At 29.4% G+C, this 57,671-nt stretch carries 45 protein-coding genes (2 of these 45 cut by a window edge); 6 read left to right on the forward strand and 39 right to left on the reverse strand.

Translation table 11 applies throughout. From position 1 onward, the window contains the following. The 9 genes from abc-f to C1715_RS18040 form a co-directional block, all read right to left on the reverse strand. Positions 1-855, reverse strand: partial view of a ribosomal protection-like ABC-F family protein gene (gene abc-f / locus C1715_RS18005; protein WP_102401721.1) — the 5' portion only. 696 nt of this gene lie to the left of the window's left edge; 855 of the gene's 1,551 nt are visible here — the first part of the coding sequence; it begins with the start codon at positions 853-855; its stop codon lies off the left edge, out of view. Positions 856-1,187: 332 nt separating this feature from the next. After that, positions 1,188-1,313 (reverse strand): hypothetical protein, encoded by a 126-nt coding sequence (locus tag C1715_RS20140; RefSeq protein WP_278320128.1) that lies wholly within the window; start codon positions 1,311-1,313, stop codon positions 1,188-1,190. A 48-nt stretch (positions 1,314-1,361) separates the two neighbouring features. Beyond that, positions 1,362-3,050 carry an ABC transporter ATP-binding protein gene (locus C1715_RS18010; RefSeq protein WP_102401722.1) on the reverse strand — a complete coding sequence of 563 codons (1,689 nt, stop codon included), beginning with the start codon at positions 3,048-3,050 and terminating at the stop codon, positions 1,362-1,364. A 13-nt stretch (positions 3,051-3,063) separates the two neighbouring features. Continuing rightward, positions 3,064-3,966 (reverse strand): ABC transporter permease, encoded by a 903-nt coding sequence (locus tag C1715_RS18015; protein ID WP_102401723.1) that lies wholly within the window; start codon positions 3,964-3,966, stop codon positions 3,064-3,066. A gap of 135 nt (positions 3,967-4,101) precedes the next feature. Further along, positions 4,102-5,082 (reverse strand): ABC transporter permease, encoded by a 981-nt coding sequence (locus C1715_RS18020; protein ID WP_102401724.1) that lies wholly within the window; start codon positions 5,080-5,082, stop codon positions 4,102-4,104. A 92-nt stretch (positions 5,083-5,174) separates the two neighbouring features. Continuing rightward, positions 5,175-6,794 carry an ABC transporter substrate-binding protein gene (locus tag C1715_RS18025; RefSeq protein WP_180964136.1) on the reverse strand — a complete coding sequence of 540 codons (1,620 nt, stop codon included), beginning with the start codon at positions 6,792-6,794 and terminating at the stop codon, positions 5,175-5,177. A gap of 107 nt (positions 6,795-6,901) precedes the next feature. Beyond that, the gene (locus C1715_RS18030) at positions 6,902-7,426 is read right to left on the reverse strand and encodes an FmdE family protein (RefSeq protein ID WP_102401725.1); all 525 of its coding nucleotides are present in this window, start codon (positions 7,424-7,426) and stop codon (positions 6,902-6,904) included. Between the two features lie 329 nt (positions 7,427-7,755). After that, the gene (locus tag C1715_RS18035; RefSeq protein WP_102401726.1) at positions 7,756-7,989 is read right to left on the reverse strand and encodes a hypothetical protein; all 234 of its coding nucleotides are present in this window, start codon (positions 7,987-7,989) and stop codon (positions 7,756-7,758) included. A 176-nt stretch (positions 7,990-8,165) separates the two neighbouring features. After that, entirely contained in the window at positions 8,166-8,396 is a 231-nt protein-coding gene (locus tag C1715_RS18040; protein ID WP_102401727.1) for a hypothetical protein, read from the reverse strand. A 230-nt stretch (positions 8,397-8,626) separates the two neighbouring features. Between C1715_RS18040 and C1715_RS18045 the strand changes: the two genes are divergently transcribed. Further along, positions 8,627-10,015 carry an IS4 family transposase gene (locus C1715_RS18045; protein ID WP_102398663.1) on the forward strand — a complete coding sequence of 463 codons (1,389 nt, stop codon included), beginning with the start codon at positions 8,627-8,629 and terminating at the stop codon, positions 10,013-10,015. Between the two features lie 216 nt (positions 10,016-10,231). Here C1715_RS18045 and C1715_RS19195 read toward each other — a convergent pair whose 3' ends face one another. The 8 genes from C1715_RS19195 to C1715_RS18070 all read right to left on the reverse strand — a co-directional run bounded on the left by C1715_RS19195 (position 10,232) and on the right by C1715_RS18070 (position 17,870). Beyond that, complete coding sequence (locus tag C1715_RS19195) at positions 10,232-10,405, reverse strand: hypothetical protein (protein WP_180964137.1); 174 nt, start codon at positions 10,403-10,405, stop codon at positions 10,232-10,234. A gap of 111 nt (positions 10,406-10,516) precedes the next feature. Then, complete coding sequence (locus tag C1715_RS19575) at positions 10,517-10,690, reverse strand: hypothetical protein (protein WP_180964138.1); 174 nt, start codon at positions 10,688-10,690, stop codon at positions 10,517-10,519. Positions 10,691-10,775: 85 nt separating this feature from the next. Beyond that, complete coding sequence (locus C1715_RS19580) at positions 10,776-10,949, reverse strand: hypothetical protein (protein ID WP_180964138.1); 174 nt, start codon at positions 10,947-10,949, stop codon at positions 10,776-10,778. 246 nt (positions 10,950-11,195) lie between these two features. Next, positions 11,196-11,747, reverse strand: coding sequence for a hypothetical protein (locus C1715_RS18050; RefSeq protein WP_102401728.1), 552 nt, complete (start codon positions 11,745-11,747; stop codon positions 11,196-11,198). Between the two features lie 16 nt (positions 11,748-11,763). After that, a complete protein-coding gene (locus C1715_RS18055; RefSeq protein ID WP_102401729.1) occupies positions 11,764-13,032 on the reverse strand; it encodes a M16 family metallopeptidase in 1,269 nt (422 codons plus the stop codon). 25 nt (positions 13,033-13,057) lie between these two features. Continuing rightward, a complete protein-coding gene (locus C1715_RS18060) occupies positions 13,058-14,815 on the reverse strand; it encodes a B12-binding domain-containing radical SAM protein (RefSeq protein WP_102401730.1) in 1,758 nt (585 codons plus the stop codon). Between the two features lie 18 nt (positions 14,816-14,833). Next, a complete protein-coding gene (locus tag C1715_RS18065) occupies positions 14,834-16,084 on the reverse strand; it encodes an MFS transporter (protein WP_102401731.1) in 1,251 nt (416 codons plus the stop codon). A 19-nt stretch (positions 16,085-16,103) separates the two neighbouring features. Further along, positions 16,104-17,870 carry a B12-binding domain-containing radical SAM protein gene (locus C1715_RS18070; RefSeq protein ID WP_102401732.1) on the reverse strand — a complete coding sequence of 589 codons (1,767 nt, stop codon included), beginning with the start codon at positions 17,868-17,870 and terminating at the stop codon, positions 16,104-16,106. Between the two features lie 808 nt (positions 17,871-18,678). Between C1715_RS18070 and C1715_RS18075 the strand changes: the two genes are divergently transcribed. Both C1715_RS18075 and C1715_RS18080 read left to right on the forward strand, forming a co-directional pair. Beyond that, complete coding sequence (locus tag C1715_RS18075; RefSeq protein WP_102401733.1) at positions 18,679-19,419, forward strand: glycerophosphodiester phosphodiesterase; 741 nt, start codon at positions 18,679-18,681, stop codon at positions 19,417-19,419. Between the two features lie 3 nt (positions 19,420-19,422). Continuing rightward, the gene (locus tag C1715_RS18080) at positions 19,423-20,637 is read left to right on the forward strand and encodes an MFS transporter (protein WP_102401734.1); all 1,215 of its coding nucleotides are present in this window, start codon (positions 19,423-19,425) and stop codon (positions 20,635-20,637) included. 376 nt (positions 20,638-21,013) lie between these two features. Here the strand turns inward: C1715_RS18080 and hydF are convergent, their stop codons facing one another. From hydF to hgcA, 6 genes are all read right to left on the reverse strand, one after another. Then, on the reverse strand, positions 21,014-22,204 hold the full coding sequence (gene hydF / locus C1715_RS18085) for a [FeFe] hydrogenase H-cluster maturation GTPase HydF (RefSeq protein ID WP_102401735.1): 1,191 nt from the start codon (positions 22,202-22,204) through the stop codon (positions 21,014-21,016). A gap of 205 nt (positions 22,205-22,409) precedes the next feature. Beyond that, positions 22,410-23,786: a [FeFe] hydrogenase H-cluster radical SAM maturase HydG gene (gene hydG, locus C1715_RS18090; RefSeq protein ID WP_102401736.1), complete on the reverse strand. Its 1,377-nt coding sequence runs from the start codon at positions 23,784-23,786 to the stop codon at positions 22,410-22,412. Between the two features lie 239 nt (positions 23,787-24,025). Beyond that, the gene (gene hydE, locus C1715_RS18095; RefSeq protein ID WP_102401737.1) at positions 24,026-25,078 is read right to left on the reverse strand and encodes a [FeFe] hydrogenase H-cluster radical SAM maturase HydE; all 1,053 of its coding nucleotides are present in this window, start codon (positions 25,076-25,078) and stop codon (positions 24,026-24,028) included. Positions 25,079-25,283: 205 nt separating this feature from the next. Continuing rightward, a complete protein-coding gene (locus tag C1715_RS18100) occupies positions 25,284-25,535 on the reverse strand; it encodes a TM1266 family iron-only hydrogenase system putative regulator (protein ID WP_102401738.1) in 252 nt (83 codons plus the stop codon). A 624-nt stretch (positions 25,536-26,159) separates the two neighbouring features. After that, the gene (gene hgcB / locus C1715_RS18105) at positions 26,160-26,369 is read right to left on the reverse strand and encodes a mercury methylation ferredoxin HgcB (RefSeq protein ID WP_102401739.1); all 210 of its coding nucleotides are present in this window, start codon (positions 26,367-26,369) and stop codon (positions 26,160-26,162) included. A 239-nt stretch (positions 26,370-26,608) separates the two neighbouring features. After that, on the reverse strand, positions 26,609-27,766 hold the full coding sequence (gene hgcA, locus C1715_RS18110) for a mercury methylation corrinoid protein HgcA (RefSeq protein WP_252989021.1): 1,158 nt from the start codon (positions 27,764-27,766) through the stop codon (positions 26,609-26,611). 174 nt (positions 27,767-27,940) lie between these two features. Between hgcA and C1715_RS18115 the strand changes: the two genes are divergently transcribed. Further along, on the forward strand, positions 27,941-28,750 hold the full coding sequence (locus tag C1715_RS18115) for a DUF166 domain-containing protein (protein WP_102401740.1): 810 nt from the start codon (positions 27,941-27,943) through the stop codon (positions 28,748-28,750). A gap of 167 nt (positions 28,751-28,917) precedes the next feature. Here C1715_RS18115 and C1715_RS18120 read toward each other — a convergent pair whose 3' ends face one another. Beyond that, complete coding sequence (locus C1715_RS18120; RefSeq protein ID WP_102401741.1) at positions 28,918-31,065, reverse strand: sensor histidine kinase; 2,148 nt, start codon at positions 31,063-31,065, stop codon at positions 28,918-28,920. Next, a complete protein-coding gene (locus tag C1715_RS18125; RefSeq protein WP_102401742.1) occupies positions 31,043-31,735 on the reverse strand; it encodes a response regulator transcription factor in 693 nt (230 codons plus the stop codon). Before C1715_RS18125 ends, C1715_RS18120 begins: the two co-directional genes overlap by 23 nt. A gap of 301 nt (positions 31,736-32,036) precedes the next feature. On the opposite strand from C1715_RS18125, the gene C1715_RS18130 reads away from it, so the two are divergent. After that, complete coding sequence (locus tag C1715_RS18130; RefSeq protein WP_102401743.1) at positions 32,037-32,918, forward strand: YitT family protein; 882 nt, start codon at positions 32,037-32,039, stop codon at positions 32,916-32,918. A 251-nt stretch (positions 32,919-33,169) separates the two neighbouring features. Here C1715_RS18130 and C1715_RS18135 read toward each other — a convergent pair whose 3' ends face one another. The 11 genes from C1715_RS18135 to C1715_RS18180 all read right to left on the reverse strand — a co-directional run bounded on the left by C1715_RS18135 (position 33,170) and on the right by C1715_RS18180 (position 50,700). Further along, positions 33,170-34,273 (reverse strand): glycoside hydrolase family 113, encoded by a 1,104-nt coding sequence (locus tag C1715_RS18135; protein WP_102401744.1) that lies wholly within the window; start codon positions 34,271-34,273, stop codon positions 33,170-33,172. Positions 34,274-34,580: 307 nt separating this feature from the next. Continuing rightward, on the reverse strand, positions 34,581-36,683 hold the full coding sequence (locus tag C1715_RS18140) for a cellulose biosynthesis cyclic di-GMP-binding regulatory protein BcsB (protein WP_102401745.1): 2,103 nt from the start codon (positions 36,681-36,683) through the stop codon (positions 34,581-34,583). 150 nt (positions 36,684-36,833) lie between these two features. Next, positions 36,834-38,090: a glycosyltransferase family 2 protein gene (locus C1715_RS18145; protein ID WP_102401746.1), complete on the reverse strand. Its 1,257-nt coding sequence runs from the start codon at positions 38,088-38,090 to the stop codon at positions 36,834-36,836. A gap of 6 nt (positions 38,091-38,096) precedes the next feature. After that, entirely contained in the window at positions 38,097-39,788 is a 1,692-nt protein-coding gene (locus C1715_RS18150) for a DUF2334 domain-containing protein (protein ID WP_242971997.1), read from the reverse strand. After that, positions 39,775-40,623 carry a GGDEF domain-containing protein gene (locus C1715_RS18155; protein WP_102401747.1) on the reverse strand — a complete coding sequence of 283 codons (849 nt, stop codon included), beginning with the start codon at positions 40,621-40,623 and terminating at the stop codon, positions 39,775-39,777. The genes C1715_RS18150 and C1715_RS18155 overlap by 14 nt, the downstream gene beginning before the upstream one ends. Before the next feature lie 674 nt (positions 40,624-41,297). Beyond that, the gene (locus tag C1715_RS18160) at positions 41,298-41,876 is read right to left on the reverse strand and encodes a flavodoxin family protein (RefSeq protein WP_102401748.1); all 579 of its coding nucleotides are present in this window, start codon (positions 41,874-41,876) and stop codon (positions 41,298-41,300) included. A gap of 335 nt (positions 41,877-42,211) precedes the next feature. Then, positions 42,212-45,415 (reverse strand): carbamoyl-phosphate synthase large subunit, encoded by a 3,204-nt coding sequence (carB, locus tag C1715_RS18165; protein WP_102401749.1) that lies wholly within the window; start codon positions 45,413-45,415, stop codon positions 42,212-42,214. A gap of 376 nt (positions 45,416-45,791) precedes the next feature. Next, positions 45,792-46,835 (reverse strand): glutamine-hydrolyzing carbamoyl-phosphate synthase small subunit, encoded by a 1,044-nt coding sequence (gene carA / locus C1715_RS18170; protein WP_102401750.1) that lies wholly within the window; start codon positions 46,833-46,835, stop codon positions 45,792-45,794. Between the two features lie 219 nt (positions 46,836-47,054). Next, entirely contained in the window at positions 47,055-47,180 is a 126-nt protein-coding gene (locus tag C1715_RS20145; RefSeq protein WP_278320129.1) for a hypothetical protein, read from the reverse strand. Between the two features lie 530 nt (positions 47,181-47,710). Further along, positions 47,711-48,772: an RNA-guided endonuclease TnpB family protein gene (locus tag C1715_RS18175; protein ID WP_180964139.1), complete on the reverse strand. Its 1,062-nt coding sequence runs from the start codon at positions 48,770-48,772 to the stop codon at positions 47,711-47,713. Positions 48,773-49,011: 239 nt separating this feature from the next. After that, positions 49,012-50,700 carry a peptide ABC transporter substrate-binding protein gene (locus tag C1715_RS18180; RefSeq protein ID WP_102401752.1) on the reverse strand — a complete coding sequence of 563 codons (1,689 nt, stop codon included), beginning with the start codon at positions 50,698-50,700 and terminating at the stop codon, positions 49,012-49,014. Positions 50,701-51,085: 385 nt separating this feature from the next. On the opposite strand from C1715_RS18180, the gene C1715_RS18185 reads away from it, so the two are divergent. Beyond that, entirely contained in the window at positions 51,086-52,327 is a 1,242-nt protein-coding gene (locus tag C1715_RS18185) for an IS701 family transposase (RefSeq protein WP_102399572.1), read from the forward strand. 634 nt (positions 52,328-52,961) lie between these two features. On the opposite strand, the gene C1715_RS18190 is transcribed toward C1715_RS18185, so the two are convergent. The 3 genes from C1715_RS18190 to C1715_RS18200 form a co-directional block, all read right to left on the reverse strand. After that, complete coding sequence (locus C1715_RS18190) at positions 52,962-54,737, reverse strand: aminopeptidase P family protein (protein ID WP_102401753.1); 1,776 nt, start codon at positions 54,735-54,737, stop codon at positions 52,962-52,964. A gap of 335 nt (positions 54,738-55,072) precedes the next feature. Continuing rightward, complete coding sequence (locus C1715_RS18195) at positions 55,073-57,127, reverse strand: methyl-accepting chemotaxis protein (protein ID WP_180964140.1); 2,055 nt, start codon at positions 57,125-57,127, stop codon at positions 55,073-55,075. A gap of 120 nt (positions 57,128-57,247) precedes the next feature. Continuing rightward, a protein-coding gene (locus tag C1715_RS18200; RefSeq protein WP_102401755.1) for a vWA domain-containing protein crosses the window boundary here: on the reverse strand, positions 57,248-57,671 show its 3' end. Its footprint extends 1,382 nt past the window's final position; 424 of the gene's 1,806 nt are visible here — the last part of the coding sequence; its start codon lies off the right edge, out of view — the gene reads right to left on this strand; its stop codon occupies positions 57,248-57,250.

Below are 57,671 nucleotides of genomic sequence, written 5' to 3' on the forward strand. Positions count from 1 at the left end.
AGTGGAAGCCCTAACTTTATTTTTATCAATATAATCTTGAAGTTTTTTAATTTCCTTTTGCTGCTTCTGATACTCTTGCATATACCTTTGAGTTTCATCTTCACTGAGCTTTAAAAACTTTTCATAATTTCCTGGGTAACGCTTTAAAGCTGCAAATTGCAAATGATATATTACATTAGTTATATTGTTTATAAATGCAGTATCATGGGATATAACCACAAAACTTTTAGCATAGTTCTGTAAATATCCAGCCAGCCAATCCACATGTTCCTTGTCTAGATAATTAGTAGGCTCATCCAAAAGCAAAAGATCATAACTTGTTAAAAGCAGCTTTGCAAGTTTAACTTTTGTACGCTGACCTCCACTTAACTTTTCTACAGGCGTTTCCATGCCTAAATGGGATAATCCAAGTCCATTAGCTACATTTTCTATATAACTATCAATATTATAAAAATCACTAGCACTTAAAGCATCTTGAAGCCTAGAAAATTCTTTAAGAAGCTTTTCCACTTCTCCTTCACTGGCACTAGAAAGCTTATCTCCAACCTTAAGCATTTTTGTTTCCATAGCATATAATTCAATAAAGGCTTCCTTAAGTACTTCTCTTATGGTTTTACCATCCTCTAGCTCAGAATGTTGATCTAAATAACCTATTTTAGTAGAAGCTGATTTATACACTCTTCCTTCGTCGGGAATAAGTTCACCAACTATTATATTAAATAGCGTACTTTTACCAACTCCATTAATTCCTACTAACCCTGCATGCTCTCCATTTAAAATGTTTAAAGATATATCTTTAAATAAAATTTTATCTGCAAAGCCAAAACTTAAATTTTCAATACTTAATATACTCATCTCTATCTCTCCTAAAAAAATATTGTAAATTATTTGAATGTACCTTATTACTTTTAAATGCAAAAAGGGAAAGAGGCTATTAAAATTCCTCTTTCCCTTTAAATAATAAAATAGAAAACCAATTTTTGTATAAAAAAATAAGGGTACCAAAAAAGAGTCTTTAATATGTCTCGTGAAATTTTATTAACCTAATTTAGCTAAAAAAGGGCGCACTTCTCCCGTATTTAAGCTAAACGGTTTACAAAAATTTCACAATTACACATTCTAGACTCTCAACTCCCTTAATAATTAAAATAATAATAATTTACTAATTTTATATTACAGCACATATTTTAATAAGTCAACCGTATTAAGTATATAACTTGAAATTTTGTATTAAGATTCTTTATCATAGATATTATGTTCTCTTTACATTTTTTAGTATCATATTTTACAACATCACTTTCACTCTTTATCATAAACATTATATGATTTCCAACACCTGATTTTTATGTCCAATATTACTTTTAAAATGCATTTACTATTAAATTTTTAGTATATTCTTCCCTTGGGCTTTGAAATACTTTCACTACATTACCCTGCTCCACTACTTTTCCCTCTGTCATAACTAGTACTCTGTCAGATATTTTTCTAGCTAAATATAAATCATGGGTTATATAAAGTATGGAAAATCCTTTTCTATTTTGAAGCTCTTTTAATAATCTTGTTATATTAGCTTTGGTGGAAGGATCTAGCATGGAACTTATTTCATCTGCTATTAATACTTTAGGCTCTAGTATTAAGCTTCTAGCTATGGCTATTCTTTGCCTTTGACCACCGCTTAATTCATTACATTTCTTACTTAAAAAATATTCCTCTTTAGGAAGCTGAACCTCTTCTAATAACTCCATAACTTTTCTCTTTCTATATTCCTTATCTCCATCTTTTAATATGTCTAAAGGCTCCCTTATCACTTCTTCTACTGTTAATTTTCCATTAGTTGAAGACAGCGGGTCTTGAAATACCATTTGTATTCCTTTTTTCTTGCAAGTTACATTATTTTCCTTAACTTCTTCTCCTTCAAATTCTACACTTCCTGAATCACCTTTCAAAAGTCCGCACAGTATCTTACCAAAAGTAGTTTTACCTGAACCCGACTGACCTATTAAGCTAACTATTTCTCCACTTCTTATCTTAACGCTACAACCTTTGCAAGCTTCTACAGGATTATCTTTATGAATGTACGTTTTCTTCACATTTTTAGCTTCCAATAAAGTTATTATTCCCCCTCTATTACAAGCTACTTTTCTATTTTCACCTATACTTTTTAGAATAGGTCTGCAGCTAGAACACTGCTCTTTCCTCTGATTACATCTACTGTAAAATACACATGCTGAACCTTTTCCTTCTTCACAAACTCCTCTTATGCCCCATAAATCTTGATATACATTTAGCTCTAAAGAAGAATATATAAGTCCTCTAGTATAGGTATGAGCAGGTTCCTCTAATATTTCTTTAGCTATTCCCTCTTCTAACACATTACCTCTATACAAAACCTCTATTTTACTACACAAGGTATTGATTACAGATAAATCATGAGATATTACTATCATAGAAAATCCATTTTCCTTTTGAAGCTCCCCTATTAAATTAACTATTTCATTTTTACTTACAGGATCTAACGCTGTGGTTGGCTCGTCTACTAATAAAAGTTCCGGATCACAAGCAAGAGCCATAGCTATAAGCACTCTTTGGCGCATTCCCCCTGATAGCATATGAGGATACTTCTTCCCACAATGAGGTTGAAGACCTACCATTTTTAATAATTCCTCTGACTTTCTATAGGCTTCTAATTTACTTATATTTTGGTGTTCTATAATACTCTCTGCAATTTGGGTATTTATATCTAAAACAGGATTTAATATATCTAAACTATTTTGAAATACCATAGATACTTTATTCCATCTATAAAAATTAAGTTCCCTATCCTTTAATGAATTTAGGTCCGTGCCTTCATATAAGATTTCACCTTTAGTATCTGCCTTATCCGTTAAAAGCCCCATTACAGCTAAAGCAATAGAACTTTTGCCACTACCAGATTCACCTATTATCCCCAAAGTCTCACCTTTTTTTACCTGGAAACTAACCTTAGAAACCGCTTCTACGCCTCCATGATATGTGACAAATAAATCTTTTACCTCTAAAATATTTTCCATAAAAAACCCCACCTTAAATTTTTTCTATTTCTCTGCCTAAAAAAGCTATGCTCATAACTGTAATTGTTATAGCCACTAAAGGACTTACTATCCACCATTTCCAATATTCAGTGAAATATATACCTTGAAATCCCATGGCATGATTAAGTATTATTCCCCAGCTTTTTGAGCTAGGATCTCCCAGTCCTAGAAATGAAAGAGAAGCCTCTGCTATAATGGCCTTATTTACTAATTTTATTATGCTAACCATAAGCACTGGAAATATATCTTTCAATATGTGCTTTTTAGTTATGTGAAAAAATCCTCCCCCATAACTTTTAGCCGCAATTATATAGTCTTCTTTAGTTACAGACATAACTTTAGCTCGTACTATCCTTGCGGGAGTTGTCCATGAAAATAAACTAAGCACTATAATAATGTTGAATATGCTTGGACCAAAAAATGCCCCTATTATTATCATTAAAGGAAGATCAGGAAGAATTATCATAATATCTGTTATTCTCATAAGCACTCTGTCAACTATGCCACCATAATATCCGCATATAATTCCTATTATTCCACCACCGACTCCTGCCAATAGTGCCGTTCCAAAACCAACTATAATACTTATTCTTGTTCCAATACATATTTGAGCCCATAAGTCTATTCCCAAATCATCTGTTCCCAAAATATGTACCTTTGATGGTGCTTCAAGTGCTGACCCTGATGGGATATTATAGGGATATTTACTTAAAACAGGTGCAAATATACCAATGATTAATAATAAAATAAGTATTCCTAAAGATATTTTTCCCGAAAGAGACAGATTAAGCCTTCTATTTTCTTTTCTTCCTACAGTTTTTCTACTTGTGCCTATGTATTTTCTTTTTATATCTATACACCTTCTTTTTACTATAGATAATTTATTAATCTCCATGCTATTCACCTAATCCCTAATCTCTGCTTTATACAAATATTAAAGTTTAAATATAAAAATTTAAATATTATTTATTTTCATCTAAAGCTAAAAATATTTTATAGCTTTAAAGTTTAAGCTTTAAGCTTTAAATTTCTAATTCATTCTAGGGTCTAACTTTTTGCAAACTATATCTGAAAGAAAATTGCTTATAAGTACCAATAAGGTAACCAGTATAAATATTCCCTGAATTAATGGATAATCCCTTACAAAAACCGCCTCTTTCATAAGCTTTCCTACACCTGGATATTGAAATACATTTTCCACAAGAATAGCTCCTCCTATCATTGCCCCAAGACTTAGAAATATTCTGGTTATTATAGGGAAAATCGCATTTCTAAGAGCATGTCTGAACACTATAGTTCTTTTCCTAAGCCCTTTACCTTTTGCCGTTTGTATATAATCCTTCGAAAGCACTGATATGGTAGAATTTCTAGATAGTAAATAAAATCCACCTAAGTTTGAAAGAGTTAAGGTTAATACTGGCAAAAATCCGTGATGAACTATATCCTTCATTTGGGCATATTTATTTGGATACTTTGCAAAACTTTCTGTTGCTCCTGCTAAAGGAAATAGACCGTATTTAGCTGCTAATATAAAAAGGAAAAAAGTTCCCACCAAAAAAGGCGGTATTTCTGAAAATCCCAGCATAATAAAATAGAGAATTCCATCTCCTCTTTTGGTTTTATACCAAGCAGATATACATCCTAGCACACATCCAATAACTGCACTCAAAAACGTAGAAATTAAAACTAATCCTACAGTCCAACCTATTCTGCTTTTTATTATATTTAAAACCTGGTCATTATAATAAATGCTGTATCCTAAGTTTCCTTTAAAAGTGTCCTTAATATATTTAATATATTGCTCTGGCAAAGGTTTATCCAATCCATAGTACGCCTTATATTTCTCTATTTGCTCCTCAGTGTAAGTTATCGTTACATCCCCTTCATCTGAAGACAAAAAAGTGAATGGGTCCCCAGGCATAAGCCTAGGGATCATAAAATTAAAAGTCAACACACAAAAGAATGTTAATATATACCCCATTATTTTTTTATTGCAGTACTTTTTACACATATAAATCCCACTCTTTCCTACAAATATCGGTAGGTGCCTGACACCATTTAGTTATTATTTCGACAAAAGTCGGTAGGTGCCTGGCACCAATTCTATCTCTTTAAGTAGGATAATTTACAGTGACTTAGACAATGGTGATCAAATATACACATCCAACCATCATATTTTTCCGGTCTGTATACAGTATAGCCTGTAGTATTGTATATTGGTATAACTGGTACTTCTTCGCTTATTAATTCTTGTAATTTGAATACAGTTTCTTTTCTTTCCTTTTCATCAAATTGCACTGCTTGCTTTTCACATAGCTCATTTACTTCTTTGTTTGAATATCCTGGTATACCTGAAAAAGTTGTGGTTCTTCCTGAAGCGAACATTACTCTAAGTTGGTCTGCATCGCTTCCCCAGCCACCGTAACCTATAAGACATAATTGATAGTCACCTTTTTTAACTGCTGCATCTCTTGTTTTACCATCTACACTTTTAACTTTTAGTTCTATTCCGGCTTTTTCCATACTTATTTTCATAAGTTCAGCTATTCTCACCTCAGGTTTTGAATTTCCTATTAATAGTTCAAAAGATAGTTTTTTATCTTTTAAAAGTTTTTTTGCTTTATTTGTATTAAATTCATAGTTTTTAACATTTTTGTTATACCATATATGGTCCTGTGGCAAATATCCTGCACTGGCAGGTACCGCTGCTCCCCTAGCAACTTTCTGAATCAATTCTTTCCTATCTATAGAATAGTTCATAGATTGTCTAACTTCTTTTTCTTTTAGTTCAGGGCATTTTTCCATATTTAAAGATAGCTTGTATCCCCAGAAAGCGGGTGCCTTAAATATTTTATATTCTTTCTTATTCTCGTATCTCTTTACTACATCTGCTGATGGTGAAAACATGTCTATGTCACCTTTTTCAAAGGCTAGCACTGGGTCGCTTACAGGAACAAATTGAATCTCTTTTACAACCGCTTCCCCCCTCCAGTAATCTTTAAATGCTTTAAATTTATATGAACCTGCTTCCTTGTTGTATTCTTCACATATGTAAGGTCCACATCCTATAAATGCTTCCTTGTCATTAAAATTCTTTGGATCTTTAACATTTTCCCATATATGTTTTGGTATTATTCTTACGTCACCTAATTTTTCTAATAGAGTTACATTAGGCTTGTTCACAAGTATTTTTACACTATCCTCATCTATTATATCTATACTCTTTATTATGTTTATTCCTTTCCCTTTTTCCTTTCCTTTTCCACCACCTAAAGAATAACTTACTGGCGGATTTTTCTCAAAATATTCAAAGGAAAACTTAACATCTTCTGGAGTTAATTCCTTTCCATCCTGCCACTTTACTCCTTTCCTTATTTTAAATATATATTCTTTCCCTTCCTTGTTTACCTTCCAACTCTCAGCAAGCCATGGTATTATACCTTCTTCGTCCTTTTCAATAAGACCATCAAACACTAACCTCATTTTAAAAGAACCTGGTCCCCTTTGATAATGCTTGTATGGATTAGGTGCTCCCCAATCTCCTCCTTCAAGCTTTATTACTTCTGCTTCTTTCTTTCCTTGAACTTTATCTCCATTGGCTATTGTACTCTTTGCAGAACCACTATCCTTTTGGGCTGGATTGGAACCACATCCTGCAGCCGTAAAGATAACTGTTCCAGCTAACACTAAAGTCACTAACTTGCTTTTTAACTTTTTATTCATCTCCTACATCCTTCCTGAAATAATTTATATGTTTATTTTCACCATAAATTATTTTTAACAAATCTAAATCAGAAATTAACTATAATATTTTCTTTGAGCACTTATTGTTAAAATCCTCTATTATAATCCTCAAAACAATCTAGGCACACCCTTTGTCCATTCATAATCCTTATTTTATGTTCTGGTGCTGATTCTCCACATTTTTCACATACTATATTGCTAAATAATCTAGCCTTACTTGGCAACTGAAAGTTTGGCTTTTTAAAGTCAAATATATCATCTACATTAGCCTCTAATATGTAGTTCATTCTCTGCTCTCTGTCCATTTCTCCTTTAAATGGTTTTAGGACCATTCTTATACTTTCTCCAGTTTTTCTATTAAAAAAGCTAAATGCCATTTTACCAGTACCTCTGTATATTAAATTTCCTTTTCCCATACTACAACCTGTAATAACTTGTACCGCATCTACCCCACAAGCATCATTTTCCGTAACACATACAATTTCTTCATCCTTTGAAAAATTTACTCCTAATTTTTTCATGGCTGCCTCACTGGCTTTATATCCTATAGCTAATCCAGGGCATTGATGTCCATGAAATTCCACTGATTTTTCCCATAATTTCTTATCCATAATTTTAATTCCTCCTAAACACATTTTTTATTATATTTTTAAGTTACTTAATAATTAACATTCATGTAAAACTTTATTTATAAAAACCTTACATACTATAATTAAAACCTCTAACTATATAATCTATAATTAACATATAAAAATCTTTTTTTTGCACAAAAAAAGGTAGAACTATCCCCAAACTAAGTTCTACCTTCGTGGTATCTTTTCATTTATAATAACATTCTACTTCGTGTAGATATGCTTGTTCATTTATTAACAATACTATTATAGCATATGCCAGAATTTTTTCAATATTTATTTAATAATATACTATTTTTTTCTATTGCTTATTCTTGAGTATTTTCAACTTTCATCTTACTTTCTAAATATTTTCTGCACTCCTTAACCTCGTTTAAAATTAATTGTAGATATTTAAAAATACTACATATTAAGAATACTAAAAGAACCACACAACCTATCCCCAACAAAAGTGGCCCTCCAACCGCACCACCACATACTGTAAAAAATAATATAACAAAACTCGCCATCATAATTTTATCCTTTAAATTCCATCCAAACATCCCTTCAATACCTCCCTGTAAACACTTTACATAAAATCATTAACTGCATATTATATTAATATCTTTGCAATTTGTCTTATAAGCATACCCCTTTTATCAGGGCAAACGCATCTTTATATTGCATTTACTCCAATATAAAAATATATTCACGTAATATTATTAACTAAAGAATATTTTTATGTTTTAATTCTCCCATGATTTTTATTATGAGTAGTAAGCTTTTCTACTTCTACCTCTATAATACCACCTCTTAATATACAATCAAAAAATAATTCAACATTGTCATGAAGAGTTGTAACAATGGTATCTTTTAATTCTAATAATTCAATTACTGTAATTTCATTTGAACTATTACAAGATTCTCCTCTTAATGTTTTACCATCTATAGATACTATTTCTCCATTCAATCATGTCTTTTAACTATGTACTTCCTTCTAATCTCAAATATAAAATTAGGGTATTCCAAAAACAAATGAATAAAAAAGATTTGTTGACCTCAACTAATTTTTAGTAACTCAACTTTCGCACATAAAATTTAAGGCGGAAGCCTTTAAAATAAACATATAAAGCAAAGAAACATTCCTTTTGGTATAATAGAATCATGACAAACATCACACCAAGGAAAGGAATGTTTCTTATGAATACTATTATATCAAATGATACTACTGATAAACAACTTAATTTTACTATAAATAGATTTTTTAAGGATAACAAAATTGGATACATACTTAAACAATGTAATTTTTCTAAAGAAAAAGGATTTTCCTGTATAAAAATATTTAAATATATCTTTATGCTTGTTTTTACTGGAAAAAACTTATTTAGAAACTTGGAATTTGGAAAAAATAATCAATTTTCAAAGGATACTATATATAGATTCCTTAACTCACCAAACTTCAATTGGAGAAAATTTCTGTTTTTACTTTCTTCATCAATCATAAAAAACATTATTGTGCCTCTTACTTCTGAAGATAGAGTTAATGTACTTGTAGTTGATGATTCTTTATACAGTAGATCTAGAAGTAAATCTGTTGAACTTCTTGCAAGAGTTCGTGATCATGTTGATCATAAATATATCAAGGGCTTTCGCCTTCTTACTCTTGGCTGGTCAGATGGCAACACTTTTTTACCACTTGCGTTCACTCTACTTTCTTCCGAAAAGGAGAAAAACAGACTTTGCTCAGAAAATCACAATATTGATAAAAGAACTAATGGATCTAAACTCCGTAAGGAGGCTATTTTAAAGTCACCCGAAGTTATGATTAGTTTACTTAAACAAGTTTCAAAATATGCTATTCCTGCTTCATATGTTCTTTTTGACAGCTGGTTTACGTACCCAAAAACTCTTATACAGATTTTAGAACTCAAACTTAATACTATTGCCATGGTTAAAGCAATGCCAAGGGTTTACTACAATTACAATGGTAAATTATTGAACCTTAAAGATCTTTACGCTGCTTTAAGAAAAAGGCGTGGTAAGGCCAAAATTCTCTCTTCTGCTATTGTAGGTATTGGCTCTGACAAAAATGGTAATGAAGTAAAAGCAAAAATTGTATTTGTAAGGGACAGAAACAGAAGTAGAAAATGGCTTGCTTTAATTTCAACCAATATATCCTTAGATGATAACGAGATAGTAAGAATTTATGGAAAACGTTGGGATATAGAGGTTTTCTTTAAAATGAACAAGTCCTTTCTAAAACTCGCTAAAGAGTTTCAAGGGCGTTCTTATGATTCCATGGTTTCACATACTTCTATAGTTTTTACTAGGTATATTATGCTTACTTTAGAAAGTCGTAAGAATAATGATGTCAGAACTATCGGTGGATTTTTTTATCAATGTTGTGATGAACTTCAAGATGTTAAGTTTTGTGAAGTAATGAATCTTATTATAGATATTTTAAAAAATGTATTAACTGAAAAACTTCTTCTTTCAAAAGACATTATTGACTCAATAATAGATAGTTTTATTGCTGCTTTACCTTGTTATATCAAGGAGAAGTTAGTCTTTTTGTCCTGCGAAAGTTGAGTTAGTAAATATCAACAAATCTCTTTCAAATTTAAAAATATTAATTAAGATACATGAAAAAAATAACAAGTCAAAGATGCTAGTATATTTTTTTCAGACAATGAAACAGTTTCCGCCTTTGGTAGTACTATCGTCGGGTTCTACTGACGCAGTATGACCCAAAATAGACTAGCATACTGACTTGTTATTTCTTTGAATGTGCCTAAGACAAGTTATTTAACTATGAGTAAGTGTAACTGAATTAGCATTTAATCCTTCTTCTCCATTTATACAATCTCCAACTATGTTCATACCTTCTACTTCAGATGCTAATTTATCAGATTGTATTATAACTTTACCATTAATAACTTGAATATCTTTTGATGAAACCTTTACTTCTTTCTTGTCCACATTTTCACTTCCTTTGAAATCTAAATTTTTCACTTAATTATTAGATTTCTTTATATTTTTAAATTTATTAGCATTATTAAATTTATTAATCCAAATACAAATTATTACAAATTAGCTATGAGTAAGTGTAATTGAATCCGCATTTAATCCTTCTTCTCCATTTATACAATCTCCAACTATATTCATGCCTTCTACTTCAGACGCTAATTTATCAGATTGTATTATAACTTTACCATTAATAACTTGAATGTCTTTTGATGAAATCTTCACTTCTTTCTTGTCCATATTTTCACCTCCTTTTAAATCTATATTTTTATTACATCTTTTTTGCAATGATTTAATTAAGCACAAATTAATACAACTAACTTATTTAGCTATGAGTAAGTGTAATTGAATCTGCATTTAATCCTTCTTCTCCATTTATACAATCTCCAACTATATTCATGCCTTCTACTTCAGATGCTAATTTATCAGATTGTATTATAACTTTACCATTAATAACTTGAATGTCTTTTGATGAAATCTTCACTTCTTTCTTGTCCATATTTTCACCTCCTTTTAAATCTATATTAGCCTTGAGCATAACTCTAAGGCCTTGATATCACTAGCCCCGTAGGGCTATTTTTTTTTAATCACTCAAATATATATCATAGGATTTCCTCACATTTTTGTCGAATTATACTATATTACCACACATAATATAAAAACAATAAGGAGGAAACCTCTATGTACCAACGTCAANTCTATATTTTTTTATTATATATGTCATAGGACTTTTTATGAAATATAGTTATTTTTCATTATTATATGGTCCTAAAACATGCAGAAACCCATAAACTTCTTTTTCGTTTAAATCTTCCAGTTTTTCATATTTTTCAACTAGTTTATTCAAATCTTCTTTAAATTCTGTCATTCTGCTAGGATTAACCTTTATAAAAACAGCTTTAACGCTACTTGGCTTATCCCCTTCTGTAGCAATATTGGTAATAATATCTTTTACTATCTTGCAAATATTATTAGTAGATATTATTAAGGAATTGGCATTGTTGGCTAAAAATTTAATATCTTTAGATTTCAATTCATATATATTTTCTAATTTTCCATCGTTAATTCTTGTTTCTTTGATTCCTATAATTTGTTTTTTTATTAATCTATCCACATTTAATTGAATTAAATGCATAGGAATATCTGTATTGAAACTTAACATTCGTTCAGAACAAGGTTTATTTAGTAATTCTAATATTATCTTTGTATTAATTTCATAAGAATTACTTGAATTACTTGAACTGTAGTTGTTTTCGTTAATTAAATCATCATCAAGTATCTCTTCTAAATTTTCCATAGATAGCCCCCCTAATTTAAATATTAATTAATCCAATAATTTTATCAGCATCAAAACTTCCGATAGCTGCTAACCCCATATTTTCATTAATAAAAATATCATTTAAAGCTGACATTATCATTTCATTAGTACAATTTTGTATCTTTCTAACCTCATTTTCTAATGAAAATATTTCATTATTAATTGCTGAGTTACCTAAAAATTTAAGATGTTTTGTTAAATCATTCATTTTTAATATAGCTTCTGTTTCCAATATGTTTTTTGCTTTTTTTATTTCATTTTCAGTGAAAAAATTATTTTTTGCTTTTTTTATTTCCTCAATTAATAATTTTATAGTTTTTTCTACGTTTCCATTGGATGTTATAGCTGTAAATGCCAAGCTTCCCTTAGTGCTATATTTAGATATAAACGAACTCAACTCATATGCTAATCCACATTCCACTCTTATCTTTTTCATAATTCTTGAATCTAGACTTGGATGTCCTAATATAGTAGATATAATCTCAACTGGAATGTTTTTTTTAATAAACTCAGAGTTCAATCTAAAACCTACAGATAAAACAGACGTACTTCCTTTATTCTCATTATTTATATATATACCTGGTAATGAACTTACTATTTCTTTATATTCCCGAGTCTTTACATCTTGCCACATTGAAAATTTTTCATTTACCATATTTAAGACGTCTTCATATTCTATATCTCCGATTATTACCAAAACAGAATTCTCTGGTGTATATGAAAAATCAATTATCTCCCTTATATTCTCCATATTGCATTTTTCAATATTCTTCATATTTCCAACTATAATCCTACCTATATCCAGATTTCCCCATAAAGCTTGACTAGTTCTTTCCACAATTTGATTAAATGAAGAATAAAAAGATATTAACTCTTGCCCTACTATATTCTTTTCGATTTCAAGCTTTTCTTTAGTTATATTTTTATTTAACATAACTATATTAGCTAATGCATCTAAACTTAAATCCAACATATTATTTAATCCAGTAAAAGTATAATTTGTATATTCTTTAGTAGTAGTCGCATTATATTGCACTCCGTATAGAGATAATTTATCAATTATATCTTTATAAGCTTTATTTTCTGTGTTTACTGAACTAACTAATAAATGTTCTATTAAATGAGAAAAACCATTAATATCGTTATCCTCATGCTTACTTCCTTGCTTTACCCATATGCCACAAGACATTGTTTTAATTTTAGATATTTTATGAACTATAACTTTTAATCCATTGCTCAAATAAAATGATAATACTTCATACATATATTATCCCTTCCTTAGAATATTTTTAAATTACCTTTTTAATGTTTATATCATTATTACTATTCAATCTAGTAAAACATATTTCATCTTCAACATAATTAGCTAATTTTAAATCCAAATTATACATTTTCATTTCATATACATTGCATTTATATCTATTTAAAATCATTACTTTTTTACTATAATAAATAAATTTAACTATATCAGATTCAAATTTATACATTTCACTTATAATATTTTTATTAGGACAATGTATACTATCAATTAGATTTCCAAGAGCAATTACTGATTTTTGTGGATTTATATGCATCTTATATATTAAATTTCTATTTGATTCAAAATCTTGGTAATTAGCCTCTCGGAACCTTTTGAAAAATTCTAAATGACTTCCAAATGTAGAAACCAAAAGTTCATAAGTTTTATTCATATATTTCATGAAAGTTACACAATATATATATACATACATATCTAAAAACTCTAATTTTTTTCTAATACCTATGTCAAAGTCTAAATATTCTGGAAATATATTTTTGTTCTTTTCTATAAAATCTATAGCATCTAAATCTACATATTTACTAGATGCTCCGTCTGAAAATACATTTGAAAAATATAATTTATCTTTTAATTGCATCCAATATTCTGATCCTGGATATAATGAAAATAGGTGAAATTGAATAGTATTTACTCCTATGCGAAACATTTTGTAAATTAATTGAATAGTTAAATTAACATCATCTTCTGATTCTTCCGGAAAACCATAAATAAAAGAAGCTGTTGTATGAATATTATATTTATTTAATAATTTCATAGTATTTATGGCTTTATCCAAATCTAAATTTTTATTTATAATTTTTTGAATGGTTTTAGATCCACTTTCTATCCCTAAATACATAGAAGTGCATCCTGCTTCGCTCATTTTCTTTATCAATTCTTCATCTAAAGTATCTGCTCTTGAACTACAGCGCCAAGTAATCTTCATATTATTTTTTATTAAGTTATTACAAAAATCTAGTATTCTATTTCTATTAGCAGTGAATAGATCATGTTCAAATTCAAATTCATTTATATCAAATTTATTTTTTAGCTCACTAATTTCATCAATTATTCTTTCTGAACCTTTTAATCTAAAATTTCTCTTCCAAAATGTTTTGGTGGAACAATATTTGCAGCCAAAAGGACAGCCTCTTCCAACTTCTAACTGTATCTTTTCGCCCAAGTTACCTTCTAATAAAGAATAATCTAACTTAGGTAAAGTATCTAAATCCTTTATTAATATGGATTCATTACATATTACTTTGCCATTTCGTAAATAAGCAACACCTAATTCTGTTGTGAATTTTTTATTTAGTAATAAGTTATCTACTATATTAAGTATACTAAGTTCTCCTTCGCCAATCCCTATAACATCAATCCATGGACATGCTTTTAATGTTTCAGCTGCTATTAAGGAAGCTTGGGGACCTCCAAATATAATTTTCAAATTTTTATTTTTGCTTTTTAACTTTTTAGCTAAACTTACTGATAAATAATATGAATTTCCCATAGTATAAAAATCAACTATATCAGGATTTTCTTTTAAAATATAATCACACATAAATTCTATGTTTTCATTATTATCATTAGAACATTTAATTAAAGATTCTGTTATTATATAATCAAAATCAATTATTCTTATAGAATATCCATTTTTTTTTAATATAGTTCCCAAACTGAATAACCCAATAGAATAATTATTTGTTTTTTTTACATCATCTGGTGGTTTTACAAATATAATTTTTGACATATGCTTATCATCCCCTAATTAACATTTATTAAACTCTTTGATGTGTTTATTAAATATTTGTATAGTAAAAATTATTAATATAATTATTCCGAATATGAGAAATATTTGCTCTAATGTAATCATTTTAGATACCAAACCTACTATACAGGATGTAATAGGGGCAGCACATAATGCCAATGCATTAAATAATGAAGCTACTCTTGCTAGATATTCTTGTGATATTCTTTTGAACATAGCTATCTGAAGAACAAAACTTAAGAATACAATTCCAAATCCCATAATTAATGTATTTGCACCAGAAGAAAGATATACTAAGTTGCTAGGTATTTTTCCTAAAAGTGACAAAATACAATAAGTTAATCCTATAATCCACCCTCCTAATATAAATACTTTGTGTCCTCCGATTAACTCTTTTAATTTTGGTACAAAAAGTGAACCAATAGACATGCCTAGTACCAATGTTATACTCATTATGGAAATAACTTCATTACCTTTTTTCAATACCTGAACTGCATAAGGAGCTAAAAGAGCATTATATGGTACTATTAGTGCATTTATAACACATGAAAATAAACATACATTTAAAATAAATTTATCTTTTACAATATATTTGAAACCTTCTTTCAAATCCGTAAAACATCCCTTTATAGTAATAGCATTGTCTTTCTTTATCTTATTGGATACTTTTAGCGTCAATATAATAACTCCACATATTATAAAAGTTACTGAATCTACCATTATTGTTCCACCTAAACCAACTGTAGCTATTAATATTGGGGCTATAGCATATCCTAACAATTCAGAAATCCTATTTAAAGATGTACATAATGCTATACCGTTGTCTATGTTCTCCTTGCTTATTATTTCAGGAAATATACTAGTGGATGCTGGAGATCTAAAAGCTTCAAAAGATGAATTCATAAAGGTGATTACATATAGATGCCAAACCTTCAAATTCCCTAATATACTTAATAGCGCAATTATTGCTACACATATTCCTCTTCCAAAATCGCATATAGCCATTATTTTTTTCTCAGCAATATATTTACATATTACACCTGAGCATATTCCAAAAATAAGACTAGGAAGCCCATTAACAGCAAATAAAGTGGCAACTAACAATGTAGATCCCGTAATTGAATAAACAAGCCATGAAAAGGCAATAGTATCAACACCATCTCCAAATCTAGAAATTAAAGTAGCAGTAGATTCTTTAATATAATTAGTCTCTTTTAATAAAGCTTTATATTTATTACTTATTTTACCCATAAATATTTTTCTCCTAAATTTATACTACTTTTTTAATATTTAAATCATTATTATTATTTAATCGTGTAAAACATATGTTAGTGTTTTCATGTTTAGCTAATTTTAAATCTAAATTACAACTTTTAATTGTGTATACATCATATTTATAACTATTTAAAAATTTATCGTTCTGACTATAATAAATAAAATTAACAATATCTGATTCAAATAAATATATTTCATATAAAATATCTTTGTTTTCAAAATCGCATGAATTAATTAAATTCCCCAAGTCTCTTATACAATTTTTAGGATTTAATTGTATTTTATAAATTAGATTTTCATACAATTTAAGTTGTTCAATATTTACTTCTCTAAATTTTTTAAAAAGCTTCAAATGATTTCCAAATACATTCTTAATTAGAAATTTATATGTTGTATTCATATATTTCATTAATACTCTTGAATAAGTTAATATATATATATCTAAAAATTTCAAATCTTCTCTAATACTAACCTTAAAATCCAAATATTGAGGAAATACTTCTTTATTTTTTTCAATGAAATACATACTATCATTATCCACATATATACTGCATGAACCATCAGGAATTTGCTTTGATAAATATAAGTTATTTTTTAATTCCTCATAATATTGAGTCCCTGGAAATAATGAAAATAAATGAAGTTGGGTTCTATGAACACCTATTCTTATCATCTTATAAATCATTTCAATTGTATCATTGACATCGTTTTCATTTTCTTCAGGAAATCCATATATAAACGAAGTAACTATTTCCATATTATATTTTTTTAATAAAGTAGTTGTTTCTAAAGCTTTATTTAAATTTAAATTCTTATTTATTATTTTTTGCATCTTCGTAGATCCACTTTCTATACCTAAAAATACAGCTTCACATCCAGCTTCCCTCATTTTACTAATTAATTCTTCATCCAATGTATCTGCTCTAGAACTGCATGTCCAATTTATATTTATATTAGAACTAATTAGCTTGTCACAAAAATCTAATACTTTTTTCTTATTAGCAGTAAATAAGTCATGTTCAAAATTAAATTTATTTATATTAAAACGTTGATTAAGATCTTCTATTTCTTTTATAATTCTTTCTGAACTTTTTAACCTAAAATTTCTTTTCCAAAAAGTTTTTGTAGAACAATACTTACATGCAAAAGGGCACCCTCTACCTACGTCTAAATCTATACTTTCTTCAAAAGTTCCTTCTAATAAGGAATAGTCTATCATTTCTAAGTCGTCTAAATTATCTATTAATACTGTTTTATTAAGTATAATTTCACCATTCTTTAAATATGCAACACCTATTTCATCTGTAAACTCTGTATTATTAATCAAATTATCTATTATATTGACTATACTACTTTCTCCTTCTCCAAGACCTATTGCATCAATCCATTCACCACATATTTCTAATGTTTTTCTAGCAGTTAAGGTTGCTTGTGGTCCACCAAATACAATCTTTATATTTGGGTTCTTACTTTTTAATAATTTTGCTAACTTAATTGTTAAATAATAAGAATTGCTCATAGTATAAAAGCACACAACATTGGGTTGATTGTTTATTATATAATCGCACATTGTATGAATATTCTGTCTAGTCTTGTTAAAATTATTTTTTATTATTGATGAATTCATTAAATAATCAAAGTCAATTATTCTTACAAAATATCCATGCTTTCTTAATATAGTTCCTAAGCTAAATGAACCAATTGAAAAATTATTTTTTTTCCTTATATCATTTACAGAGTTTATGAATACTATTTTTTTCATAATAAGTCTCCTTATCCTTTATATTTTCTGCTAATATATGAGATATTAAACTTCTTAAATAGAATAAATGTAATATAATTTAAAATCATTAAATTTTTCGTATAAAATTATAGAAGGTAATAAATAAATATATGAATGTTTGTAAGTAATTATTATTGTATTACATATTCAAATTTTCAATAAAAATATATTAATGTAATTATTTGGATATATATATATTACCATAACAACGCAAATAAATAAACATTAAAATGTAAATAAATTATTAAGCCTAAACTAACATTATTTTATAAGTTTTCAATAAACTCTATATATTTTATATAAAACTTTAGTTTAACATAGAGCGTTATAATTTTTTATTCTAATAATATTAGGTACATGAAAATAAATAACAAGTCAAAGATGCTGGTATATTTTGTGTCAGACAAGGAAGCAGGTTCCGCCGCTAGTAAAACTATCGGTGGGTTCTGCTGACGCAGTATGACGCAAAATAGACTAGCATACTGACTTGTTATTTATTTGAATGTGCCTTAAATCAACACCCATTAAATTTATGCTCTATTATATAAAATTACTTCTATTCTCATTATTTTATGGTATATTATTCATATAAGTTAATTCTCCTATATATTGATGTTTTTGTATTTTTTTCATATGTTTTGGTTTTTCAAGGTAACATTTCTATACTTATATACTTAAAAACTTTGAATTACCCAGTATTTATATAGGTAGGGTTTCAATTAAGCTTATGTAGTAAAATATATTCGTTTAGCCAAAAGCTGTACGAAAATAAAGAGGAGGTTTTAATATGAGCTTTACAAAAATTCAAGCCCACAGAGGTGCCTCTGCTTATGCTCCTGAAAACACCATGGCTGCTTTTAAAAAGGCTATAGATATGAAAGCTGATGGCATAGAGCTAGATGTACACCTATCAAAAGATGGTCATCTTATAGTAATGCATGATGAATATTTAAATAGGACTTCAAATGGAAAAGGATTAATTGCAAATTATACCTTAGAGGAATTAAAAAAACTAGATGCAGGTTCTTGGTTTGGAAAAGAATTTAAAGGTGAAAAAATTCCAACTTTAGATGAAGTTTTAGAACTTATTTGTAAGACCGAACTTTTTGTAAATATAGAAATTAAGGCTGGCTATAGAATATATCCTAATATAGAGGAAAAAGTTTTAACTTGTTTACAAAAGTACAATATGCTAGATAGGTGTATAATTTCTTCCTTTGATCATTATTCACTAGTTAGAGTAAAGGAATTAAACCCTAATGTAAAAACTGGGCTTTTATATGGCGCTTCATTATATGAACCTTGGGAATATGCCAAATTTATAAAAGTCAATGCTCTCCATCCTCTATATTTAACTTTAGATAGACATTTTATAGAAGAGGCCTATGCTCATAATTTAGATATAAATACCTATACAGTAAATGATGAAAAAGTAATGCGAGAACTTGCTGCTGCTAGAATATCCGGTATAATAACCAACTACCCTGACAAAGCTAAAAAAATAGTAAGTGAGGTTCAGGAGGGTTAAACAATGGATACTAAAAATTCTAAATTAAATTATAAAAAAACCTTCATACTTGGCTTTGGTTTCTTTGCCATAAGCCTTGTATGGCCTCTTTATAATGTTTATGTACCAATATTTTTAAGGGATTTTCTTAATAGTCAATTTGCTATCAATTCTATTATGACATTAGATAACATACTAGCAGTAACACTGATTCCAATTGTTGGTTCTCTAAGTGACAGAACCAATACAAGATTTGGAAGAAGAATGCCTTATCTTATGGTAGGCATACCTATTTCTGCTTTAATGTTTATTTTGCTTCCTAATTACTCAAGTTTTCTGAATTTTATGATAATTATTACTATATTAAATTTTTCCATGGCAATATATAGAGCACCAACCGTTGCACTTATGCCTGATATAACTCCATCGCACTTAAGAAGCGAAGCCAATGGAATAATTAATTTTATGGGCGGACTAGCTTCTGTATTTGTGCTCATCGGTGGATCATTTTTATATAAAGCTAACAAAAATTATCCTTTCCTTGGAACAGCAATTTTAATGTTCTTAACCTTATTTATACTGATGAAGTTCATAAAGGAACCTAAGAATATTAATGTAGAAAAAGAAGAAAAAATAAGCATAATTTCTTCATTAAAAGATATTTGCAAAGACAAGGATAAAACTACTCTTTATATTTTACTTGCAGTATTCTTCTGGTTTGTAGGTTATCAAGGTGTAGAAGCTACCTTCAGCAATTACTGTGTTCAATTCTTAAAACTCCCTGTTACTAAAGCTTCTTTTATACTTGGATTTTTTGCTCTTTCATTTTTAATTTTTGCTATTCCCGCTGGATTTATAGGTGGCAAACTTGGTAAGAGAAAAACTATACTTATAGGTATTTCTGGAGACGTGATTGTATTTATTCTTTTATCACTTATAGGTACTTTATTTCCATTGAATCAATTACTTATGCTGATTCTAATGGCCATAGGTGGATTTTTCTGGGCTCTTATCAATATAAATTCTTATCCTATGGTAGTGGAGATGACCACAGAAGATAAAATAGGCACCTATACAGGACTATACTATTTTTCTTCTTCCTTAGCTGCAATACTTGGGCCACTATTTTTAGGCGGCCTTATAGATTTAATAGGATTTAAATTCATGTTTTTATTTACAGCCTTAGCCTATGCTTTTGCATGGATTTGCATACACAATACCAGTAAACAATACTCTTAAAATTCCAATGAGGAAGTATCATTTAAATTAACCGCTAGTAAGTGAAATGAACGCATAAATAGTAATTGATAAAATGATATTCCAAACTTCAATTTTTAAAACAAAAAGGTAAGATACTATATAGCTTGCCTCTATGTAAAGTCCATCAAGACAAGCAATGGTGGCTTCTTTATATAAAAATAATTAACAATATATTTCTAAGTATAAGGCCGCTGCATTAAGTAATTTACATACAATATATTGTTTTATAAGTGAACTACCACCGACACAAGCAACGGTGCTTTTCGCAAATTTTCTATAAAACCATCACATATTGTAAGTACTTACCTTAATACAACGGTCCTTAATTAGATTAATTTATTTTGAAATTGGAAATTTATAATTGAAAAATTTCTATGCTTCTATCCAATATGCCCATTAAATATGCTAAAACTACTCCGTAATTAGTTATTGCAACTCCCTTTTCTCTACACATATTTATTCTATTTAACATGGTTTTTCTAGTATGCATGCAAGCACCACAGTGAATTACTAAATCATAATCCTCTAAATTTTCTGGGGCATCTTGCCCACCTTTAAAATCAAAATTCAACTTATTTCCTAAATGCTTAGTTAACATTCTAGGTATTTTTACTCTTCCTATGTCTTCATGAGAAGTATTGTGAGTGCAACTTTCCCACATAAGTATATTAGAATTTTCCTTTAAATCTTCTATCTTTTTTACTCCCTGTAAAAAAGTTTGTAAATCCCCCTTATGTCTTGCAAATAGTATGGAAAAACTAGTTAACTTTATGTGATTTGGAACCATATTATCCACTGTTTTAAATGCCTGTGAATCTGTAATTACTAAATCCACATCCTTAATATCTTTTAGAGCTGATTCTAATTCTGTATCCCTCACCACATAACTCTTTATACCATGATCTAGGGCATCTCTTATACACTGAACTTGAGGTAAAATTATTCTTCCCTTTGGAGCCTCGGAATCTATAGGAACTACTAATATAATCTTGCTGTCATACGGAAGTAACTCCCCTAATATAGAAAGTTCCGCTTCATCTTCTTGCATTCTTTTAATTATTTCACTCTTAAGCTCCATAATGTTTTTTTCTGTATCTGCAGATACAAAAATAGCCTCATGGAATTCTTTTTTAACTTTATTTATGATCTCTTCAGTAGTAGTGTCAATTTTATTTATCACTGTCATATACGGAATACTGTATTTTTTAAAATTAGTCACTGTTTCTTTATAGGCGTCCATATCAATATCATTTATATCCATAACATATAAAGCGAAATCTGTTCTTTGAAGTTCCTTCAAAGTTCTTTTAACTCTAATTTCTCCTAATTCACTTTTATCCCCAAGCCCCGCAGTGTCTATAAACACCACTGGGCCTAGTGGAATAAACTCCATAGCTTTTGTAACAGGGTCCGTGGTAGTTCCCTGCACCTTTGATACCAAGGATATTTGTTGACCTACAATTGCATTTAAAAGTGCCGACTTACCCGCGTTAGTCTTTCCATATATACCTATGTGTTTTCTATTAGCACTAGGCGTTTCGTTCATAAATCCACCTCCTCTTCGTACATAATGTACACACTATCCTCTTCACATTTTATATTCCTAATCCTTCAAATACTAAAACTCTATCACTCTAACTTCTAGACCTCTAGCACTCTGATACCCTAGCACACTAACTTCCGGCCCTCTAACACTCCGGCACCCTAGCCCACTAACTTCCGCCCCTCTAACACTCTAGCACCCTAGCCCCCTAAACAAACAGGTCCCTCTCTCCTTTTTTTAATCTCTCTATATTATCAAGCACTAAATTCTTTACATCTTCTCTCTGAATTTTTTCAGCTTCACATCTTATTAGCTTCTCTGCCTTTTGGTATAATTCTTCATCACCATAATCTATGACAAATTCCATAAGTGTAGTCAAAGCATTTGGAGTACAGACATTGTGTATTTGTCCTGATTTGGCAAGACTCATAAATCTATCTCCAGTTCTTCCCTTTCTATAACAAGCCGTACAATAGCTTGGTATATATCCATCATCTATTAAAGCTTTGATGATTTCCAGTGGACTTCTTTGATCTGATGTTTTGAACTGCTCTACATTTTTACAATTCTCATGCTCCTTGTATCCACCAACCCCTGTACAAGATCCGGCGCTGATTTGAGATACTCCATATTTTAAAAGTTCCTTTCTTATTTGGGCTGTTTCTCTAGTGGATAGTATTATTCCTGTAAATGGTACAGCTATTCTAATTACAGCAACTATTTTCTTAAACATATCATCATCCACTAAGTGTGGAAACATATCTAGTTTCATACCTTCTGCCTTTTTAAGTCTTGGCACAGATATGGTATGAAAGCCCACTCCAAATTCCTTTTCCAATTCTTCATTATGAATCATCAAAGAAAGCACTTCAAACTTAGGATCAGAAAGGCCAAATAAAACTCCAGCACCCACGTCATCTATACCTGCTTCCATAGCTCTATGAAAGGCAGTTAAGTGATATTCATAATCCCCTTTTAAACATTTTGGATGCATAGCTTCATAAGTAGGTTTGTGATAAGTTTCTTGGAATAATATGTATGTGCCTATTTGCGCCTCTTTTAGTTTCTTGTAATTTTCCACAGTAGTAGCTGCTATATTCACATTAATTCTTCTTATATTTCCGTTTTTATTTTCCGTACTATATATAGCTTTTATGGCATCTAATACATAATCTATAGGACAATTTACCGGATCTTCCCCGGCCTCTAGTGCCAATCTCTTATGACCCATTTTCTCTAGAATCTTTACTTCTTCCTGTATTTCGTCCATAGTTAATTTTCTTCTTTTAAACTGGTTGCATTTTTGATATCCGCAGTATACGCAATTATTTACACAATAATCACTTATATACAAAGGTGCAAACATAACAATCCTATTACCATAAATAGATTTTTTTATGTCTCCAGCTATTTTATACATTTTCTCTAGTTGAACCTTATCTTCTATTTGAAGTAAAATAGCAATATCCCTGTGACTTAAACCATTTCTTTTTTCTGCTTTTTCCAGTACATTTTGTATATCTTCTTTAGTTGCATTCTTAGCTTCCCTTAATAAGTTTTCAATGTGCTCTTGATTTATAAACATTCTTATCACTCCCTACCAATTTATTAATTTTACTTTAATAATCCTAAATTACTCTATACATTTTGTTTTAGGTACATGAAAATAAATAACAAGTAAAAGATGCTGGTATATTTTGTGTCAGACAAGAAAGCAGGTTCCGCCGCTAGTAGAACTATCGATGGGTTCTGCTGACGCAGTATGACGCAAAATAGACTAGCATACTGGCTTGTTATTTATTTGAATGTGCCTTACATCTTTTCTTAGTACAATTTCCTGCTCCAATTTACATTATCTCCTCTAGACATATCTAGAGAAAAACCAGCTTTAATTATCCTGCCTTCTATGCATTTTCTACATTCAGCCGCTTCATCTCCTGTGCAAATCTTTCCATCATATAAGGAGTATTTCTCCCTTACATTTGTAGGTGATAAATTTGGCATAACTACATTTGCACCAGCTTTAAGTCCCTTTTCTCTTCCCAAAGGATCTATACTTCCAAGGGCAGTGGTGGCTGGAAGCAGCACCTTAGGTAAAAGTAGTCTAATTATAGAAAGCAATGTGGTAGTAGTCTCCACAGTACCTGGTAATTCATGGGCTAAAGCTGTATCTTTATGAGGAATAAAAGGTCCTATACCCACCATATGTGGTTCTAATTCCTTTAAAAACATAAGGTCCTCCACAAAGTTTTCATTTTTTTGCCCCGGCAGCCCCACCATAAAACCTGCTCCCACTTGATATCCTATTTTCTTTAAATTCCAAAGGCATTCTCTTCTATTTTCAAAACTAGCGTTAGGATGCAGCTTTTCATATAAACTCTTGCTTGCAGTTTCATGCCTTAATAAATATCTATCTGCACCTGCCTCATAATACTTTTCATAAGCTTCATAAGACTTTTCTCCTATGGAAAGAGTTATAGCATTTTCAGGATATTTCTCCTTTATAGTCTTTACTATTTCCACTATTTTTTCATCCCTATAAAATTCGTCTTCCCCGCCTTGAAGTACAAATGTCCTATAACCTAACCTATGACCTGTTTCACAGCAATTTAAAATTTCATCTAAGGATAATCTATATCTTTCTGCTTTTTTATTTCCTGCTCTTATGCCACAGTAAACACAATTTCTCTTGCAGTAACTGGTAAACTCTATAAGTCCTCTCATAAAAACTCTATTTCCATAAATCTTCATTCTAGTTTCATGAGCCTTCTCGGTAAGATATTCCTTATGCTTATCATTCATATTGTTTAAAAGTTCTAGCATTTTATCTTTATCCAAGTTATTTTCTTTATACAGTTTATCTATGAGACTTCTCATCTACACACTCTCTCCTAATAATATAATTTATAAATTTTATAGTTAATTAACTTAACTCCCTCAATTATAAAATCATAATTGTTTCTTTTAGTTCGTTATAATTTCAACTTTCGCAGTTATAAAATAAAAATTTAAAATTTAAATATTGGAGAAATTCTCTAGGAATTTCAACCTTCATTTTAAATTTTACATTCTAAATTTTAAATTATACTTCTTTTTTAGATATAGAGGTCTTTACGGATACATAAGGTATATTCCCAAGCTTTCCTGTAAGGCTATTTATATTATCTAAATCTCCCATTACAGTTATACAAATTACAGATATTCCTTCCTCCTCAAAGGGTATACCCATTCTCCCCTTAACAATGCCCTTAAAACTAGCTATAACTTGATTGAATTCCCTTTGACACTTTTCTGGTTCCTCTAATATGGCACTTATTACAGCAATTTTTTTCATATGAGTTTTCACTGCTTAAAATATGGACTAATATCTCCATATTTAGCTTTCTCCTTTCTTTATATTTCATTCTCTAAACCCTCCCTCACTTGCTTAAACTGAAGTGGTTTTTCTCTTTTAAATTTAAAAAATAAAAAAACTTTCCTAAAAAGGAAAGTCAGTTACATAATTCAATCTACACAAGATTATATAATACTCCATGCAAAATTATAGAAATACATATAAACAATACCTCCACAGACATTACATAGACATAACATGGACATCAATTCTCTATAAACCTGTATAACATAAAACTATATATCTATTTCCTTTCAGATTAGATTGCTCTTTTCTGTTAGGTAATATTTTATAATTACATATACTTTGAACAAATATTTAAAGATTTTTCTCTAAATATTTGAACCTAATTTCTAATACCCATTTCAAATTATTTATAAATGCACAAATTTAATAAATCTCCTAAATTTCAATTAAGTTTCATTGAAATTCCACAAATCACTTAAATTTCTGAATTTTATTTTAAATTATTTATATAATAACATCTCACTAATAAATGAGCAAGAGTTTTTAGCTTTTTTATTTCCTACATCCTGCAAGAATACCTTTTAATATTGCCAGTACTCATCCCACTGCTTTTTTAACCTCAATAGCTCCAGAAGGGCAGTTTTGTGCACAAGCACCACATTCCATACAACTATCTTTTCTAATTATAACAGCTTTTTTATCTTCCATAACAAAAACTTCATGAGGACATACATTTATACACATCTTACACCCAGTACATTTTTCTTCATTTAATTTCAAGGATGCTACATTTTTCAAGTATTCCATAAAATCCTTCCCTTACAATATATTCTTTATTGCAATATCTTCTTTCGCTAAAGATAAACATATTAACTTTTATTATTTCCCATATAAACTATATTTTCTATAAACTCATAAAACTACTCATAAAATTAGCATTAACGTATTAATTTCAGTTTTTAAAGTAAATATTTTATTATAAAAAATATCCTCTAAGCTCACGTTAATGTATTATTTCTAATCTTAAGAATAATTTTTATAAAACCTTATATAGCTTGTATTATTAAAAGTATTCCTCCCACTAGTGAGCATATGATTACCGTAGGAACTGCATATAAAGTTTCCTTCAGAACTCCTGAAAAACAAGTATATGGAGTGGAGCCTGTAAAATTTAATGCTAAATATGTTATTAATGAAGTAAGTAAAAACCCATTTCCTAAATATGATAGTAAATTAGACGAAATCATAAATATAGTGGAAAAATTAATAACCACTATAGCCCAAAATACCCCCAGCACAAGTCCCTTTAGGGAAAATGCTCTGAAAGGTAAATATGGCAATAAAATTGGAAATACTACTGTCCCTATCAATATGGCAATAAAATAGGCTGAAAGATTAATTATACTAGTATAGGCCACTCCATTTACCATCTCCCCTCTTATTTTAAGTAAATAATTTACAATCAAAAACAATAGAAAAACTAATAACAGATATTTTATATTTTGTATTGTTTCTAAAGGTGTAAGTACCAATCTTTCTTTAAAAGTAAAGGTAACCTTTCTCATTCTCTCTGAAGCTTTAAATCTATTTTTTATAAATTCCTTTAAATCTTCTGCCCTTATTGGTCCATATATTATTCTAAATCCAGTGGCCTTTGTTACCTGTTTAGCTGAAACTCCTGGTGCTGCCAATTGAGGTAATATTAAAACCTTATGTACCACTACTTTGGATAATTCTGTAGTTTTAATTTTTCTTATAATCTCATCATGACTAAAGGTACCTTTTCCAGCTGCACACCACACATTTATTCCTTTAGTATCTATAACCATTATCCAAATATCTAAGCCCTCTAATTCTTTTCTTAATTTGTCAAAGGTAAATTTATAATTAGCGGTTACTAAAACTGGTGATACCTTGGTTGGTTTTCCTACAGCATATATACCTGGCTTTATACAATAATTTTTCCTATTTATACCTAATCTTATGCCTATACATCCTAATGCATCTTTATAATTAAGCTTTGTCCTTATTTTCGGTATTGATCCTATTTCAGTATCTATATATCCTGTAATTGCCTCATTTAAATTTCTATAAACCTTTCCATTCTCTTCATGATTTTCAGATATATTCAACTCTAAACTAGAGTCCCTTTTTTCTTCACATCAACAAGCTTTCTTGTCTAACTCCTTTAAGTCCATGACCATTCTAACACCACCTTCTTATCATTTTTAATCATTCACATTAATATTATCACGAATATACAGAAACTTAAATAAAATCGTGTATGGTCTTTTCTACCGTACCAAAAGTTACCGATTTTTCAAAACTTCCATTTTATAATTAAGATAACATACTAGATATCCATTGGAGGTGTTTTTATGAAAATAGTTATAATTTCCTGTGAAAAAAGCAATTTAAATCCTGAAAATGAATTTTATATAAAACTAGATAGTAGATTTGCAAACCTTAAGTTTATACCTAATCTGAAAGATGAAAAAGATGTTTGTACCCTTTGCGGAAAGGAATGTTTTAGATGCAGAGCTGCTTACAACCTAGATTACAGTGAGCATATAGTTCAAATAATAAAGCTTCCTGACTTATATAAAAAATTTGAAGATAAACCACTAAGCTATTTACCAAAAAAATTAGCTACCCATGATATAACTATAGCTATAGGCATACATGAAGACATATTAGTGGAAATTCCTAAATTAGTTAAAAAAAGCAGTGGAAAATCCCTTTTGATTCCTTGTGAGAGTGGAGATTGGGTTTCAAGATGGACAAGAGATGAAATCATTAATCAGTGTAGAAAATATGATTTACAATATGCCTTTCCTAAGCCATTTTGCACGCTAAATTACGGTAATGGAGAAACTATTGATAAATTTATAGATGAGTATAAACTTGGCAAACCTAAGTTTAAATTATATGTAAATAATAAAGATATAATTATAAAAGCAGAATCTGTCATATCAGCTCCTTGTGGCAATGGCTACAATGTAGCTAAACATTTAGTAGGTAAAAAACTTGGTGAAGAAGCAAAAAAAGCCGTAGCAAAATACTGGCACAGTTATCCTTGCCTTGGTGGAATGAAAATAGATCCAGAGTTAGGAGACACCCCTCTTCATATCGCTGGCTACACCCACTATAATGCCCTAGAAAATGCTGAAATCATAAGAACCGACTAAGTGTGATTTTTCGGTTCATGCATAAGCTATCTAGAGAGAATCATCCTTTACTAGCCCTCTAAGCACACTGGGGACGTCGCATTAAGAAATTTATATACAATATATTGTTTTGCAAATTTTAAATTAACACAATATGTTGTAGAATTTATTCTTAGTGCGACAGCCCTTTATTTATTGAATTTAATTATGGCTTTAAATAGGTCTCCGTCCACAACTATATTAAGACTTCCATTCTGTAGTTCTACAATACTCTTAGCAATAGCAAGGCCTAATCCTGAACCTTCTGTACTTCTTGATTCATCCCCTCTTTTGAACCTTTCAAATATTTCATCTGGATCAAAATTCATTTCGTAACAAGCTATATTCTTTATAGTAACTGTAACTTCTTGTTCCTCCTCCGCTAAATCAATATAAACTCTTGTATTTGATTGTGAATATTTAAGTGCATTACTTATTAGATTATGAAAAACTCTCCAGGTCTTTTTTCCATCTAAATTTAAAAATACATTTTTATTAGGAAGATTTACTTTAAAATCTAAGGATGAATTTGTAATTTTTTCATGATACTCACCAAGAGCCTGTTTCATGAGCGCCACTATGTCTACCCTTTCTATATTGAGCTCTATTGCTCCACTAGTTACCTTGGATGCTTCAAATAAGTCTTCTATTAAGTCTTTTAACCTTTTAGATTTTCTATCTAAAACTGCCACATATCCTTCTATTTCATCTTTAGATAAGTCCTGTTGTTTTAACAAATCTATATAATTTATTATAGAAGTGAGGGGAGTTTTCAAATCATGAGATACATTAGTTATAAGCTCTGACTTTAATCTTTCACTTTTTATACTGCCATCTAAAGATTTTTTATATCCCTCTTTAATGTTGTTTATATTACTAGCTAATTTAGAAAGAGAATCTGTTCCTTTTTTATCTATGGCGTAGTCTAAATGTCCTGATACCATTTCCTCTGTACCTTTTAATATTTTATTGAAATATCCAACCCTTTTAAATATATTGTACATTATAAAAACTGTATAAAAGAACATATATATTGCTGCTGGTATTGCAAATACCGCTGGTATTACCACTGCTGCTGATAAAATCATACCCAAAAATACGGTAGTAAAAATAATCATGAGCATTTTAAATCCTATATTTTTAAACATAAAACTATCTTTTAAGGAATCAACAATTCTACATAAAAAGCTTTTGCCCCACTGATTTTTAAATTCCCTTTTGTCCTTTGAAAGAATAATTAATTCATCCACAGCAATGACTAAATAAATAATATATAGAGCCATTAAAGAAATATATAATATTATTGATATACTAATGTTATTGTTAAATACGCTAAACCTACACTTGTGATATACATATAATGAAAAAATCAAAAATAATAATATTTTAAAATCTAATGGTATTTTTTTATAATGTTTCTTTATACCTAAAAAGTTTTCTTTAAAGAAATTTATTTTTTTTAAATATCTTAATAAAACGTAAGTCAGTATTAAAGCTATGATACACATTATACTTTCACTTATAACCCTATTCCTTATATCCTGAGCCCTTTTGTATTGTGACATAATCATTGAATTTTTTTCACTATCATCTAGAACTATAAAATATCCATTTAAATTTTTATGCTTAAATTTATTTTTCATTTCTTTTTCAGCATAATTAACAGGTGTCATCATTGGAAATTTAATAGAAAATAATGCATCTTTTAAATATTCTTGTAGTTCACTTTCTGATTGTAAATTAGTATATATATTTCCATTATCATCATTTCTTATATAATATCTTACTTCTTTTAGTGAATCCAAATATCTTTTTCTAGCATTATAATGTTCATCTTGAAAATATACAACTTTCTGCTTTAACGCTTTTAATACATTAGAGTTTTCATCTTTAATATCCTTTTCAAATTTTTCAAGTTCTCGACCTTTTTCTTCTTTTAAGTTTTTTACTTCATCTTTATTTTCAAAACTCTCTGCTCTATTAATGAGACTATTATATTTTTCTTCTATTTCCTCTCTTTTCATCTTTATTTGAGTATCTAACATATCCTTATCAACTTTTTCTTCAAAAGATTTTTTTTCATAATCCTTAAAATTATTATGAATATCAATTATAAATGAATAGTAAGTAAGAAGAATTCCTGAAAATTCCTCACTTCTAAAGTAATAATCCTTTTGAAAATACTTTCTATTAGCCATGCAATCTATAATGTTAAGAGCTGAAAAAGCCATCATATACAAGACCATTATAAAAACTAAAACATTTATACTCTTCCTATTTTTCAATTTTATATCCAATTCCCCACACCACCTTTAAATATCTCGGTTCTTTCGGATTAAGTTCAATTTTTTCTCTTATTCTTCTTATGTGTACTGCCACGGTGTTTTCTCCATTATAATAAGGCTCTCCCCACGCTTTTTCATATATTTGTTCAATAGAAAATACTGTTCCCTTATTTTCCATCAAAAATTCTAATATATTGTATTCCGTAGGGGTAAGCCTTACCTCCTTGTCATCTACTATTGCCATTTTAGTATTTTTATCCAAAATTAAATCTCTAACTACTAATTTATCACCTGTACTTTTATAATTGCCAAAATCCATATATCTTCTGAGCTGTGATTTAACTCTAGCTACTAGTTCTAATGGGTTAAACGGCTTTGTGATGTAATCATCTGCCCCCATATTAAGTCCTAATATTTTGTCCGTATCTTCTGATTTAGCCGAAAGCATTATTATGGGAATATTCTTCTTTTCTCTAATTTTAAAGGTTGCCTTGATTCCATCCATTCTTGGCATCATAATGTCCATTAATATTAACTGAATTTCTTTCTCTTCTAAAAGCATCAATGCATCTATTCCATCCTTAGCTTTAAAAACATTGATGCCTTCGTTTTTTAAATATATTTCTATTGCATCTCTTATTTCATCTTCATCATCCACTATTAAAATATTGTATTTATTCATGCATACCCCGCCCTTTCACATAAATTATACCATGCTTTTCACTTCCTTCCTTTGCTATAGTTTTATTATACAAATAGATTTTTAAAAATAAGTCTTCAAAAATCTTAAAATTTCTTAAGAAATTTTATATACTGTTCCCTTTGTATTATTGTGTATTGTATTGTTTTTTTGTTGTTTTATTGTGTATTTATCACTGGTTTATCTTGTGTTTTACTTGGATTATTGATATTATATAAATTAAAGAATCTATTTTAGTATCTACATTTTGTAATAATGCTGGCCCATAGGAGGTGTTTTTATATTGAAAAAGAAAGTTGAAAGAGGACTCTTAGATTATTTAATTGTTTACTTAGGCTGTTCTATACAAGCCTTTGCAGTTACCTGTATCCTAAAACCTAATGGATTAGTAGTAGGTGGATTTACAGGTGTTTCTCTAGTGCTTGGAAAATTATTAAATATTAAATATACATTCATATACTATACCCTTTGTATATCAGTATTAATATTAACTTGGTTTTTACTTGGGAAAAAAGAAGTGCTTAAAATTTTACTTCTATCTACTACCTATCCTTTAATATTGATTTTATTTGATAATATAAGTTTTAACTTTATTGAATCTAGTAGCAATGGTACTTTACTATCTTGTATTTACTATGGTATTTTTTCAGGAATTGGTACAGGCCTCATATTAAAAAAGGGATTTTCTCAAGGAAGTTCAGACACTGTAGCTAAAATTCTTAACAAAAAGCTACTTCCTTTTATGAGCATAAGCCAAATTTTACTTATAATTGACATATCAATTCTTTCACTATCAGCTTTTGTTTTTGGCAAGAATGCGGTACTTTATGCCATAGTTATGGAAATGATTTATGCCAAAGTCATGGAATCAGTGTTGTTTGGTTTTGGATCATCTCTTGTTAAAATGGTAGTTATAAGTGAAAAAACTGATGATATTGCAGAGTTTATATTAAAAGAACTGGGAAGGAGTGTTAGCATAGGCACCATTACTGGAGCCTACTCAAACGTAAATAAAAGAAAGGTTATTTTAATTTGCTCCACAAAAGAATCCATGATAGTTAAAAACTTTGCAGCTAAAATAGATAAAAATGCATTTATAAACCTTGTTCCTGTAATATTTGCTTGGGGTAAAGGAGATGGATTTGACCCATTAGAAATTGAATAACTTACAATATTTTAAAGATATAAAAATAAATGCTGTAACATAATCAATTAACTTAACTTTGGAATTTAAATTTCAGACTTTACACTAGATAATTTTTGAAAATATAAATATTAAATAGGGAAGTTTTTCTAAGTCTCACAAAGAAAAACCTCCCTATTTGCCATTTATTATTTAATATTTATTTGTATCTTATTCTTTTATAACTAAATAAAAAGAGAATTACAATTTTATATCTTCGAAAAGTGAATTAATTATTTTTCATACCATTCATTTATAACCTTGATGCTTTCTTCTGATGGATAATAATTTTTATGCTCACCATCCATACCTACTGCAAATACAGAAAACCCTAAAAACCAATTTTCTTTTTCAAAAACAATTCTGTAAGCCTTAAAGCATCTAGCCTGTTCCTTATTGTTCACTATGAAAGATGGCACTGGATTCCATGGTTCCACAGAAGCCTTATTTCTCTTTGGAAATCCCAGTTCACCGAAAAAAATAGGCTTATTCCATTTTAAGTTAAAACTATGGATTTCATCCTTTATATTTTGCTCTCTGTTATATCTTTGAGAGCTAAGTAAGGCATTTTTTAAATTTTCAATAGTATTTTCATCTTTATCCGTAAGTTCAAAATAAGCTGCTATACTTATAAAATCCACTTTAGAAAATACTTTGTTATTTAATTTTTTTAAATAATCTTCCTGAGTTTTTTTATCCCAACTAGCTGTGTACCACCAACAAGTTCTATAAGTTATAAGTCCCTTATAATATTTTCTCACAAAATCTACCGCATCGCACCAATAACCTTCTGCATACTCCATTTGAACAAAATTAGAAGCTACATTCAAAGCATCCACATGATAAGGCACCGCCACATCATCTATCAATACTTTTAACACATTGTTTTTCCAATTCCAAAAAAAATCATCAATATTCTTTGGTTTCCACTGTGTTTCATAAAGTTCTCCATTTTTTATCCAAGGATAAGGTTCTAATATTATATTTATCTTTTTCCACCTTAATTTTTTTATAAGTTTAATGGCCTTCTTTTCACTATTTTTATCCACTTGCATATTATCTGAAGTTAAAGACTGAATATTAACTGCCACTGGTACATTTATAGTATTTAGTCCCAGTTTATCTATATCTTCAATCACCTTATCTATATCATAGTCCGTAGAAAGATTAGCAGATTTGATTTTAACTTTAAATTCCTTATTTAAAGTTTTACCTAGCATCTTGTTTTTAAAATTATTTATACTACCCTTAAAGGATGGATTCAATTGTATCACATAAAATACAAGCACAATAAATATTAATACAATAATTATTTTCTTTCTTTTTTTACCCTTCATACTGTGTAACTTTACTCCCCCTTTATAAAATTAAATTTTTTAATTAATTGCCACCTTACCCCCTAACCATTATTCTAAACCATAATCACAGGATATCTTTATACATCATAATTTTACATTAGGTACATGAAAATAAATAACAAGTCAAAGATGCAGGTATATTTTGTGTCAGACAAGGAAGCAGGTTCCGCCGCTAGTAGAACTATCGGTGGGTTCTGCTGACGCAGTATGACGCAAAATAGACTAACATACTGGCTTGTTATTTATTTGAATGTGCCTTACTTTAAAAATGCATGCTATTTTAATACTACTGTTTTTTGTATTTTTTTATATACATTATTGCTGCAGTCACTGTGAATAAAATAACTACAATCAAAAATACTATTAAAGACTTTGTTCCAGCACTCATGCTAGCAATTTTACTAAAACTAAACTTGTTTTCTATCTTATCTTCTTTTTCTCCATAAGTTAGATTTTTAAAATTACCCATTCTATCTATTATTACTGAATTCCCCTTTAGACTCTTAATTAAATTTAAGTCCTTAAGATATCTCTGCGCTAACCCTAAGTCTTTTTCATTTACAGATGTTACCAACATAACTTTACTATTACTATTAAAAGGAGATTGTATAAGTTGTATAGTAGCTATTTCGCTAGCATAGCTTGGAAGTAAATTCACCTTTTCATTAGATTGAAAAGCTGTAAAACCTTTATTAAACTTTACATACATATTTTGGCTAAACTTTTTTACTACTTCATTATTTTCTGGAGTCCCTAGCACTAGTAAATTTCCTTTTGGAGGATTTTTCAATGCCTCACTTGCTGCCAGAACTTTAAAATCTCCACCATTTAAATCTATATCATGTCCCATATGAGCTGCAATGTTTCCAGCCCATGTTAATTGCTGAGAAGAAAATTCATCTGGTAAAATCATAGTAAAATCATTAAATTCACCCTCTGCTACAAAAGGATTAGGATAATTTTCAAAAATAAAATCTCTACCTTCCTTATATGGTAAATGGACGTAAGATTCTGAGCTTATGTACGCCCAAGGATTATCTTCTTCCCTAAAGGTACAGAATACATCCTTTAATTGTAAATCAAAGGCTACTTTAATGTCATAATAACTAGAATTTCTTACATCCTCTGGTATACTTACTTGAAAAGTATCATTATCAGCACTATTAGCACTTAATTTTTTACTAGCTATAGGTGTTTCATTTACATATACCGTAAGTAAGGATCTATCAAAATCCAAATTTTTAGAATATCTGGTTTTTAATACTATATTAGCTGCTTTATTTACTAATCTATTTTTAGGTATATTTAGTGTGAAATTTGACTCCTGTCTAAAAGACCCTGGTAAAAGCACATTATTATATCCTAACTTTGAAAAACTTATATTCTCTAATTCAGTTTTTGATGGATCTTTCACGGTTAAATCTTTATCTACAGTTATACTATCTTCATTTATCTGTTTCATTAAATCCTTACTACTTAATAGCTCTCCCGCTTTTATAAGTTTACTTTCATCTTTAGAAATTACTATTAACATCTTCTTATATTTATTGTACGGTGACTGTACTTCTTTAATCACAGCGCTATTTTTAATGTTTTGTCGCTGCTCTGGACTTAAAAGATTTATTATTTCTTTAGGACATTTATTTTCCTGACCTACGAACACAACATTAGTTGAAGATTTTTCTACTGCATCAGAAAACTTATAAATTTTTGTATTTATATTTTCATACTTTCTTTTAGAACCAAAATTCGCGCAAATCATCATAGCTGTGGTTATTTCTGAACTAGAACTATTATCTGGAACTACCACTATACTATTTACTGGTATCTCATCACTTTCCTTCATATATGGAAAAGGAAAATCTTTTAATGCAGTAGAATCCTCCTTATCCTTAAAGTCTATATGTACATATGATTCTTTATGTATCACTATCCAATTTCCTGTATTAACATCATCAATACATGGTTTTTCCGAAATTCTCTTATATGTCTTAATTTTTATTTCATTGAATCCATCTTTTATTTTATCTTTTGAAATTGGCATTTTAACAGTTCTTTTATTTTCTTTTTTATCTCCTAACCTTATAAAACCAATGGGTGTGTCATTTATTAAAACTGTTAATGTAGAATTTTTATTTTCTAGTAGTTCACTTTCTGTGAATACTAAATTAACATACGAACCTTCAATAGTCCAATTATTGCTAACATCAAAGAAAAAAGCCTTAGTAGCAAAAACACCACTGCCCGTCCAATCCTTTTCAAACCTATAGTTTTTTGACTTTTTATTTATAGAATTATTTAAATTATCTGCCTCTACCAAATTACTATTAGAAATCATCAAAGACAAAGTTAAAATAAATACTAATAAAGTGCTTAATAATTTTTTCATAAATTATCTTTAGAGAGAGTATGTATTATAATTGCCAAACTCCCGCCAAATCCTCCTTCCATATCTAGTGATAAAAGTCTTCAAGCCTCCTTATTACTCACTTTTACTTATTTTTTTACTTTAAATCAATTATTTAATTTATAATTCATATTAAAATCTTTCAGTTTTATACCACTTTACCTCTCTTTTAAATATAATATCTTTGAGATACTGAATTATACCCTTTATAGCCACTACCATCCAAAGTTGACAATATGTAAAATACATAATTGGAACTAAAACCAGATTTTTTAAATTACTTTCGCCTTTTTCCATACTTAAAGTTAAAAATACTTCCAATATGAAAAGAATATATGCAAGAATCCACAGCACAAGAAAATTTCCAGTAATATGTATTTCTATTTTAGTAAACAAACTTAATAAGAAAATCCCATCAGATATTATTACAGAGGAAAGGAATAAAAAATACACTGTAAAAAAGTAAAATATATCAAATATGACACTTTTAGCATTATTATTAAATATTCCTTTTATGTATTTAAGCAAAACATAAATGTTCCCCTTTGCCCATCTAGTACGCTGTTTAAACCATACTTTTAAATTTTCTGGTTCCTGTTCCCAGGTTACTGACTTTGGCATAAATTTTATTTTATATCCCATTTTATATATTCTAAAACTTATTTCTGTATCCTCAGCTATAGCCTTTATATCCCATCCTGACAGTTCTTCAATTATGTTTCTTCTAACTATAAAATTAGTGCCTGGTATGGTACAAAGATTTAAAAGCTGCCATCTTCCTGCTTGAGCCATCCACTGAAAACTTAAAGTTTCTATATTTATGAATTTAGTTAGGAGATTCCTAGCTTTATTTCTAGTTCTAAATTTTCCTATAACTGCTCCAAGACTTTCATCCTTGTGTATAGTATTCACCAAATATCTAAGTGCATTTTTCTCTGGAGTATTATCTGCATCATATACAGCAATATACTCTCCTTTAGATATCGCAAATCCCTTGTTAAGTGCATTAGATTTACCTTTACCGCCATTTTTCTCATCTGTATTTATAATGGTAAAATTATATTTACCGTAATCCTCTTTTATTTTTTCAAGCAATTGCCTTGTATTATCAGATGAATTATCATTTATTACAATAAGTTCCATTTTGTCCCTTGGATAATTTAAAAGCAATAGAGATTTCACGGTTCTTCCTATGACCTTTTCTTCGTTATGTGCAGGTACCAGTATTGAAACCATAGGATAATCATTTAAATCCTCTATAGTTTTCTCTATAGTTTTTCTATAGTATTTATATCCTGATATAGACAGCACAATATTCATAAGAAGTAACATCCATATAGAAACCAAAGAGTATATAAATAAATAATCTACAAAATTTAATTCCTTCATAATTTATCACCTTAAAAATTTCTTTCTATCTATTTTTTTCAACACTATAAAAATAATTAAGAATATAATACAAAATATAGATACTATAACTATAAAAACTAAATTTACATTCCCTATATACCCTACTTTCTTAGGTTTTTCTACCTTTGCATTATTGTACTTTTCTTTAGGATAACTTACTTCAATTCTTCCTGCTTTGGACTTTATACTTATGTCATTCCATTTAACCCAGTTATCTTCTTTTTTTAAATCTAAAAAATCTACATTTTGACTTTTAAAAAATTGCACTATTTCCTTAAGGTATCCAATATCTAAATAGCAATGAAAGAAAGCCCCTACTATATACCCTTTTGATAATGCAACTTGTTTAAAATTTTCCTTTATGTTAGATATGGATAGTATATTTTCTGGATCCACATACCCTAAATTTTCTGGAATTAATTTATTAAATGCATCTGTATCATAAAGCTTATATGGAAAAGATGTAGTAGTAAACTTTTGATTATTACTTTGATATTGGCCTACATAAGTAGAAAAATATTTTTTAATTTCCTTATATCCTTTAATATCCATAGCATAATGGGGAGCCTCAAACCCCAAAGGGTATATACCATTTTTCACGCATTCCTTTAATCCACTTCCAACTTTATCATACACATATCTTTCCATATCACCTTTTAATGGCTGATCCTTTTGACCATCCCAAAATTCAAATCCCTCTCCAGAAGCCTCTTCTCTGGAGTTTTGGTGAGTATATCCATGAAGTATTACACTTCCTCCTCTTTCCTGCATATACCTTATGGTCTCTGAAAAATCCTTCTTATGTGAAATAGTATTTACATATCCTGTTTTAGTATCTACATAAGTAGGTATTAGAGCTATCATGAAAGGCACTCCCTCTTCATTAAGATAATCCGCTATAACTCTAAGCTGCTTTTGATCCCTAAAGGGATGTACATCTTCTATTCTTACATATACTTTACCCTTATTATCTCTTTTAAAGGAAAACATATGGTTTAGTAAATCTGAAAATATGTAAAAAAGCACTGAGTTATCATCTACTCTAGATACGTACCATAGATTTCCACTGTTTAATGCATAGGGATAAAATTCTCTACCATCACTTATGTAAGATAAAATTTGTACTTGATTATTTATAGGCTTAAGTATAGTAAATAACTCCTTTGATTCTATTATGAACTTTTCCATACTCTTCACTGACTTGTTTTTTTCTTCACTACTACTGTAATATATCTCTGTAATATCCATCTTCTTGCCTGAATATTGTAAATTATATTTTGAATTATTTTCAAGAAAAAACTCTATACCTTTGCCAATCCAGCATATTTTGCCTTTATACTCCTTTAAATCTTTTATAAGTTCTCTATTATTTAATTCCCCATCGATACCTAATACAAAAACATAATCATAATTATTTAAATAGCCAGATTTATATTTTTCTACATTTATGTCTTCACCTTTTAAATCATAGGCTCCAAAAAGTTCTTTAATACTATTGACCACATTATCACTATAGCTGAAATAATTATGTCTATCATATATTACTAAAGCTTTTTTTCTTTTTTCAATGCTACTAACCTTAAGGCTTATGGAATTAAACATTCCTAAAAACACAAGGGCAAATAATACTACTCTTGCACCCTTTGGGTTTTTCTTATTTTTTCTAATCCACATCATATTCCAATTCCCTTTCAGTTAATTCTTTAAATTGGAAAGAATTTTCTATAGATTTATTGTATTGGTGAGCTCCTATTTTAACTTCTATATTTATATTTTTGCTCTTTTCTTTTTCTTGTAAATTTAATTCCCTTATTTTTTCCTTAATTCTTTCTTTTACAACCTCTGCTCCTTTTATGTCCGTGTCTTCCATTAAAATAGCTAAAGTATCTTTAGATAATTTATATCTTATATCTTCATTTCTAGTTGAATCCATCACACACTTACTTATTTCTTTCATAAGCTCTGCCATTTTACTTTCACCTAGAAAACCACTTAGCTGCTGAAAATAGCTAACTTTTATAATCATCAAAGATAAAGTAGTATTATGTCTTTTAACTCTACTTATAGTCCTATCTAAATCCATGTAAAACGCTTTTAAATTACTTAGTCCAGTATTTTTATCTATGGTTATAAGTTCTTTGTACTGCATTCTTAATTTATTATTAATACTCTGCATCTGGTTTATATTATAAGATAACTTTCCAGATATAAATCCACTTAAAGGTATAGATATCATCCAAAAATAAGTTAGAATTTCTACAGATTTTCCTAAAATAATGCTACTGTAAAGTATATAACTAGCATAAAAAAATATAACCACTATGCTAGACAAAAGTCCTCCTATAATACCTTTAAAATAAGCTATAATAGCTACTAAAAAAACTAATGCTAACATAATAAAGTCTAGTAATATGCTTTTAGTAAAATTAATATATAAAAAACTAGTTGTTAGAAATATTATTAAAAACAATAACAAAAAGAACATGTCTATATTCTTAGCTTCTTCATTCATAAGTTTCCTCCATTTTATACATAATTAATTATACGATTAACCCACAATAAGGTACAATATGGTAGAATTATGAAATTTATCCTCCATGACTTGCATAAAAGCTCGGAACAATAAATTTAATTTAAACAGTTCCTTCGCTTCTTATGCAAGTCATTCCAGAGAAATTTCATAATTCAAGTAATATAATGCTTTTTGTGGGTTAATCATTATATTACTTTTTATATTTCTGTTGATTAAAACAAATGATTCTTGATATTGAATAATTATCAATTTTTTAAAGCAATTAGTATTTTATATTATTAACCAGTAATTATTATAGTTATTAATATATTTACTAATAACTATTATTCAATCCATTTTACCATAATTACTAAAAACATTATATACTTTTTTAAGCTATCTGTATGTATTATTAATTGAAAATAAGGTGAGTTTTTACACACAAAAAAATAAAATCTACTTTAAGTTTTATCTATCTTAAAGCAGATTTTCAATTACCTTTTATAATTAGACACATAAAAATAAATAATTCAACTTTCGCAGTTATAAAATAAAAATATATAATTTGCAGATAAGTAGTAGGTACTAGCTAAGAAGTAAAAGTTGTTGAATAAATAACAAGTCAGTATGCTAGTATATTTAACTTGTTATTTATTTTCATGTACTTTATGTTTTTATAATTCTTCTGATACATTCTTACCCATAATAACTGCCTTATCTAATATATCCTCTCTCTCCCACACAGGTACTTCATCTGTATTAGCACAAAATAAACTATATTTATATTTTGCATTTACAGCTTTTAAGAATAAATCTATAACTGGTATTGAAGCATCAAATTGTTCCTCATGCTCCTTTGATCCACCCACGCATAGAAATACTCCTATTCTTTTTTTATCTCTATCTATAGAAGGATTGTTTAATTGATATTTACTAGACCAAAACATCTGGCACCTGTCTATCATTATTTTAGTAAGACTACTAACAGTATTAAAATAAAGTGGTGAAGCTATTATAGTACAGTCACTTTCATCAAAAGCCTTATAGAGTTTTTGCATATCATCATTAATACAGCACCTTCCAGTATCTGCACAATAATAGCATGAAGTACATGGTGCAATGTTCAAATCTCTCAAATAAATCTTTTGTATATGAACTTTTTCTTTGTCCATGCCTTCTAAAACTTTATCCAAAAGAAAATCTGTATTCTTACCTTTTCTTGGACTGCCTACTATAGCTAAAACCCTTTTCATCTTATTTCCTCCAATACCATGCTTTTTATTAGGTTATATTTTAAATGAATTCTCGCTAATTTTATAATAACATATTCTATGATTAAATCACAAAAGGTACAATGTGGTGGAATTATGAAATTTCTCCTTCATGACTTGCATAAGAGCTCGGAACAATAAATTTAATTTAAACAGTTCCTTTGTTTCTTATGCAAGTCATTCCAGAGAAATTTCATAATTCAGGTAATGTAATGCTTTTTGTGGCATAATCATTCTATATTATTATAACTACTCCATATGATTTTACCTTACCTATTTATATAATTCCCTTTATATTTAAGTCTTGTTTTATTATTTTAAACTAAATTATACACTTCTACAATTTGTGTCTCTGAAAATTTCTCCATAGATTCCACTGCTGCATCTAAAGTATCTAGGGAAGTGAATATTTTTATAGAATTTTCTACAGCTTTTCTTCTTATTCTAAATCCGTCTCTCTCTGAGTTATTCCCTTTAGTTGGAGTATTTACTACAAATTCTATTTTTTTGCTGCTTATGCAGTCTAATATATTTGGAGTTCCACTGCTTATCTTATTTACCTTCTCTACACTTATTCCGTTTGTTTGGAGAAGTTTTGCAGTTCCTTCAGTGCATATGAAGGTAAAACCTAGTTTATGTAGTTTTTTAGCTATGTGTAAAAATTCCTCTTTATCCTGCTCTTTTATAGTAGCTAATACTACTCCCTTATCCTTAATTATATTTCTATTAGCTGCTATAAATCCCTTCTGTAGAGCTTCCTTAAGAGTTTTTCCCACACCTAGTACTTCTCCTGTGGACTTCATTTCTGGTCCTAAACTCACTTCCACATTATGAAGCTTTTCAGTGGAGAACACAGGTACTTTTACTGCTACCAAATCCGGTTCTTTGTATATTCCTGTACCATATTCTAAATTCTTTAGCTTTTCACCCATTATTACTCTTGTAGCTAATTCTACTACCGGAATTTTGCTTATTTTGCTTATGTAAGGCACTGTACGGCTAGCTCTAGGGTTTACTTCTATTACATAAACCTCTTCTTTAAATTCTATAAACTGAATGTTTATCATCCCCAATACATTCATTTCTAGGGCAAGCTTACGTGTATAATCTAAAATTTTATCCTTTACTCCTTCTTTTATACTTTTTCCTGGGTACATGGTTATACTGTCTCCTGAATGTACACCAGCTCTTTCTAAATGCTCCATTATTCCAGGTATTAATATATCCTGTCCATCACATATAGCATCCACTTCTATCTCAGTTCCCATAAGGTATCTATCTATTAATACTGGATTCTTTTTATCCTGCTTAAATGCCTTTTCTAAATAATGTACTAGCTCCTTTTGGTTATGAGTTATTTCCATGCCTTGTCCTCCAAGCACATAGGATGGTCTTACTAACACTGGATATCCTATTTCTTCTGCATGGGCTATTCCTTCCTCTACATTCCATACAGCTTTTCCTTTAGGCCTTTTTATATTAAGTTTTTCTAATACCTCATCAAACTTTTCTCTATCCTCAGCTAAATCTATATCTTCTGTACTTGTTCCTAAAATCTTAATATTTTTTTCTTTTAAAAATCCTGCTAGCTTAATGGCTGTTTGTCCTCCAAACTGCAAAACTACTCCTTCTGGCTTTTCTTTTTCTATTATATTAAAAACATCTTCTTCTGTAAGAGGCTCAAAATACAGTTTATCTGATATATCAAAGTCTGTGCTTACAGTTTCGGGATTATTGTTAATTATTATGGTCTCTATGCCTAATTTTTTTAAGGCTTTTATGCAGTGTACTGATGCATAGTCAAATTCTATACCCTGTCCTATTCTTATAGGGCCTGAGCCTATGACTACTACTTTTCTTTTATTACTTACTGCTACCTCATCTTCTATTTCATATGTGGAGTAATAATATGGTGTTAATGCTTCAAATTCTGCTGCACAAGTATCCACCATTTTATACACTGGATTTATTCCCCATATAGTTCTAAGCTCTAATATAGTATTAGGATTCACCTTTAATAAATCCCCTATACCCTTATCTGAAAATCCTTTTTTCTTTAAACTATACATCCATTCTTTATTTAAACCATCTATAGTGCTATTTTTTAGTGTTTCCTCTTCTTCCACAATATCCTTTATTTTATCCACAAAATATCTATCTATGCCTGTTATTTCACAGACTTTTTCCACACTATATCCTCTTCTTAACATTTCTGAAAGTTTAAAAATCCTCTCATCATCTGGATTCTTTACGCTTTCCCTTAATTCCTTTAAGTTCATATGGGCAACTCCATGGTATGCCAGTGAATATGCTCCTATTTCTAGTGAACGAATCCCCTTTAGAAAAGCCTCTTGAAAATTTCTACCTACAGCCATTATTTCTCCTGTAGCCATCATCTTTGTACCCAATATTCTATTTGCATCTTTAAACTTATCGAAAGGCCATTTTGGTATTTTAACAACCACATAATCCAATGAAGGTTCAAAGCAAGCATAGGTCTTTTTTGTTACTGCATTTTTTATTTCATGAAGTCCGTAACCTAAAGCTATTTTTGCAGCTACTTTTGCTATAGGATATCCTGTAGCTTTTGAAGCTAAGGCTGAGGACCTACTTACTCTAGGGTTTATCTCTATAACCGCATATTGAAAACTCTTAGGGTTTAATGCAAACTGTACATTACATCCGCCTTCTATACCCACTGCATCTAATATTTTTAAAGCTGACGTTCTAAGTAGTTGATATTCCTTATCTGAAAGTGTTTGACTCGGTGCCACTACTATGCTGTCTCCTGTATGTACTCCTACTGCATCTATGTTTTCCATATTGCATACACATATGGAATTTCCGAAAGAATCCCTCATTACCTCATACTCTACTTCTTTCCATCCCTTTACACTTTTTTCTAGTAATACTTGGTGTACAGGACTTAGTTCCAATCCCATTTTAAGTATTTCCCTTAACTCTTCTTCATCTTTTGCAATACCGCCGCCAGTTCCCCCTAAGGTATAAGCCGGTCTTACTATTAATGGATATCCTATTTTAGAGGCAAAATCTAGCCCTTCATCCATTTCATTAACTATGCTGCTTTCTATAACTGGCTCATTTATCTCTTGCATTATGCTTCTGAAGCTTTCCCTATCTTCCCCTCTTTTTATAGCTTCTACAGAAGTACCTATTACTTTAACATCATACTCATCTAGTATACCTTCTTCATGAAGAGCCACCGCCATATTTAAAGCTGTTTGTCCCCCCATACCCGCCAATAAACTATCTGGTCTTTCTTTTTCTATAATTCTTTTTACAAATTCAACAGTAAGCGGTTCTATATAAACTTTGTCTGCCACTTGGCTATCTGTCATTATAGTAGCCGGGTTACTATTTACCAAAACCACTTCTACTCCTTCTTCCCTCAATGCCTCACATGCCTGTGTTCCTGAATAGTCAAATTCTGCTGCCTGTCCTATAACTATTGGACCTGAACCTATTACCAATACTTTTTTTATCTCTCTATTTAAACCCATACTAAATTCCTCCTATTGAAAATCATCATATTTTGCATACTATCTAAAGTCTTCTTAAATGACTTTTAATTCAAAACGCTCTCTCACTACAAATATTGCAATTATTAACTGAACTTTCGCACATAATTTTCAAATTCTAAATCAAATAAACAAAGAAAATACAAATATAGTTTTTAATTTAAATTTCAAAATGTAAAATTTAAAATGAAGGTTGAAATTCCTATAGAATTTCTTGAATTTATATTTTATCAAAAACTCCTAAAGAAGTTTTATCCTTAAAATTTTGAATTTTAAATTCTAAATTTTATTTTGTAACTGCAAAAGTTGAATTAATCATTAACTCTAGATATAAAGTTTTGTTCTATAATTTCTTAAGCTATAGCTTTAAAAATTCATCGAATAAATACTGATTTTCCATAGGGCCAGGACTTGCTTCTGGATGATACTGCACACTGAATATACGTTGTTTTGTGTTTCTCATGCCCTCTACAGATCCATCATTTAAACTTACATGGGTAACCACCATATTCTCTGGCATTTCTTTTACAACATAACCATGATTTTGAGAGGTTATATAAACTCTATTTTTCTCTAAATCTTTTACTGGATGATTGCATCCCCTGTGTCCAAACTTCAATTTTTCTGTACTTCCTCCTAGGGCTAATGCTAAAAGCTGATGTCCAAGGCATATGCCTCCTATAGGTTTTTTACCCACTAGTTTTTTTATATTTTCTATAACTTCTGTCAAATCCTCTGGATCTCCAGGCCCATTAGACAAGAATATTAAATCTGGATTTAAATTAATCACTTCTTCTGGCTTTGTGTAAGCTGGAAATACTGTTATTTTGCAATTTCTTTCTTTAAAGCATCTTATTATATTTTCTTTTACTCCAAAATCCATAAGAGCTATATGCTTACCACTTCCATCTACAGTGTATTTTTCCTTAGTAGTCACTTCCCTAACTGCATTGACATTTGAAAAACTTTTAATTTTCTCTTGTACTGCTTCCTTATTGATTTCCCCTAGGGCTATTACACCTCTCATGGTTCCACTATTTCTTAAAACTCTAGTTAAAGCTCTCGTATCTAAGTTTTCAATGCCTATTATTTTATTCTGTTTTAAGTAACTGTCTAGATTCATCTCAGCTCTAAAATTACTAGGATTTTTACAATATTCTTTAACTATAAACCCCTTTACCTTTGGACTTTTAGACTCTAAATCCTCCAAATTCACTCCATAATTCCCTATCAAAGGATAAGTCATAGTCACTATCTGTCCCCAATAAGAAGGATCTGTAAGTATCTCCTGATATCCTGTTATTCCGGTGTTAAAAACCACTTCTCCTACAGCATCTTCTAAATATCCAAAGGCTTCTCCTGAAAATACCGCACCATTTTCTAAAATCAAATTAGCTTTCAATTTCATTCCTCCAATACGTAAATTTTTCTTAAGTTCATTTTTGTTTCTTTCGCAGAGTTTATTTTTCTACCATATTTATCCACTTTATAACTCTTGTTTTAATTCCAGTGTTTATTGTGCTTATGAAGAATTTACTTAATAAGCATACTTCACTATAACTAGAGTTTAGAAGGATTTATATTGATATAAAAAATAACAAAAAGGATAGTAAAGGAAATATTAAAAATTCCCTACTATCCTACTACTATTCACATCTTTATTTGATTTTTCATGAAATTTACTAATTATGAATTTCGAATTTATTGCATTGGTATTTTCTTTTAAAAATGCACCACAAAAAAACATAATCCTTCCTCCTTTCTGGCCTCACGGGACCAATTTAAAGCAATTCATCTGTTGTTCAATATACAACTAAATTAAAGTTTATACATTTTAGTGTATTTAAATTTATTTTTTTTATTATTTTAATGCAAAACTTGAATACTGTCAAATGTTTTTTTGTATGTTAAAGGAGTTTTAAAAAACTTACATTTCATTTTATTTCACATATAACTATTTTTATATTAGGTACATGAAAAGAAATAAAAAGTCAAAGATGCTAGTATATTCACTTATTATTTATTTGAATGTGCCTTAATAAATCTTTTACTATAAGTGACCTTCCTAAGATAGAAATTACTCATCCAAGGCATCTTAGTGAACATAAAGATTTTTAGCAGCTTTTATACACAATACTTATGCAATTGTTAGAATATCAACTACTAAACCTTATAATGAACATAAGAACTTTTCCTACTTCATAGTCTTGAAACTCCATAGGCTTTAAATCCCGTAGGTCCTACGGTAGAACTGGGGATTATACAATCCCCGTATATTTAAAAAGAATGTGGGCGCAAAATTTTTTTCATAAGAGTTACATTTATTTTTTCCCCCAAATTAAGCGGAATATTTGTATTTAATGATTTATAATTGTACTCTAAATTTAAATAACTATCACTATTTTCCACGTAAATAAGACTTTTATTATACCAGCAACTCTTATACTCTAAAAACTTACAGAACTTGCTCCAAGAAAAACTTTTTAGATGTGCACAATTTTCTATATAATCTGTGCCTTTTTTCACATTACATTCCTGAATATATATGATTTGATTTTCATCAACTATATTCTTTGAAAGTTTATGTAAAAAATCATCTCTTTTATTTTGAATTTTTTCATAGAGCTTTCCTATTTGTTTCTCTAATTTTTTTCTATTATTGCTTTCTTTTTCTTTACTAAGCAATTTTCTTTCTAATTTTTTTATTTTTTTTATATATTTAAAATAATAAATACTTTTATCATTGCTTATGGTAATAAAATCTTTCATCTGAAGACTTATTATATTTTTACCTTCTGTAGAAGGAATTTGACGTTTTTTCTGTTCTGTTATTACGGATACGTAATACTTACCACTAGAACTTTTGATAACTGTGGCACTTATTATTCTTCCTTCAACTTTTCTATGAACTTTTGCGTCTACCCATTTAAGTTTAGGTAACTTTATTTTTCCATCCTTAATTACTATATTGGAATTAACACAATTTACAGTGTAACACTTTCTAATACTTTTTTTACTTTTAAAATTAGGAAATCCAAAGGCCTTATTTTTAAAAAAATTTTGAAAGGCCTTATCTAAATTCCTAATTGATATTTGCAAAGAAGTGCTGTCCGCTACTTTTAGCCAGGGATACTGTTTTTTTAATAAGGGAAGATGATTTTGTTGTTCCAGGTATCCAATAGTTTTACCTGCAGAGTCATAGGCTCTTATTCTCTGAGATAAAAAGTAATTATATACAAACCTAACACAACCAAAATTCTTTTCAATTTTAGCTATTTGATGAATGTTTGGATAAATCCTGAACTTGTAACCTTTGTTTAAGAGAGAACTATTTTTCACAGACAACACCTCCTCTTGCTCTAAATGATAATAAAAAAAGGTAGAGAAATATCTCTACCTTCGTGGTCTAAATTCGGTGATGTGGAAACTATTCCACTTGGTTAAAACTTCGTGTTCAACCAAATATTTAATTTATCTAACAATTAGATTGTAACACTAATATAAATGTATGTCTATAGTAAAATTAATTTTTTAACAAAATATTTTAATTTTTCAATTTATTTAACCATTAACACTTATTATTTATCTCTTCCCTCAGTGTACGCATACTTAAGTTCTACACCACTACCAAATAAAGGACTCATTAAATTCTTAACATATTTGTATCTATAAGTATTTCTCTTTCTATAAACTGTTGGAGCTATAACTGCATCTTCATAAAGTAATATTTTTTCTGCTTCTTTATATGCTGCCAATCTTTCCTTTTCATCTAAAGATTTCATACCAGTTTTAACTAAATCGTCGTATTTCTTGTTTGACCATCCTGTTGGAACTATACCTGCATCTGTCATCCACATATCGAAGAATGTGTTAGGGTCATTGTAATCGCCTGTCCAAGCCATACCAGCTACTTGATATTGCATTTCATCAGTTCTCTTTTGGAATACTGGCCATTCAACATACTCAGCTTTTAAATTTACTCCTAAACTCTTCTTATACATTTGTTGCATATACTCTGCATATGTTCTATACCACTGATCTGTACCAGCAAATAACATTGTAACATCTAATTTAGCTGGATCCTCTGACATGCCAAGCTCTTTTAATCCCTTAGCTAATAAAGCTTTTGCATCTTTATTTTCTTCAACTAATTTCTTTATTGGTTCTTCTCCAACTAACTCTCTAAAGTCTTTTCCACCTAATTGTAGTGATGGTGGTGCCCATCCATAAGCAGCTTCGTTTACACCTTTAAATATTACGTCAGCTATATCTTCTCTAGTTGTAGCAATAGAAAATGCCTTTCTAACATTTGCATTGCTAAATAATTTATTTTTAGTATTAAAGAAATTGTAGTTTGTTGATGGGTCATAACTCTTCAATACGTCAAATTTACCTGTACCATCAAATTTCTTTATCCACTCCGGTTTAGTAACTGCTAAAGAATCTATATTACCATTATATAATGAATTATATCTTGCATTTTCATCTTTTATAATATTCATTGTAACCTTTGATAATTTAACACTATCCTTATCCCAGTATTTATCATTCTTTTCAAGAACAACTTTACTGTTATGAGTCCATTCTTTTAACACAAATGGGCCAGAAGATACCATTGTATTTGCCTCTGCTCCATACTTTTCTCCATGTTTCTCTACTATATCCTGTCTTTGAGGTAACATTACCTTAAAATAAGTTAAATCCAAAAAGTATGCACATGGTTGCTTAAGAGTTATCTCTAATGTTTTATCATCCTTTGCCTTAACTCCTACTGAATCTGCTGCAGCTTTTCCTGCATTGTATTCATCTGCATTTTTAATTGGTGATAATAGGAATGCATATCCTGAACCCACCTTTGGATCCAATGTTCTTTTTATTCCATATTCGAAGTCTTTAGCTGTAACTTTCTTTCCATCGCTCCACTCATAATCTCTTAAATGGAATGTCCAAACAGTACCATCTTCATTATGCTCCCATTTTTCTGCTCCAGCAGCTTTAATTACATCTTTTCCATCCTTATCCTGTTCAATTCTTGTAAGTCCCTCATTTATTTCTGTAAGTATTTGAGATGAATATAAATCTGTTGATTTTGATGCATCCAATGATTTTGGCTCAGCACCTAAAATTAAATTTAAGTATTGATCCTTATCCATTTTTGCACCTGCAGCTTGCTTATCATCTGTACTTTTCTTTCCACAGCCTACTAATCCTGAGGTAACCAACAATGTTGAACCTAGTACCAAGGAAATTAATTTTTTACTTTTCATTTTAAAAGCCCCCTTTATATTTTCCTTTTTGCAATGTTCCTTTTGATAAATATGAAAATATTACAATAAAAACCTTCTGCTAAAATATAGAATTTTCTTTATTATGAATATAATATGTATTTATTATTCATTTCTTAATTAATATATCACATGTATATATACTTGTCAAATATTTTTTTACATTTTCGTGATCTGCTACTATATATATATTTAACGTTCTTTCTATTATTTTAGTCATTTTTTTATTATTTATTCTTCTTTTAATGTTAATTTTATAACTTTAAATGAGCAAATTTCATAACAAATTATGGAATAAAAATAGACATTCATAATATCCTAGTGTATTATATTTCTGTCAGAAAACATAAACAAAGGATGAATATAAATGTCTACAGAAAATAATATACCATATAATAAAGAGATTAACAATTTCATAATTAAACTTGGATTATCATTATATTTAACACTGCCTCAATTAAAACATGTTTGTGAATTTATCTTTGCAGCCGTAGGTCGTGGGTATGATGGCAAAGTTATTCATATAGCTGAAAGTTGCTATCAGAGTACTTATAGAACATCCATAGGTCAATTTTTATCCAAAAGCCCATGGAATGAAGATTATATTTTGAGAGCATTACAAAAGTTCGCAGTTAATAAAATTTGGCAGTTATCTCGTGATACAGGAAAGCCTATTTATGTGATTATTGATGATACTATCTGTAAGAAGACAAAGCCTTCGTCACGGGCTAAAAATCCTATAGAAAAGTGTCAATTTCATCAATCACATTTAGAAAATAAAAAAGTCTATGGACACCAAGTTGTAGGTGCTTTACTACAATGTGGCGATGTTACAATTCCTTATCAGCTAACGCTTTATGATAAGACTAAAGTCGATAAAGACAATAAAAAATTTACTAAGATTAATATTGCTGTAAATATAATATCTTCATTACCCGAACCACCTATTCAAGGTTTCGTCTTAGGGGATAGTTGGTATAGTGCTGAAATAATTATAAAAACAGCAAAGGCAAAAGGCTTTGAATATATAGGAGCGTTAAAAACTAATAGAATTATATACCCAAAATGCTCGCGCATGAATCATAAAATTAATGGTTTTGCCAAAACTATAAACAAGGAAGACTTTCACCTCGTAACAGTGAATAAGCACTCTTACTATGTTTATAGATATGAGGGCAAAATCAATGGTTTTAAAAATGTTGTAATTCTTATTAGTTATCCTAAAGAAGCTCTCTATAATGAAAAAGCATTAAAATCTTTTATATCAACAGATATAAATCTCACAACAGAAGAAATACTTTTTCAATACCGTGAACGTTGGACAATTGAAGTATTTTTCCGTCAAAATAAGATGGAATTAGGTTTTGATAATTATCAAGTTCGTGGTGAAAAAGCCATAAAGAGATTTTGGATTTTAACTCAATTGACTTATCTTTATTGTACTTGTTGCATAAGCACAGATTGTTCTAAATTTGGAGAAGGTTTAAAAATAGCTCGTAAACAATCCCAACAAGAAGTAATTGCTTGGGTATATTCTCAATATAAAAAAGGAGTTAGTTTAAATGCTATTTTTGATACTCTTAAATTATCACACAATAAGTGTGCTTAAGTAATGTAAAATAATGTAAGTGTTTTTGCTCATTTAAAGTAATTATTTTTTGCATTTAATTATACTAATTGTAAAAAAATTTCATACATTCTTATAAAAACGATAGTTGCTTTTCAATTTATAGTTATGCCTGAATGAAATTTATTCATTTTTAACATTCACTTTTTTATTTTTTAAAAATAAAAAAATTAGAATATTATCTTTTTAAGATAATATTCTAATCCCTTTCTTACCTGCCCCATTCTTATAAACTTACTATATTTTTTTCTTTATTATTCTAATTGTTAATTCTTAATTTTTAATTAGGTGATTAACCCACAAAAAGTATTACATTACTTAAATTATGAAATTTCTCTGTAATAACTTGCATAAGAAGCAAAGGAACTATTTAAATTTAATTTTAGAAATTCTTCTTTTAGACAGATAAAATTATCTCAAGCCTGGCAAGTGAACCTGAGTCAGGACACTGAATGTGAGCGTTAGATAATTTTATATGGCTAAAAGATTAGAATTTCTTAAATTAAATTTATTGTTCCTAGCTCTTATGCACATCATAGAGGATAAGTTTTATAATCCAACCATATTATACCTATTTTTATGGTTTAATCATTAGGTTACAAATTCTTAATTTTAACTATATTTCTCTCGTTTCATTAGATAGCCATTGTTTTTCTTCTACATTTAAGTATGGTGATAATTTTTCGAAAACCATTTTATGATAAGAATTTAACCAAGCTCTTTCTTCCTTTGAAAGCATTTCTACTACTACTCCATCCAAATCGATTGGACAGTAAGTTACAGATTCAAATTTCATAAATTGTCCAAATTCAGTGCTTTCATCCTTAACAACTAAAAGTTCATTTTCTGTTCTAATTCCATGTTTGCCTTCTATATATATTCCTGGCTCGTTGGTTATTATCATGCCTTCTTCTAGTTTTACAGAATTAAATGCAGGGCTTATTCTATGTGGTCCTTCATGTACATTTAAGAAATATCCAACACCATGACCAGTTCCACACTTATAGTCTATGCCATACTCCCAAATTGGCTGTCTAGCTATAGCATCTAAATGAGTTCCAGTGCATCCATATAAAAACTTAGTTCTTGATAATGCTATATTACCTTTTAAAACTAATGTGTAATCTCTTTTTTCTTCTTCAGTTAACTCTCCAAGTACAAAAGTCCTTGTTATATCTGTAGTTCCATCTAAATATTGTCCACCAGAGTCCACAAGCAAGAATCCTTTTGTATCCAATTTGTATGTTAATTCTGGAGTAGCTTTGTAATGCATCATAGCTGCGTGATCTTTATGTCCAGCTATAGTGTCAAAACTTATGCCCATAAAATGTTCTTGTTGTTTTCTAAAACTTTCTAACTTATCTGAAGCAGATATCTCAGTGATTTCTTCTTTTCCTATGCTACTTTTTAGCCAACGGATAAATTTAACCATGGCAACACCATCTCTTACATGGCAATTCTTTAAATTTTCTACTTCTTCTTTGCTTTTGATAGCCTTCATCAAAGTAGTTATATTATTTTCCTCTATAGCTTTACATCCTGCTGGTATAGCATTAAATATCCAATAATTCACCCTATTTGCATCAAAAAGAATTTTCTCATTTTTAAATGATTTAACATAATTTTGTATTTCTTCATATTCTAAAACTTCTACAGAATCATTTTTTAATTCTTCCTCTATTTCCTTTGAAACCTTTGCTTTATCTATGAAAATATAAGCCTTTTCTTTTGTTACTAAAGCATAAGAAGTTACCACTGGATTATTATTAACATCATTTCCTCTTATGTTAAAAAGCCACGCAATATCATCTAAACTAGTCAATAAAAATGTAGTAGCACCTAACTTTTCCATATGCTTTCTCACTTCATTAATTTTATCTACTCTTGATTTTCCTGCAAATTCTACAGCATGAGATATAATAGCTTCTTTTGGGATTTCTGGTCTATCAGTCCAAATCTCTCCTATTAAATCATAGTCAGAAATTATTTTGATATTTTTTTTAGCAAACTTTTTCTCCATGTTTCTAACAGCTGCTACAGAAAATAATCTTCCGTCAAAGCCTATAACTGCCCCTTCTGGTAAAGTATTATAAAGCCATTGTTCATAAGTAGGCACATTAGGTTGTCCCATTTTAAATAAATCTATTCCTGATCCTTCTAACTGTCTAGCTGCTTGTATAAAATATCTTCCATCTGTCCATACACCATTTTGTCCATGAGTTATAACTGCTGTTCCTGCTGAACCAGTAAAGCCAGATATCCACTCTCTTGATTTCCAGTGATTTGCCACATATTCACTTTGGTGAGCATCAAAACTTGGAACTATATAAGCATCCATCTCCTTTTGTTGCATGAGATTTCTTAATGCTTCAACTCTTTCTTTAACTGTCATTTTATTCGCCTCCTACAAAGTAATCCCCAAAATTCATTTTGATAAAAAATTTTAATTATTTTTTCATCTACATAAAATTATATACCAATTGTTCCATAAATTCTACATAATAAACAATACTTTATATTATTTTTTTCTAATTAATAATACCCTATGGCTAATATGTCCTTTTTATTTAGTTATTTATTTGAATGTGCCTAACTTTCACTGTTATAAATTAAAAAAACCCCTTCGAAATTTCAACCTTCATTGAACACTGTACATTGAAAGTTGAACTAATAAAAACACTATACCATTGAAGATACATACTTATTTCAATGGTATAGTCTGAAAATTTATATATTAAATTTATTAACTTCTTCTAAAAGCTTATCTGCTAGTTCATCAAAAGTTTCAGTATTAGATGCTAATTCCTCTATAGTTGCCAGTATCTCCTCTGTGCTAGCTGAAACTTCTTCTGTAGCTGCAGAAGTTTCCTCCGAACTTGCTGATATATTCGTAATAGAATTTACTATTTGTTCTTTTTCACTTATCATATCTTCATTTAATTCTTTTACTCTTTCTACCTCATCATTTAACTTAGATATTATATTAGATATTTGCCTAAATATCTGCCCTGTCTCACTAACAGATTTCTCTTGAGCACTTACATTCTCTTCAGTATCATTTAAAGAAATCACTGCGTTGCTAGATTTATCTTGTATATCTGATATTAAATTCTTTATTTGTTCTGTAGCTTCTTGGCTACCCTCTGCTAGCTTTCTTATTTCCTCTGCCACTACTGCAAATCCTCTACCTGCTTCTCCTGCTCTTGCTGCCTCTATAGATGCATTCAAAGCCAATAAATTAGTTTGCTCCGCTATTGCTGATATAGTATTTACTATATTTCCTATTTCTTTTGAACCTTCATCCATTTTATCTATTGCTATCTTCAGCTTCTTTCCACCTTCTGAAGTATCTCTAGTTTTTTCAACAAGTTCCGATACCACACCTAATCCTTTTTCATTAAGCTCCGCTGCTTCCTTAGAAGATTTTGTAACTACACTTATTCTTTCAGAAATCTCCCCTATGCTTGTAGATAATATTTCTGCTTTAGATACTCCCTTTTCTGTATCCTTAGCTTGTTCATTAGCTGTTTTTGCTATTTCATCTATAGTCTTTGCTACCTCTACTGTTGCTGCACTTACCTGTTCTGACATTTGATTTAAAGACTTTGCTCCCTCATTTACAGTATCAGAAGAAGTTTTTATATTTTCTAATAAATTCTTAAGACTAACTACCATCTTATTAAATGCATTACCAATTGAGCCAAATTCATCTTTTCTACCTTTTGTATCTATACTTTCTGTTAAATCACCTAAAGCAGCCTTTTTAATACCACTTTCTAATACTTTAAGCGGTTTTATTATATATTTACTTAATCTTAAAGCAAACAATACCGCAAATACGGCACATACAACTGTAACAATTATGCTTATTCCTCTTATAGAATTTATATAACTGCCTATTTCTTTTTCCTGGAAAGCTAATATCATCTTCCATCCTGTTTTTCCATTAGTTTCAAAAGAAGCTATATTGTCAATTCTGTCTTTTTTATATTCAATACTACCCATTTTTTCTTTGCCTATTTTCTTATAGAACTCTTCCTTAGAAGCATCTTTTCCTATAAGTTTTAAATTTTTATTGCTTATATACTTACCTTTTTCATCTACTATAAACACATTTCCAGTTTGTCCCAAGTTTATGCTATTATATTTTTTAACAAAGCTATCTAAATCTACATCTATGGCAAACACTCCAGCTACCACACCTTTTGCATCTATAAATGCTCTAGCAATAGTAATTACTTGACTACCGGTGCCAGCATCATTGTAAGGTTCTGTATATATTAAGCCATCGCTATATTCTACTGCTTTTTTATACCATTCCTTGCTAGTAGGATCATAACTTTTGTCACTGTCCACAGTAGATGATGCATTACTAACTGTAGCTTTATTTCTAGTACCTATATAAGCAAATTTTATTACAGGATCTTTTTCCGCTATGTTATCTAAAGTATTTTTAATATAAACCTTAGTTTTTTCAAGCTCTTCCTTAACTTTTGGATCAGCTGAGGACTTTAGTTTTTCATCTAAAGCGGCAAATTCTGAAAAGTTTTTATTTTCGTAATTTGAATTTACCATTCTTTCCATACTGCTTAAAAATTCATCCAAATTCATATTAGCTTCTTTTACCATGGCCTTTGAAGCTTGGTCAAAAGATTCGTTTAGTGCTTTTTTAGCCTTATTATAACTTACAGATGACATTATCATTATAGGTATTATCATCGCTAAAACCATAATAGGTACTACTTTGTACTTTATGCTATTTTTATTTTTACTGTTGCTCATTTCCATTCCCCCTGTAAAAACTTATTCCTGTAATATTATCGTATTCTTTAATAAGTTCTTAAATAGGATTATATGATTTGATATATTTATGAAATGAGCAAAGATTACGTAGTATTCACATTATTTATTTTTCTTGTAATAAATCCACTCAAGTATTAAAAATAATATGGACAGTAAAATTAATAACCACTGAAAACTAACTCCACTATTTTTTATAGCTGTAGCTGTTTTTCTATTAGATAAACTATCTACATTTTTAACATTTTTATTTATATCAGACTCATTATTTACCGGGAAATTAACCGCTATAGCTTCTTCCCTTTTCTCTCCATTATTTCCTTTCTCTACAACTCTGTAAATTCCCCTTTTTACTGAATTGGTATAAGGTTTTAACGGGTAACTAACAGATACACTATCCTTAATCCCTTCAGAAGTTTTTATATACATTTCTTTACTATTTGGCAATGGTGTTATTTCTATGTCATCACCACATATATAATCGTTCTTCAAATTAGTATTTCCTTTTAAAAAATAATCCATTAAA

This window comes from Haloimpatiens massiliensis, from assembly GCF_900184255.1.
Taxonomy (GTDB): Bacteria; Bacillota; Clostridia; order Clostridiales; family Clostridiaceae; genus Haloimpatiens; species Haloimpatiens massiliensis.

Excerpts from the sequence above, each read along its gene's own strand:
- C1715_RS18185 (WP_102399572.1), top strand. The coding sequence starts at position 51,086 with ATGTCTACAGAAAATAATATACCATATAATAAAGAGATTAACAATTTC.
- hydE (WP_102401737.1), bottom strand. The coding sequence starts at position 25,078 with ATGAGAAGTCTCATAGATAAACTGTATAAAGAAAATAACTTGGATAAA.
- C1715_RS18060 (WP_102401730.1), bottom strand. The coding sequence starts at position 14,815 with ATGTCAAAAATTATATTTGTAAAACCACCAGATGATGTAAAAAAAACA.
- C1715_RS18140 (WP_102401745.1), bottom strand. The coding sequence starts at position 36,683 with ATGAAAAAATTATTAAGCACTTTATTAGTATTTATTTTAACTTTGTCT.
- C1715_RS18030 (WP_102401725.1), bottom strand. The coding sequence starts at position 7,426 with ATGGATAAGAAATTATGGGAAAAATCAGTGGAATTTCATGGACATCAA.
- C1715_RS18050 (WP_102401728.1), bottom strand. The coding sequence starts at position 11,747 with ATGGAAAATTTAGAAGAGATACTTGATGATGATTTAATTAACGAAAAC.
- C1715_RS18035 (WP_102401726.1), bottom strand. The coding sequence starts at position 7,989 with ATGTTTGGATGGAATTTAAAGGATAAAATTATGATGGCGAGTTTTGTT.
- C1715_RS18010 (WP_102401722.1), bottom strand. The coding sequence starts at position 3,050 with ATGGAAAATATTTTAGAGGTAAAAGATTTATTTGTCACATATCATGGA.
- C1715_RS18020 (WP_102401724.1), bottom strand. The coding sequence starts at position 5,082 with ATGTGTAAAAAGTACTGCAATAAAAAAATAATGGGGTATATATTAACA.
- C1715_RS18015 (WP_102401723.1), bottom strand. The coding sequence starts at position 3,966 with ATGGAGATTAATAAATTATCTATAGTAAAAAGAAGGTGTATAGATATA.
- C1715_RS18135 (WP_102401744.1), bottom strand. The coding sequence starts at position 34,273 with ATGAAGGGTAAAAAAAGAAAGAAAATAATTATTGTATTAATATTTATT.
- C1715_RS18190 (WP_102401753.1), bottom strand. The coding sequence starts at position 54,737 with ATGACAGTTAAAGAAAGAGTTGAAGCATTAAGAAATCTCATGCAACAA.
- C1715_RS18065 (WP_102401731.1), bottom strand. The coding sequence starts at position 16,084 with ATGGGTAAAATAAGTAATAAATATAAAGCTTTATTAAAAGAGACTAAT.
- C1715_RS18075 (WP_102401733.1), top strand. The coding sequence starts at position 18,679 with ATGAGCTTTACAAAAATTCAAGCCCACAGAGGTGCCTCTGCTTATGCT.
- C1715_RS18045 (WP_102398663.1), top strand. The coding sequence starts at position 8,627 with ATGAATACTATTATATCAAATGATACTACTGATAAACAACTTAATTTT.
- C1715_RS18025 (WP_180964136.1), bottom strand. The coding sequence starts at position 6,794 with ATGAATAAAAAGTTAAAAAGCAAGTTAGTGACTTTAGTGTTAGCTGGA.
- C1715_RS20140 (WP_278320128.1), bottom strand. The coding sequence starts at position 1,313 with ATGATAAAGAGTGAAAGTGATGTTGTAAAATATGATACTAAAAAATGT.
- C1715_RS18100 (WP_102401738.1), bottom strand. The coding sequence starts at position 25,535 with ATGAAAAAAATTGCTGTAATAAGTGCCATATTAGAGGAACCAGAAAAG.
- C1715_RS18155 (WP_102401747.1), bottom strand. The coding sequence starts at position 40,623 with ATGAATGAAGAAGCTAAGAATATAGACATGTTCTTTTTGTTATTGTTT.
- C1715_RS18055 (WP_102401729.1), bottom strand. The coding sequence starts at position 13,032 with ATGTATGAAGTATTATCATTTTATTTGAGCAATGGATTAAAAGTTATA.
- carB (WP_102401749.1), bottom strand. The coding sequence starts at position 45,415 with ATGGGTTTAAATAGAGAGATAAAAAAAGTATTGGTAATAGGTTCAGGT.
- C1715_RS18195 (WP_180964140.1), bottom strand. The coding sequence starts at position 57,127 with ATGAGCAACAGTAAAAATAAAAATAGCATAAAGTACAAAGTAGTACCT.
- C1715_RS18070 (WP_102401732.1), bottom strand. The coding sequence starts at position 17,870 with ATGAAAAAAATAGTATTCATAAACTCTGTAAATGATATAAGGAAAAAA.
- hydF (WP_102401735.1), bottom strand. The coding sequence starts at position 22,204 with ATGAACGAAACGCCTAGTGCTAATAGAAAACACATAGGTATATATGGA.
- C1715_RS19580 (WP_180964138.1), bottom strand. The coding sequence starts at position 10,949 with ATGGACAAGAAAGAAGTGAAGATTTCATCAAAAGACATTCAAGTTATT.
- C1715_RS18115 (WP_102401740.1), top strand. The coding sequence starts at position 27,941 with ATGAAAATAGTTATAATTTCCTGTGAAAAAAGCAATTTAAATCCTGAA.
- C1715_RS18160 (WP_102401748.1), bottom strand. The coding sequence starts at position 41,876 with ATGAAAAGGGTTTTAGCTATAGTAGGCAGTCCAAGAAAAGGTAAGAAT.
- hydG (WP_102401736.1), bottom strand. The coding sequence starts at position 23,786 with ATGTTTATAAATCAAGAGCACATTGAAAACTTATTAAGGGAAGCTAAG.
- hgcB (WP_102401739.1), bottom strand. The coding sequence starts at position 26,369 with ATGGAATACTTGAAAAATGTAGCATCCTTGAAATTAAATGAAGAAAAA.
- C1715_RS20145 (WP_278320129.1), bottom strand. The coding sequence starts at position 47,180 with ATGTTTTTTTGTGGTGCATTTTTAAAAGAAAATACCAATGCAATAAAT.
- C1715_RS18150 (WP_242971997.1), bottom strand. The coding sequence starts at position 39,788 with ATGATGTGGATTAGAAAAAATAAGAAAAACCCAAAGGGTGCAAGAGTA.
- C1715_RS18125 (WP_102401742.1), bottom strand. The coding sequence starts at position 31,735 with ATGAATAAATACAATATTTTAATAGTGGATGATGAAGATGAAATAAGA.
- C1715_RS18145 (WP_102401746.1), bottom strand. The coding sequence starts at position 38,090 with ATGAAGGAATTAAATTTTGTAGATTATTTATTTATATACTCTTTGGTT.
- C1715_RS19575 (WP_180964138.1), bottom strand. The coding sequence starts at position 10,690 with ATGGACAAGAAAGAAGTGAAGATTTCATCAAAAGACATTCAAGTTATT.
- C1715_RS18080 (WP_102401734.1), top strand. The coding sequence starts at position 19,423 with ATGGATACTAAAAATTCTAAATTAAATTATAAAAAAACCTTCATACTT.
- C1715_RS18180 (WP_102401752.1), bottom strand. The coding sequence starts at position 50,700 with ATGAAAAGTAAAAAATTAATTTCCTTGGTACTAGGTTCAACATTGTTG.